This window comes from Polynucleobacter sp. (assembly GCF_030693775.1).
In the GTDB taxonomy this organism is placed as follows: Bacteria; Pseudomonadota; Gammaproteobacteria; order Burkholderiales; family Burkholderiaceae; genus Polynucleobacter.
Genome location: NZ_JAUXZY010000005.1, coordinates 57,672 through 114,806 on the forward strand (window position 1 = coordinate 57,672; position 57,135 = coordinate 114,806).

A 57,135-nucleotide genomic window follows, 5' to 3' on the forward strand; every position below is an offset into this window, starting at 1 on the left:
TGTTTTCTTGTTCGATGCTCATGGCAATCGTGAGCGTACTGACTGCAAATAGTCCGCCACTAAATCCAATTAAAAAAGCGCCGACCCGAAATAAAGTAGCGGAGTTAAGGGGCTCAGAAAAAATCACCGATGTAAATGCAAGTAAACCGATCAATAAGCCAATCGATGCGATTCGGTACGCGTTGATGCCTTTGACTAGCCAGCGCGCTGACAAAACAAAGGCGAGTAGCGATCCACCTGAAATCAATGCCGTTAACAAACTGGTTGCCGACACGCTTAAGCCTAAAATCTCACCGCCATAAGGCTCTAAAATGACGTCTTGCATGCTAAATGCAATCGTCCCCAAACCCAACATGATGAGGAAGCGCTTGACCTGTGGCATCGCCATAAAGGTTTTCCACGACTCTGAAAATGCCGGCCGCTCAATGTTGGGGTGGGTTTTGTGAGGCTGGCGAACTTCCTGCTTCCACAAGGCAATTAAGTTCAGAAGTAGAGTGACTGAAGCTGCCCCTTGAATCACTTGCACTAATTGCACTTGCGTAAATGGCTTCAGCAGCAAACTAAATACGATGCCGCTTACCACCATACCGACCAGCAACATCACGTACATCATGGCCACAACGCGTGGACGATTTTTTGGCTCCGCCAAGTCGGTTGCCAAGGCTAATCCTGCAGTTTGGGTTGTCTGCATTCCAGCACCAACGAGCAGAAAGGCTACTGCGCTAGCGATGTAACTAAACCAAATTGGCCAGTGCGTATCACCCGACAACAAAATCAGGGCAAAGGGCATGATGGCCAAGCCACCAAATTGCAACCAAGTACCAATCCAAATATACGGTACGCGTTTCCAACCTAATATCGAGCGGTGAGTATCCGAGCGATAACCAATCAGCGCACGAAACGGGGCAAAGATTAAGGGCAAGGCGACCATCAAAGCCACCATCCAAGCGCTCATGCCCATTTCCACAATCATCACGCGATTGAGGGTACCAATCAGCAAGGTTGCTGCCATACCCACAGTGACTTGGAATAAGGACAAACGCAATAAACGGCTCAGCGGCAAGTCAGCCGTAGCGACGTCCGCAAAAGGCAAGAAGCGCGGATTAATCCGCGTCCATGCTTTAGCCGTTTTAAAAAATTGCATCATGAGAAACGACGCAGCTCCATGATTTGCGATTGGTAAAAGCCGCTCGATATACGCAAGGTAAAGCTCACGCGCCAGCTGTGAAGCAGTTTGGGCTGACCAACTAGATCCCGCAATTTTTGCTCGCTCACGGGCTCAATAAAGGGTGCACGATCTTTGCGGGGAAAAAGACGCCCTACTCGAATCATGATTTCTAGCAAAGCAGAGCTGGGGGCGAAGGTGAAGATAATCTTTTGATGAGTACGCTCCGCCAAACGCTCCAGCACATTGAGCATGTCTTCTGACTGGTAATGGATCATCGAATCCATACCCACGACATAGTCAAACTCGCCAAAGGTCTCATCGAGCATGTCCCCAGAGTGAAAAGCAATGTTCTGCCGCTCTTCTGCAGGAATACGCTCTTGCGCTAACTCGACTAACTTGGGTGATAAATCCACGGCAACTACGTTGGCACCGCGCTTAGCCATTTCTAAAGCCAAAGCACCAGTGCCGCAACCGGCATCCAGAATCCGCTTACCGGTTAAGTCTTCGGGCAGGCGGTTCAAAATGCGTTGACGGGTTTGGTCTCTACCTGCGCGGACCGTTGCCCGAATGCCACTCACGGGCGCATCGGAGGTGAGCTTGGCCCAGGCATCGACCGCAGTCCGGTCGAAGTAGTTCTTCAGCTTGCTTCGGCGATCTTGGTAGGACATTTCAGCCATAGTTAATCAAATCCCAATAAGTCAAAAATTTCACGGTCTTTTAATGATTCACTCAAAATCGGATCATCGTCTAGCAATAAGCTGGCAGCTAAGCGCAGATACTCTGCTTTGACTGCTTCAATCTCAGGAGTCGATTCCATTTCAAAAATAGTGCACTTCTTGAGGCGGCTACGACGAATGGCATCCAAGTCCGGAAAATGCGCCATGGTCTTAAGGCCAACCCGGTTATTGAACTTATCAATTTGATCGGTGTCTTTACTGCGGTTGGCAATCACGCCGCCCAAACGAACGTTGTAGTTTTTTGCTTTTGCGCTAATCGCCTGCACGATGCGATTCATCGCAAAAATCGAGTCAAAATCATTGGCAGCCACAATCAATGCGCGATCAGCATGTTGCAAGGGTGCAGCAAAGCCGCCGCAAACCACGTCACCCAAAACGTCAAAGATCACCACATCGGTATCTTCTAGAAGGTGGTGCTCTTTGAGTAACTTCACGGTCTGGCCAACCACATAACCGCCGCAACCCGTTCCAGCCGGAGGGCCGCCTGCTTCTACGCACATCACACCATTAAAGCCTTCGTACACAAAGTCTTCTACCCGCAACTCTTCCGAATGGAAATCCACGGTCTCCAAAATATCAATCACGGTTGGGACTAACTTACCCGTCAGCGTAAAGGTCGAGTCATGCTTGGGATCGCAGCCAATTTGAATGACTTTTTTACCCAGCATCGAGAACGCTGCCGATAGGTTTGATGAGGTTGTGCTTTTGCCAATACCGCCTTTGCCATAAATTGCAAAGACTTTGGCGTTGCCAATTTTCTCTGAGGGATCCAAATGGACCTGGACGCTACCCTCACCATCTGGTGGTTTGCGGGTTGTAATTTCTGAGATAGGTACGCTGACGGTATTCATTAAATTGCTACTCCTTCGTAAACACCTTCTAATCTATCTTCGAAATCTTGTGCAACACGGCGCAAGGTTTCTAGAACAGATGGTTCGGGTTTCCAATATTGCCTTTCAGAGGCTTCTAAAAGGCGGTTTGCTACTTTTACTGAGGCGGCTGGATTAAGACGCATAAGACGCTCGCGCATATCCGCATCCAAAATAAATGTTTGGGTAAGTTGCTGGTACACCCAAGGCTCGACTTGACCGGTGGTGGCTGACCAGCCGATGGTGTTCGTGAGGTGCGATTCAATCTGACGTACCCCTTCATAACCATGCTTAAGCATGCCCTCGTACCATTTTGGATTGAGCATGCGTGAACGCGTCTCTAATGCCACTTGTTCGTTTAGCGTACGGACGACGCTCTCACCCTTGGTTTGATCGCCAATGTAAACCGGTGGCGCTTCACCACCTTTGGCGCGCTTCACAGCGCGACTAATCCCGCCCAAGGTATCAAAGTAGGTATCAATGGTTGTCACGCCGAGCTCAATTGAATCCAAATTTTGGTAGGTCAACTCCACATCCGCCAAAATGCGCTGGAGCAATTCTTTTTGCGCCTGGGGGCGGCCATTGCGGCCGTAGGCAAAACTCTTGCGGCTGGTATAGGTCTCGGCTAACTCATCCTCATCCTGCCATAAGCCGTTATCCACCATCATGTTGACGTTGGCACCGTAAGCACTCTCTGCGTTGCCATACACACGCAAGGCGGCTGTTTCTAGATCACAGCCGGTTTTGGCTTGGTAGTCGAGTGCATGCTTACGCACAAAGTTCTCAGTAATGGGCTCATCTGCAGCAGCGGCAAGATAGGCTGCTTCGGCCAATACTTTGACTTGAAGCGGCATTAAGTCTCTGAAAATTCCGGAGATCGACACCATCACATCAATCCGGGGACGTCCCAGCTCTGCCAATGGAATTAGGCTTGCACCTGCGACGCGACCAAAGCTATCAAAGCGTGGCAAGGTTCCCATCAAGGCCAAAATTTGGGCAATCGGGCCACCTTCGGTTTTGAGGTTATCCGTACCCCAGAGTACTAAGGCAATCGATTCTGGTAGTGGATTGCCATCTGCCTGATAGCGCTCGAGTAATTTGTTAGCCTGCATTTGCCCATCGCGTACAGCAAATTTGCTGGGGATGCGGAAGGGATCAAAGCCATGAACATTGCGACCGGTTGGCAATACATCGGGATTGCGCAGCACATCACCGCCCGGTGCTGGCTTTATGTAACGGCCATCCAATGCACGGTAGATGCCTTGCAGCTCGCTGTCCTCTTGCATAAGCCGATCCATCTTCACAAGATCATCCAACTGCTCGCGCATGTCATCGGAGAGCGGTAAGTTGTTTTCGGTAATGGAGCGATCAACGGTGGTGCCATCTACCAATGCAGCAATAATGGCGCGATCGAGTGTCTTCGCTGGACCATCACCGGCCTGGGCCGAGCTCATGAGCATATCAATCCGCTCTTCTTTGCTGAGTGCATTGCCAAGCACATGAAGTCCATGCGGAATCAAAGCGTATTCCATTTCCAGGATTTGCTCGTTCAGCTTATTCAGACTGGCCATAACGATCTGGCGATCTATGGTTTTCCAGCTGGGCTCGAGTGGCACTAAATTGAGTTCAGCCGCTTGAACCTGAATCATCTCGATCAATTCCAGCTGCTCATTGCTATCCATTGCGACCGGCGCATCATCCGTTTGGGCTTCTGGCGCTAGAGTACGCCACCGATCGAGGGATGCTTTGAGGTCAACCAAGCCACGATACAAGCCAGCTTGCGCAACTGGAGGTGTGAGGTAGCTGACCAAAGTAGCGCCGGCACGGCGTTTTGCAATCGCACCCTCGGATGGATTATTCGAGGCATAGATGTAAATATTGGGCAAATCACTGATTAAGCGATCTGGCCAGCAAGCGCCGGACATGCCGGATTGCTTACCCGGCATAAATTCGAGTGCGCCATGGGTACCAAAATGCAATACCGCATTGGCATTAAAGTCTTCGCGAATGTAGCGATAGAAAGCGGAGAAGGCATGGGTTGGTGCAAAGCCTTTTTCATACAAAAGGCGCATGGGATCACCCTCGTAACCAAAGCCAGGCTGAATCGCCACCAGTACATTGCCAAATTGCTTACCCAATACAAATAAGGCACTGCCGTTTGTGAGCATGCGTCCTGGAGCTGGGCCCCACTGCGCCTCGATCTCTTTTAACCAAGGCTCGCGCTTAACGTAATCATCCAAACCAATTTGCGTATGCACATTGGCATCCATACTGAATTGCTGTGCATTGCCTGTGAGCATTTGCTCGCGCAAATCATCTACTGAAGCTGGGACATCGACGGTATATCCCTCATCGCGCAAGCCTTTAAGTGTGTTGAAGACGGATTCAAATACGCTTAAGTGCGCTGCTGTACCAATGCGACCGGCATTGGGTGGGAAGTTAAAAATAACCAAGGCTACTTTGCGATCGTGTTTCACGGTTTTACGCATCGCAATTAACTTGGTGACGCGCGCTGCCAGCATGGCGGTACGCTCAACGCAGGTAAACATGTCATGCGCGTTGGTATTGACTTCAAAGGTACAGGCTTTATGGCAACCGGTACAGGCAACACCAGCGGCGCCAGCACGTCCGCCAAAGATCATGGGATTGGTCGCGCCATCCAGCTCCGGAATGGCAACCATCAGGGTGTTCTCAACTGGCATTAAGCCCTGATCTGACTTACCCCAATCGCTCAGAGTTTGAAACTCCAGAGGGTGCGCCGCCAAATAAGGAACATCCATTTTTGATAAGACTTCTTCAGCGGCTTTGGCATCGTTGTAAGCCGGACCACCAACCAAGGAAAATCCCGTCAAGGAAACTACGGCATCGACTGCACAGTCCTCACCCTTCATTAAGAAGGCGTCAATCGCAGGCCTCGCATCAAGGCCCACCGCAAAAATAGGAACTACTTGTAAGCCTTGGGCTTCCATCGCCGCAATCACAGAATCGTAATGCAGGGTATTGCCAGCCAAGATGTAGGAACGCAGTAATAACAGCCCAACACGACCACGCGACTTTTGATCGGAGACTAATTTAGGTAAATCACGCAACTCTTCACTCATGCGGCCCTTCAGGCGCGGATGATAGATTCCGGTATCGGGGTAAATTAGTGGCTCAACGCTTTTCTCTTGACTGCGCAACACTGCCCGCTCGCCTTGGGCATAGCGGTTAATGAGGCTGCGCACCATGTGGTACATGTTTTCTTCGGAGCCGCCCAGCCAATACTGCAAGGTCAAGAAATAAGCGCGGACATCCTGAGCGCTACCAGGAATGAATTTCAGGATCTTGGGTAAACGGCGCAGCATGCGCATTTGGGCAGCGCCACCAGTTTGTGCTTTTTCTTTGTTGCCACGCAAACGCTTGAGTAAAGCCATTAAACCGGTAGCGGGCTTGCTCATGTTAAAGCTACCCATGTGGGTGAGCGTGACAATCTCCGCCGCCGACATTGCGCAGACCATGGCATCGCACTCCAGGCGACGTGCTTTCAAGGCATCAATCACCGGCAGAAAATGGTCTTCCATAAAGAGCATCATGGCCACCACAATGTCAGCCCGAGCAATGTCATCCACGCACGCTTTTAAAGCTTTTGCATCGACAGTCCAGCTCGATGCCGCATGAATGGTTAAAACCAAGCCAGGCATTTTCTTTTGCAAAGCAAAGCGAGCGCGCTCGGTTGCGCTGACCAAATGGGTATCCATGGTCACGATCACCACCCGAATTGGTGTGTGATTAGCGGCCATAGTGTGCCTTTGCATCGTATAAGGTCTCAATCGTGATCATCGACAGCCCCTGCTCTATAGCAAAACGCTCTGTATTACGACGGGCCTTTCCACGCACAAAGAAAGGAATTTTTCCAAGCTCTTTCATGGCGTCGGGCGCCCATGTTGCTTCACCTACAACGGCATCAATTACTGCACTGGCGGTAACGCTGATTTGTTCTGCAGGTGTTTCTATTTTGGCCTGAGATGCTGGAGCATGATTGACAGCACGGTGGCCTAAATGTGATCCTGCGGCACTGGCATCAAACTCAAAATCTTCACGGAACATCATGATGAGGTGCTCTTCTAAGCCCATCATCAAGGGATGAATCCAGGTATCAAACAACACGTTTGCGCCTTCAAAACCCATTTGCGGGGAGTAACGCGCTGGAAAATCTTGAACGTGTATTGGAGCCGAAATCACTGCGCACGGAACACCGAGGCGCTTAGCGATGTGGCGCTCCATTTGCGTACCGAGCATTAAATCCGGAGCAAGTTCACTGGCCTTTTGCTCTACTTCCAAATAATCATCGGTAATTAAGGCCTCTACGCCGTAAAGCGCTGCCGCTTCACGTACGTCACGAGCAAACTCACGGCTATAGGTACCAAGTCCAACCACCTCAAAGCCAATTTCTTGACTGGCAACGCGGGCAGCGGCAATCACGTGAGTGGCATCACCAAAAATGAAAACCCGCTTACCAGTTAGGTAGGTCGAGTCAACTGATTTGGAATACCACTGTGCGCGACTATTCTGGTAGCGATCCACAATACTGGCATCAAGCCCTGCAAGGGCTACGACTTCAGCAATAAATTCGGTAGTAGCATTGACGCCAATTGGAATCACTTTGGTTGCGGGCTGACCAAACGTCCGCGTGAGCCAGGATGCGGCTACGCCGGCGATCTCAGGATACAGGACCACGTTAAAGTCAGCTTCACCCAAACGCTGGAGGTCTGCAACACTCGCATTCAGCGGCGCTGTGACATTGACTTCAATGCCCAGCTCGCCCAATAGTTTCTGAATTTCATGCACGTCATCGCGATGCCGAAATCCGAGTGCGGTAGCGCCCAAAATATTGCAGCTCGGCGCCTTACCGGCAGCGCGTGCAGCAGCTCGCTCGGCTACTAAAGTGGCAGCAGGTGTTTTCACTGCAGGTGCCGCTAAAGTGCGTACCATCTGATAAAAGGTTTCGGCGGCGCCCCAATTCTCTTTTTTCTGATACGACGGTAACTCCAGTGGAATGACCGGAATAGGTAGATTAAGCGCCTTTGCTAAGCCGGCAGGATCATCCTGAATGAGTTCTGCTGTACAGGATGCACCCACCATCATCGCATTTGGCTGAAAGCGTGCGTAAGCCTCACGGGTTGCATTTTTAAAGAGCTCTGCGGTATCGCCGCCCAAGTCACGCGCCTGAAATGTCGTATAGGTTACGGGTGGGCGTTTTTTTGAACGCTCAATCATTGTGAAGAGCAGGTCAGCGTAGGTATCGCCTTGGGGTGCATGCAACACGTAATGCACATCTTTTAATGCAGTAGCAATACGCATAGCGCCGACGTGTGGCGGCCCTTCGTAGGTCCAGAGTGTCAGTTGCATATTAGGCCGCCAGCTTCATGCGACGTTGCAATGGACGGGCAAACAATTCAGCTAAGTCAGCTGCTTGCTCGTAACCGTGGACCGGACTAAATACCAACTCAATCGACCACTTGGTGGTGATTCCCTCAGCCTCTAATGGATTGGCTAAACCCAAACCACAGACCACAATATCCGGATTATCTATTCGGCAACGATCGAGCTGCTTTTCTACATCTTGCCCCTCAACCAGGCGAACATCGCTTGGTAAGAGCGCGAGTTCTTGGGCTAAATGCTGGCGATGCAAGTATGGTGTGCCGACCTCCAGCAAGGTCATGCCCATCTCGTTGTGCAAGAAACGGGCCAAGGGAATTTCCAACTGCGAATCTGGAAAGAAGGAAATAGTTTTTTGATTCAGAATCGCTTTGTAACGCTCTAATGCCGACATTGCACGGGCTTTTCTGGGCGCAGTTACACGCTCAAAGTCAGCATCGGCGATGCCCCATTCTTTAGCAGCAGCGGCCAACCAATGGCTTGTTCCTTCAACCCCAAAGGGGAATGGCGCATCCAGGCGCTGGGCCCCCCGCTCATCGAATAAGCGCCCCGTCTCAGCAAGGAAAGGCTGGGCTAATAAATAGCGTGTATCGGCATTGACTGTGACAGCATCACTGCTTCGGCGTGGCGGGAAAAACGATACCGCATCGATGCCAAGCTCATTAAAGACCCGCCGAAATTGATCTTCTACAACGTCTGGCAAACAGCCCACAATCACGAGATTCTTCGCATTGGAATCTACTGAACTAGCCTTACTCTCGCTGGACTTAGGCAACTCCTTCACTAAGGCGGCTAAACAGGCATCTTCCCCCTGCGTAAAGGTGGTTTCGATGCCGCTACCGGAGTAGCTTAAGATCCGGCATTGCTGAATAAACTGTTTACCCAGGCGCTCTGATGCACGGGATAAGTCCAACTTAATTACTTCAGATGGGCATGATCCAACTAGAAAAAGCAGTTTGATGTCGGGCCTACGGCTTAATAATTTAGTTACCACCTTATCCAACTCGTCGTTGGCATCGGCAATTCCGGCTAAATCACGGTCATCAATAATGGCAGTAGCAAAACGGGGCTCTGCAAAAATCATGACGCCCGCAGCCGACTGAATTAAATGTGCACAGGTGCGTGAGCCCACCACCAAGAAAAACGCATCTTGAATTTTGCGATGCAGCCAGATAATGCCCGTAAGCCCACAAAAAACCTCTCGCTGGCCCTTTTCTTTCATGATGGGAATGTCGCGGCTTGCGTCACGCGCCGAGTTTAGATTTGGCGTAGTAATGGCGTTCATGTTGCCATACCCCCGTGGATATTGGGCTTATCGGATTTAAGGGACTCTTCCTCGACGCCTTCATATCGAGCCACCCTTAGCTTCCACAAAAACTGCGCCGCATTGATTAAGTAAGCAACGTATGCGGCCAATGCCAAATAAATTAACTCGTTGGCGCTTAGTGCGCCGTTCCATAAGAAATAGAGGTACGCAGTATGGAGCGCTAGAACCAGCATACTAAAAACATCTTCCCAGAAAAAACCGTCAGCAAAGAGGTACTTACCAAACACGACTTTTTCCCAAATCGATCCAGTAATCATGATCAAATACAAGGCGATTGTTTTGACGACAATCGATATCGTTGCTATTTCATAGCCATCGCCAGTAAACAGGTAGCGAATGACTAAACAAAAACTGGCAATGAAAATAAGAAATTGAACTGGAGCCAAAATGCCCTGAACCAAGGTCCACACCGATTCATTGCGCCGTTTGCGCTGATCTGCGGTGTAGAGGGGTTTAGTCAAATTACTCACGTTTTTGCTTTGCCAATTCCTTTGAATGTGTAAACAAAACTTTACGACTAATTTAATTTACAAAATACCGTATTTACCCTTAGTTAATTAGGGTTTACCCTTAAATATCATCTTTATTTACAGCTTATTCTATCAAAAGTGTAATATTTGTTTTACATTGTAAACAAGTTTATTTTTTTACCTATCGCAAACGAATCCCTTATGTTGGCAAAAAAAGAGAACCAGCAAGCATCCACTGAAGCACCCGCCTTAGATACCGGCAAGGTTCTGGCCATGGTGAAGGGAATTGGGCGCGTGAATCAAACGGGCAACCGGGATTGGATTGAAGATCGCCTACTCAATACCATTTTGGAAACGGGTGCGCTTGAATTAAAACCACATTCGTCAGCACACCTCACCTGGCAAATCATTGAAGATCATGCGGATGGTTTTGTTGCGCTCATTACGCGCGATGGCCCACAAAAAACCGAGCAATACATTGCTGAGTTATTAAATCTTGGAATGGGCATTGATCTAATAGTGCTAGAACTAATACCACGCATAGCACGCAAGCTGGGCGATCAGTGGATTAGCGATAGCCTTAGCTTTACCGAGGTCACGATTGCAACTGGTCGTTTGCAGAAATTAATCTACAGCTTAGATCATCTTTATCAGGAAACCCGAACAAGCTCTTCTACTGCGCATAGTATTTTAGTTACTGCATCACCAGGCTCTCACCATACATTAGGGCCGCTGATTTTATCGAATTACTTTACCTGGGCCGGATGGAATGTGCTGAGCGAAAGTACGCCGACTCAGCAGTACATTGAGAAGACCGTTGCCAATAAATCTCTGACCGCGGTTGCAATTAGTATTGCCGATTACGATCAACTCGATCAGCTGCCCGCGCTCATTCAGTCGATCCGCAATAAGTCGCTAAACCCAGCAATCATCGTACTGACAGGGGGATCGCTTTATAATGCCGATGCGATGTCATTTGGGCATATTAAGGCCGATATAAAATCCAATACGCCCGAAGAAGCATTGCATCAACTCAACCGAATTTTAAATATTACAACCGAAGTCAGCAGCTCAGTTTCAGCCCTTAATAATTAAAATAAAAGTAAATGGCGCTCACCGCACAACCCCATGACAGTCTCGATACAGTCGATATCAAGACCGCTGTCTCGTTAGTTGCATATTCTGCCGATGTTGTTTTTGTTCTTGACACCGATGGCACTATTCGCGATGTCGTGAATGCAGACAAAATTGGCATTGAAGACACTAGTAGTCTGATGAATAAAAAATGGATGGATACGATAGCAATCGATAGCCATCCAAAAGTGCATGCGCTGATGGACACCAATACCAGCGAGGGTGCACAGAAATGGCGGCAAATTAATCAACTGCTGCCCGATGGAAAATCATTACCCATTTTATTTAGCACCGTTCATCTACCCAAGCAAAAAACGGTACTGGCGATTGGTCGCGACCTACGCAATATCTCTGCCTTACAACAACGCTTAGTAGAGGCGCAGCAAGAAATTGAGCGTGACTATACCCGCTTGCATGCGATTGAAAATCGCTACTCGCAGTTATTTAACATTACCGATCAAGCATATTTGCTCATCGACAGCCAAACGCTGCGCATTATTGAGGCCAATAAAGCATCGGGTACTTTGCTCGGCGACTCCAAAAAATTGGTTGGAAAAGCGATTGGTGACTTGTTTTCGAAGGCCGATCAAGAGGTCATCCAGGACTATTTTGCTGATTTTAAGATTGGTAATTTGCAACAAAACCGGGTGGTACACCTGCTGAATTCAGCAGATGAGGTTGAGATTTCCAGTGCATTGCTTCGCGAAGGTCGGCAAAGTGTTTATCTCGTTAGCCTCAATCCCCTTTCGGTCAATGCGGCCACCATTAATTATGGCGAGCAAAGCGCCCTCGTATTAAAAGCCATTGAAGAGTCAAGCGATGCATTTGTGGTGACGAACTTGCAAGGCCTCATTCTGTCCTCTAATAAAGCATTTACCCAAATGACCCATTCTGCGCAGGCAGAATATGTGATTGGTAAATCATTAGAACAGTGGCTTGGACGCTCAACTATTGATTTGCGCATCATCTTGAATACCTTACGTGAGCATGGCGTCATTAAGAACTACGCCACCACCATTACCAGCGACGATGGTAGCTCGCCATTAGAGGCGGAGATTTCAGGGGTGGATGTACGCTCTCACAATCCCCCTGCGTTTGCCTTTAGCATCCGCAGCATTTCCAAGCGGGTCGCACAGGCCGGTCCTACACCCAGCAATATTGAGAAAAATGCACGGCACCTGACAGAACTGGTTGGTAAAGTTCCCCTCAAGGAAATTGTGACCGAAACCACCGACATCATTGAAAAGCTCTGCATTATTTCGGCTTTAGAACTCACCATGTCGAATCGTGCTTCTGCTGCAGAATTGTTGGGTCTATCGCGTCAAGGCCTCTATATTAAGATGCGTCGCTTTGGCATTATTGAGAACAGCGCCTCCGAAGACAACGACTCCTAGATTACGTCACCATGCGCAATCAAACCGCAGTATTAGTGTTAGTCGATATTGCGCCCGATTCATTCCTCTGGGGCCTCTCCCGCTATGTAATTGGTCGTTTTTCTCTGCGCAATATTCCTGGGCTGCAATTTTTTAAAGTATTGGGTTCTGGATTTGAAGGTGGCTTTAGTACCAAACCCAGTTTCCACAAACAAGGTTTGTTTTGCGTATTCGATAGCGAACAGCATGCTAAGCAATTTCGAGCGCACTCAACCCTCGTGCAGTCATATCTGAAGCACTCACGCGAATTCTTCGCAGTAACCCTCAATGCATTCAGCACACGGGGCTCTTGGGCCAATACCCAATTGGACGTAACAGCCCATGCCCCAGTATCCGGACCGATTGCTTCATTAACACGCGCATCCATCAAACCCCTTAAAGCAAATGCGTTTTGGAAAAATGCGCAGCCTGCCGAAGTCTCGATTAATCAGTCCGAAGGGGTGATTTTGAGCGCCGGCCTTGGTGAGGCGCCTTACCTACGGCAAGCTACTTTTACGATTTGGGAAGATGAGACTGCCCTCAATGCTTATGCGCAGCAAGGCGCGCACCTAGCGGCGATCAAAGCTGCTTATGGCCAGCAGTACTTTTCAGAATCGATGTTTACACGCTTCACGCCATCTGAAATGGAAGGCACATGGCGGGGCAAACACTATGGCTAGGACATGAGTAGCGAACGCGTCGTGGTCATTGGAGGCGGCATTGGCGGTTTGTGCGCCTGTCTTGAACTTGCCCACCTCGGCTTTGACGTTACTCTGCTTGAAAAAGAGCAGGCTGTTGGTGGAAAGATTCGCCAAGTACCAGTCGGAGCTAATGATGCTATCGGATTGGTAGATTCGGGGCCTACAGTGTTTACGATGCGCTGGGTATTCGAGCAACTCTTTGATGCCTGCGGCGAATCATTCTCCTCACATGTCCAAACTGATCCATTGACGATCTTAGCAAGGCATACCTGGGGTGAACAGTATCTCGATTTATATGCTGATCGCCAGCAAAGTGCAGATGCCATTGCCGCATTTTCTAGCCCAGCTGAAGCAAAAGCATTCTTAGAGTTCTGCGCAATGGCCAAGAAGGTATATGAGGTTCTCGAGAGGCCCTTCATTCAATCTGCCAGACCATCGATGGCCGGCATGATGGGCTCACTCGGCATCACGAAATCCATGCCACTAATGGCAATTGGACCCTTTAGTGATCTTTGGTCCTCGCTCGGAAAATACTTTAAGGACCCACGCCTGCACCAACTCTTTGGTCGCTACGCCACCTATTGCGGTTCCTCGCCTTTTCTAGCTCCAGCAACTTTAATGCTGATCGCCCAAGTTGAAATGGATGGCGTTTGGTCCGTGCGTGGCGGTATGGCTGAAATCCCGAAAGCCATTGCCCGCCTGGCAGAAAGCAAGGGGGCTCGGATTCGTACCAATACTTCGGTGCAGGCAATTCATCAGCAGCACAACCGCGTTGAATCGATTGAACTCTCCGACGGAGAGCGCATACCGGTAGACTATGTTGTCTTTAATGGTGATATCAATGTCCTGCGACAAGGATTAATGGGCGCATCCATGCGGTCGGCTGTTTCCAATTCAATCCCAACTAGCAGATCACTCTCGGCGATAACCTGGTCGATGAATGTTAAAACCAGCGGCTTCCCACTAGTTCGCCATAACGTCTTTTTCAATCGCCACTACTCCCGTGAATTCAGTGATATTTTCCAGCACAAGAGTTACCCCAATGAGCCCACCGTCTATGTCTGCGCTCAAGATAGAAACGATAGCGGCGCTGCCCTAGAGCAGGAGGAGCGACTACTGTGCCTTGTCAATGCACCAGCCATTGGCGATCATGAAGTTAACCAGAAGGAAATTGACCGATGCGAGCAAACCGCATTTACCCTACTCAAGCAATGTGGTCTGGAGCTACAGGAGTCCAGCCATTCAACCATCCGAACATCGCCCACGGAATTCAATCGATTGTTTCCGGGTCGTGGGGGAGCGCTATATGGTCAAGCAACCCATGGATGGATGAGCTCATTCCAGCGCTCCAATGCGCTGACGCAAATCGAGAATCTCTTTCTGGCGGGCGGCAGCGTCCATCCGGGTCCGGGGGTGCCGATGGCCGCTTTGTCCGGTCGACAGGCGGTCGCAGCGCTGATGGCACGCCGCAATTCAACCAAGCGGTAGATCCCGGCAATTACCTCTGGTGGTATGTTGATGCGCTGAGCAACGATGGTCAGCATGGGATCAGCATCATTGCCTTTGTTGGTAGCGTGTTCTCACCCTACTATGCGTGGGCCAATCGTTCTCAACCAGCCGATGCCAATGACTACTGCGCACTCAACGTGGCAATCTATAGCCCCGGTAATAAGCGCTGGACCATGACCGAGCGTGGTGGTAAATGGATTCACCGCGATCAACATACCTTCCAGATTGGGCCCAGCGCACTGCATTGGGATGACAACTGCCTCACGATTAATATTGCCGAGCGCGCCATTCCATTTGGCCAAAAAGTCACCGGCACAATCAAAGTCTATCCAGAGCAGCTCTTTCAGTTCACTACGCCCTTGGATGATGCAGAAAAACACCGCTGGGGCCCGATTGCGCCATCTGCACGCGTCGAGGTCAGCATGCAACACCCCGCATTGCGTTGGCAAGGCCACGCCTACTTTGATTCAAACGAAGGAGATGAGGCAATCAGTGTGCCGTTTACGGAATGGGATTGGTCGCGCGCTGCTATGAAAGACGGTAGCACTGCCGTGATTTACGATGTCCGCCAAAAATCAGGGGTTGAGCGACTCATTGCCATGCGCTTTAAGCCCGATGGCAGCGTGGAGCCATTTGAGGCTCCAGCACGCCAAGCCCTCAAGAAAACCGGCTGGCGGATTCAGCGCCACATGCGCACGGATGCCAATACCCGAGCCACCACTAGCCAACTCCTCGAAGATACGCCCTTTTATGCGCGTTCCATTTTGCAGTCGACCTTGCTCGGAGAAAAGGTGACGTCGATGCATGAAACGCTAAATGTACCGCGCCTTGTTGCCACGAGTACCCAGTTGATGTTGCCATGGCGCATGCCACGCGTACCTAAGATGTTTTCCTAAAACGCGCTGCTGAGGTTTTCTAGCCGATTTAAGCGGCAGCCTTTTCTGGCTGCATAAAGGCATCGTAGTTTTGAATGCGGCGGCGCTCGACGCGCTCCATTAAGTTAATCACCCAAATCATGCGATCCTCAATTGAGCCTTCGTAATGGGCATGCGGATCATTGGGTAAAACGGCTTCTACCAAAAACTGCAGTTCTGCAATGGGCTCGTGTATTGCGTTTAATTTAGGGCTGTAAATACCAGCCATCAGGGCCTGACCCATTAATAGCAATTTTTTGGAGAATGGCACCACCGCACGGTGGTTAATGGAATTCATGCCCCGGCGCTCGACTTCGCGACCGATTTCGCAATAAATCAAACGCGCCGCTGAAATCGCCGCACGGCAATTGCGGGGCAACCCAGCAACTCCAGCAATTGAGCGCTGATACATGGCATCCGCAGTCTTTAATAAACGCGATACAACGGTACCAAGTGCCTCACTAAATACCGGATCCTGCAGCCAAGCATCAGGGTCAATTCCAGCCTCACGCATCCAGCTTCGGGGCAAATACAGGCGGCCATTGCGGGCATCCTCGCCCACATCGCGTGCAATATTAGTCAACTGCATGGCCAAACCCAGCTCACAAGCACGCTGCAGTACCACTGGATCGCGCACGCCCATGATGAGGGTCATCATGACCCCAACCGTAGAAGCAACGCGAGCGCCATAGGCCTGTAAATCATTAATAGTTTCATAACGACGGCCATCCCGATCCCACTCGAACCCCTCAATGAGGGCCTCCAGCAAAATCTTCGGGATACCAAATCGCTCTACTACCAATGCGAGGGCACGATCTGCAGGTACATCAATCGGATCTTGCTTGTAAATTCGAGCGAGCCGCTCTTGGATTTGGGGAATTACATCAGCGCTTGCATTCTGATCGTCTACCAAGTCATCCAATAGACGGCAGAAGGCATACAAAGCGGTTGCCGAACTCCGAATATTGCTGGGCAAAATTTTGGAGGCGGCAAAAAAGGATTTAGACCCATCTTTCATGAGCTCCGTGCAGGTACGCAAATCTAACTGAAAGCCAAATTCAGCGGTAATGGCACGGACGGTATTAAGTTGCTGCATGTCTGGCCTGATTTAGGTAGGTATTCACTACGGGCTCTATGACCGAATCCAATGCCTTAGCCGATGACAAAACACCTGGAATGCCAGCGCCCGGATGGGTACTAGCGCCAACCATGTAAAGGCCAGGAATGTCTTCGCTGCGGTTGTGTGGCCTAAACCAAGCACTTTGCGTGAGCAATGGCTCAAGGCCAAATGCAGCTCCTTTGTGAGAGAGCAAACGATCTTTAAAGTCTTGCGGCGTCATCATGAATGACTCGGTGATATTGGCTTGCAAATCTGGCATTACTGTACTTTCCAGCATGTTGGCGATGGCCTTGCGGTAGGACTCTGCTACCGTTTGCCAATCCGTTCCACTATCCAAATGGGGTACTGGAGAGAGAACATAAAACGTATCACAGCCCTCGGGTGCCATGGATGGATCGGTTGCTGTTGGCCGATGCAAATACAAACTAAAGTCTTTTGCTAGATGATGCTTTTTGAAAATATCATCCAGCAGCGTTTTATAGCGTTCGCCCAGCAGCATCATGTGATGGGGTATTTCAGGGTATTTCTTCTTGGTTCCGAAGTACCAAACAAACAAGCTCATGGAGTACTTACCGTTATCGACCTTCTTATCCGTCCATACTTTGCGGTATTTGGCGTCGATTAAATTTTTATAGGTCCAAGCGGTATCGGCATTGGACACGACTAAATCGGAGTAGAGTACCTGGCCATTTTCTAAGGTAACGCCGGTGACGTGATTGTTTTCAATGTTTATTTTACGAACAGTCGAGTTATAGCGAACTTCAACGCCCTGCTCGTTCAGTAACTTCACAAGTCCCTGTATTAACTTACCCGTACCGCCCATGACTGAATGCACGCCCCATTTACGCTCTAGTGCATTAATGAGGGAATAGACTGCCGTTACCGAGAAGGGATTACCGCCAATCAACAGTGGGTGAAAACTCATTACCTCGCGCAGCTGTGGATTTTTAATGTGCTTGGCAACTAAGGAATATAAATTATTCCAAGCGCGCATCTTAACCAGACTCGGAAAGGCCTTCGCCAGATCCCCCAAGCTCTGAAAGCAGAAATCACCCAACTCCTCAAAACCCAATTTGTAGCATTTTTCCGCCTCTTCCAAAAAACGCTCATATCCGGGCAAATCGGATGGCTCAAATTTGGCTACCTCGGCTCGCATTTTTTCTGGGTCGCCGGTGTAATGGAAAATCCGCCCATCGGCAAAGCGAACTTGATAAAACGGATCCATTAAACGCAGATCGATGTCGTCCTTCATGTTGCGACCACATAGGGCCCACAACTCTTCTAGCAGGAATGGAGCGGTGATAATCGTAGGGCCCGCATCAAAGGTATAGCCATTACGGCGATGCACATAGGCACGGCCTCCGGGCGAATCAAGGCGCTCGAGGACCGTTACCTCATATCCTTTGACTGCGAGACGTATAGCGGCAGCCAAGCCGCCAAAGCCACTACCAATCACGATGGCCCGAGCCCCTGTTTTTTTGGCACCGCCTAAAACAGCCAGCTCGGGTATCTTAAAACGATCGACCTTTTGGTCCATCCCTACTCCTTCATGATTGGCAGGACTTGAAAACCCAAGCCCACCTACTACTTACTTCTGCTGCGCTACTGTGACGGGTTTTCCAGCCGGCGGTCCAACCAGGTATGGGTAGTCTTTCAACATACTTTTACCTAACAGCGGCTTATTTACACCTTGATGGCACGTCGCGCAATTGGCCTTCGCCACATCCCCATCAGGTCCTAAGCGGTGCGGTGGGAACATCCCCGTAATGGGCACAATGTAATTGCTATTGACGTCCTTCACCATCTGAATGCCATGCCATGCCTGAGCACGCTGTGGAGGGCTTTCTGTCCAGTCCGCAAAGGCCCTGGAGTTATGACAGTAGGTGCAATTGACGCCCAATGCATTCGATAGATGGGTCATTACCCCAAAGACCGATTCCGTTTCCTGAATTGTTTTCACATGGCCTGTTGGTAAAGCGGTAGGTCCTGTAATCCGCGCCGCGCCTTTTCCGGCTAAGAAATAACTAGAAAAGGGTTGGTTTGGCAAAGAGGCATAGCCAACATTTGGTGAAGGCGCATTCTGTCCATTGCGATTACCCAGCATGCCACCCTTTTTCTTTTCGGCGGTATCAAACCAGACTTCTTTTGGTACTGGATTACCGCGATGGCAGGTGTAGCACGTTACGCCCGTATCTTTGACGTGGGCATTCCAATTGGAATTAATCGCCTGCGTCATTTGAATCATCGTACGTGCGACATTTTTGGTGTAGACCGAATCATCCGCAAAGTTCTGGACGTTATGGCAGTAACCACAACCTTCTTTTGGCGCAATCCAGGAAGTCATTGCGACCATAAACGTAGTGAACTGTGCCTCACTGAGGTTACCCAGTACTTTTACGTTCTTGTAAACTGCACTTGCCTTGGGTCCATCCGCAGGAACGGGCACGCCTGGAGGCGCCACATTTTCAGCTGCTAGCTTTTCTTGGGTGCGGGGATTATTGATTTCCACCATCGCCGTACCGCGGAAACCAGTTTGCTTAGCATCAATCGGTGGTCGCTCACAGCCCGTTAATAGGACTGCCGAAGCAAGTCCTAAGGTGATCAGTAATTTATTCAATCCGGCTTTCATTATTTTGCTCCCTGAATAGCGGCAGGTGCCATCGGTGCACTGAGTGCTGGGTCGGCAACCACCTCAAAATAGGCGGGGTATGCCGGAGCAATGCCGTGTTTAACACCCCACAGATACCAGTTATCGACGACGGTACCTGTTAAGAGGATGCCAATACCACCGGTGATTGGGGTCAATACTGCAAACCACCAAGCCCAACGGTGAATCGATTCCATCGTCGCATTAAATCCCATCGTCCAACGCCAGAAAAGACCCGCACGCTCAGAAGCAGTGCCGCGATCAACAATTTGCTCAATCTCACGCTCGCCACCAAAACGGCTGACTGCCAGGATGGTTGCGCCGTGCATTGCAAAGAGCAATACCGAGCCATACAAGAACACAATCGACAGCATGTGGAAGGGGTTATAGAACAAATTACCATAGCGAATGGAGAAGGCTGCAGTCCAATCGAGGTGCGAGAAGATGCCAAATGGAACTGCCTCACTCCAGCTGCCCATCAGCACAGGGCGAATCAAACCCAGAACCAGGAATAACCAAATGGCAGCGGCAAATGCCCAAGGCACATGCGTTCCCATGCCAAGCGCAATCGCGCGGCGATAGGTGCGATACCACCACAACATAATTGAAATGGTCGTAAAGAGACCGGCGATTAACCACCAACCGCCCTCATTCATTGGCGGGAAGGTCAATCCATATTTAGGCGCAGGAGGATCCAGCGATAACCAAAATAATTGGCGCACAAACTGAATGGGGTTCCAGTCCACTTGGGCCAGCATATTAAAACCAATCATCACGAATGCAGCCAAGCCAAACATCAGCGATGCCAAGCCGAGTCGACCTAAGTAGATGGGCCCGAGTTGTGCATTGCCGATGAGGCCCATGAGGTAACTAAAGCCAAATACCTTAGTACGCTCGCGCATATCGTATGCGTTGATTGGCACCCCATGACTAACGGGGCCAGTGACTTGTGTTTGGGTAAATAAATTTTGATATTCCATCATGTTCTCCGCTATTAGCTCCAGATGGGCAAGTTAAGCCACCATGTCCACCATTCAGGCCATCCTTTAGTCCAGAATGGGCCGCTAATCACAATACAAACAGCACTCCAAAAGCCCGCTGCTAAGGCTAAAAATAAGCCGACACGATGGATACCTAAGGTACCCACGGAGTAACCCACGATGTCTCTGAAGAAGGTATCTTCATGCTCTGGCGTTCTTACGGTGTGGCCAGGCTGTGGATTGGTCGATGACAAAATCAAAGCGCCGTGCAAAGACAACGCCAGTGTTGTAGTAAAGAAAAAGGTAACCGCTAGCATGTGTGCTGGGTTGTAATGGAAATGCAAGTATTGATATCCAGTATTCGATACCCAATCCAAATGACTCAAGATGCCATACGGGAAACCATGGCCCCAAGCACCCATCAAGACTGGGCGAATGACCACGAGAGTGAAATAAGCAAAGATCGCCATACTAAAGGCGGCGGGAACATGGAGGCCCATGCCGAGCTTGCGGCAAATTTCAACTTCCCGGAGTGCCCAGGATATAAAAGCGCCGAGAGCACAGATGGTAATGATTTGCCACAAACCGCCCTCCATCATCGGTGCCGGTCCCAAGCCATACTTGAGGTCGGGAGGGGCAATGTTTATTTGCCAGATATTCCAAACCCCAGATTGCGCAGCGCCCCACAGTATGAGAGCCGTTCCGAGGAAAGCGAAAAAGATGGTGGTGACACCAAAAAATCCAACATAGAATGGCCCAACCCAGAAATCAAAGAGATCTCCACCGATTAACGTGCCACCGCGTACGCGGTATTTCTTTTCAAAATTGAGCATAGCCATTTATGCACTCCTTACAAAACGAGACATCGCTCGTTCTTAATTAATCTGCCGTAAGCAGGTAACTATCGCTAGGTACCCACTTACGCCGGTACAACAATTACTTCTTGGAAGCTGCAACCGCAGCTTTGTACTCCGCTTGACTCAAGCCATCGAGCCATTTGTACTGAGTGGTGCTCAATAGAATCAAATGAATCATTGCGGCCAAAGCAAAGAGAAAAACGCCCTGCGCAACCATCGCGCGTAGTGGGTCGTATAGTTTCCAAATTCTCCACATAATGTTTCTCCTAATTTAAGTAAGACATAAAGCTATAAACGCCGCTTTCGACAGTCTTAAAAAATGATGCGCCGTCTGAGCTTCCAAACAGCCAGCTTTTTTGAGATGCCGGTAAAACGATCGTTAACAAGGCAACTCCAAAGATCACTACATAACTAATCAAAAAAATAAGCTTGAATGACAGTCTGTCATTCACCAAATTTTTATTAACAACTTCTGTATTTATCTTCATGATTCACCTCTTCACTTTATTTTCTAAAACTTAATTACTGCTACTTAAAAAAACCATGGACGCCACGCCCATACGAGGATGTGCGCAACGACTGCGATAGCAGCAAATCCGAGAAGACCTTGCACATAAAATGCATGGAATTCTTGAGCCTCTGCATCGGTAAGCCCAGATATAGATCTGTTTTCACTCATGATGAATACTCCTTAAGACTGACCTTGCGGTCTTTTCTACATCACCCCTGTAGATTTGGGGATACGGCATGGTGGTGCCATATTCGGGCTGCCCTAACATCAGGCAAATGGGTTGCGACTTCATCATGCTGTCTCCATTACGCCAAGTGACGTTTTGGATTTATTCACACAATCTACGGTGACTCGCTCTAGATTTCCGCTGCGAGCTTCACGCTCAGACATGTCACGCAGGCGCTTTGCTACGGAGATCTGGGTTAAAACCGGCTGACCGCTTATTAAGCGATTCAGTAACAACTGGGCCTCAACATCCCAAGGCATTGCATGGATGGCTGTTTGCAAGCGGGCTGGGGTAGGATCTACCTTATCCATTTCAGTACCCAAGGGCAGAATGTGAAAGAGTGCATCAAACAGCGCATTACATACTTCTTGAATTAAGTACGCTGCGCCTGAATAGCCCATATATGGGGTTCCGGTATGCCGACGAATAATGGCGCCTGGGAACGATGCAGGAATGTAGGAGCAACGTGCATTGACTTCGCTTGCATACATGCGCTCGTTGTAACTTCCAAACAAAACGAGTGGTGTTTTCTTTTGCACTAAATCGCGAATTGCGCTGTTGTCTGTTTTTTGACCTGGCATTCTGGATACAGCAAAGTTACAAGGCAGGCCCATTTCAGTTTCTAAGAAATGGCTAACACCGCGGGTGTAGGTTTCGTTTGCAACAATTCCAAAGCTCGCGGTACCAAAGAAGTCCTGGGTAACTGAGCGCCAGAGATCCCAAACTGGTTTGAGGGTAGTATTTTTTTCTTGGGCAATGAACGGCTCTGGATCAAGACCCGTTAATTCACCCAACTTACGCAAAAATGCAGTGGTTGAATGCATCCCAATTGGCGCTTGTAAGTAAGGGCGCTCTAAGGTCTCGCAAAGCAAACGGCCAAACTCGCGGTACATGCAAATGTTCACATCGGAATCAGCCAACTTCTCTACATCGGCCAAATGACTGCTGAGCGGGAACACCATATTGATTTGGGCGCCAATGCCCTCAACCAGACGCTTAATTTCTGCCAGATCGCTGTATAAATTGAATGTGCCGTAAGCCGGTCCAATGATATTCACCATTGGCTTTTCGCCAGCTTTGCGCTCTGGTCGCGCTGGTATTTTCTTTAAACCGTATTCCGTCCATAACCAGTTCATCGCCCGGTTAGCGCACTGCCACTGGTCTTCATCAATGGTTCTAGGCAAGAAGCGCTTAATCCCGGTTCCTTCTGGAGTAACGCCGCCGCCAATCATTTCAGCGATTGAGCCTGTTACTACTACTGCAGGCAAATCAGGATCAAGCACTTTATGTGCCCGTTTCATTGACTCTTCCGTACCTTCGCGACCCAATTGTTCTTCAGCCAACCCCGTCACAACGATTGGCAGCTCATGTGGTGGCAGGGCATCGGTGTAATGCAATACCGATGTCACTGGCAGGTTTTCACAACCAACCGGACCGTCAATCACCACCTGCAAACCCTTGATGGCAGTAAACACATATACAGCGCCCCAATAGCCGCCAGCACGATCGTGGTCAAGAACTAGCATTAGCCCATCTCCTCTGCTTTGCGCTTCTTCTGGGCTTTTTCGTTGCGGCGGCGAGTCTCTGCGCGGAAATCGGGGTGATCAACCGGTACGGCATCCCAGACCCCAGCGGAGTAACCTGTGCCAACACCCTCGAAAAATTCCTTCATGGTGTCAAAACGCGCCTGATTGCCAAGTGCTGAATTAATCACCTGCGCGAGCGAACCGGCTCCAGCGGCGCCCATGAGCGGCCGAGCTGAAATCAAGTTCGTGAAATACAGCGATGGTATTGCTGCTTCTTTTGCTTTTTGCACAATCGGTGTTGTGCCAATGACTAAGTCTGGCTTGAACTCATGCATCGCTGCCACATCTTGCTCAAGCGAAGCGCGGTACTGCACATGTACGCCGCGTGACTCCAGCCAGTCTTGATCGGCACTACTCCAAATGGTCTTAGGACAGGCTGTGCCGACGTATTTCACTTCGGCACCGCTTTCGATTAACAAACGCGCCACTAAAAGCTCGGAGCCCTCATAGCCGCTCATCGTAATCCGGCCTTTAATTGGCTTCGCTGCTAATGCGGCTTTGATCAATGGCAAGAATTTATCTTTTGAAATGCCTACTTTGGATTGTGGAATGCCGCAAGCCTCACCAATCGAATCCAGCCAGGCTGCTGTACCCTCGTAGCCGATTGGGGCTGAGCCGACAATCGTTCTGCCGGCGGCTTCAAACTCCCGAATACTCGCGGTATAAAACGGATGGATGGCTGCCACTACTTTTGAGTCCAATGCTTGATAGAGTTCACGCCATTCGCGGGTTGGCACAACTGGCCCTACTGCCAAGCCCATGGGATCAAGCATCATGCCAATTCCAACGGGATCGACCGGGAACATTTCACCCAGTAAGGTGATGGTTGGCTTATCGGATACACCATTGCGTGGCGCAGATACAGGACCCGACTCTGCTTCGCCCCGAGCGTAACGGAGCATGGCGCTGGCCAATACGTCTTTCGCTTCTGCATGGGTTGGCACGCCAAATCCAGGCACATCGATACCAATGATGCGAACACCATTGATTTCTTTTGGTAGGAGCTGTAGAGGTACGCCGCTAGCCGTTGGTACGCAGAGATTAATAATCACAATCGCGTCGTACAGCTCGGGATTGGCTTCTTTGTAAACGGCATCCCGAATGTCTTCGAACAGCTTTCCTGTGACTAAGCTCTCCGAATTAAATGGAACATAACCGACGCTGCGCCGTGCGCCGTAAAAGTGGGATGTGAAGGTTAAGCCATAAACGCAGCATGCAGATCCAGAAAGGATGGTGGCAGTCCGGCGCATACGCAGACCCACTCGCAATGATCCAAATGCTGGGCACATGCTTTGCGGCTGATCATGTGGACCTTTTGGATAATCTTGTGCGTACTGCCCCAAAATCTCGCTTTTATTGGATGCCTGCGCAGCTGCTAATAATTTTTCTGCACCAGAATGGCAGCCAAGACCATCCTGAGCTACTGCCTCAGCTTGGATTGGGATTATTTTGGATTGGCTCATGGTATTGATCTTTAGACTTTGTCGTAGATCACTTCAAGCGTTGGCTTGATGACCTCATCTTTACCAACCATGTCAAAAATAGTTGCGGGCTCTAGAACCACGTTACGACCCACTTGATCCGCCGAGAACAATCCTAATAAATCATCGGAAGACATTGGTTTTGGTCTGACCGGTGGCGCCTCCGCCACGTTGAGTGCCAAAGCCTCAAATACCGATGCCCACTGACTATCTGGCTTACCAATAATTTCGTAACTGGCGCTCTTACGGCGAATATCTTCGTTTGCAGGAATGGCAGACAACACCGGAATCCCTACTTTTTCAGCAAAGGCACTGGCCTCGCCTGTGCCGTCATCCTTGTTGATCACCATGCCAGCTACACCGACATTACCACCCAGCTTACGGAAATACTCCACTGCTGAGCAAACGTTATTGGCAACGTAGAGTGACTGCAAATCATTACTTGCAACCACAATCACTTTTTGACACATGTCGCGGGCAATCGGTAAACCAAATCCACCGCAAACTACGTCGCCCAAGAAGTCGAGCAAGACATAATCAAAACCCCAGTCATGGAATCCCAATTTTTCGAGGGTTTCAAATCCATGAATGATTCCGCGCCCACCGCAGCCACGGCCGACTTCGGGACCGCCCAGCTCCATTGCAAAAACACCATCGCGCTTAAAGCATACATCGCCGATTTTGACTTCTTCGCCGGCTAATTTTTTCTTTGACGAGGTTTCAATAATGGTGGGGCACGCTTTGCCCCCAAACAGCAATGAAGTTGTATCGCTTTTTGGATCGCAACCGATAAGCAATACTTTTTTACCCTGCTGCGCCATCATGTACGACAAATTAGCTAAGGTAAAACTTTTACCGATTCCGCCTTTTCCGTAAATCGCAATAATCTGGGTTTTCTTCGTTACTTCACCCGTATGCACTGGATCAGGATCGACCGCAGCTTCTTTTTTTAAGTTTGTAAACTGAATGGTGATTTCTTTTGGGTTCACTGGGGCGTTCATTTTTCACTTCTCCAATCCACTATCATTTTTAAGCAGCGTGCATCTTCAAACGCTGTGCGGTAAACATCATCTATTTGGGTTGATGAACGATGGTGAGTAATCAAGTCATCCAAACTCAGAAGACCTGCATCGATGCAATTCTTTACGGCATTTAAGTCACTTGGATCCCATTGGGATGCGATGCGTAATTTGACTTCCCGCATAAATGCAGGTGCGAATTGAAAAGCAATATCGTTGTCATAAAAGCCGGCGAGGATAATTTCACCACCATGCTTGAGCCTTGAAATTAATTGGTTTAAGACCTGCGCTTGACCACTGGCATCACATATGCGCGCATAGTCTTTCCTTGCATCGCCATCCGGGTGAATCACTTGATAACCTTTAGCGCCACTCATGCGGTCCGCATTTACTTCCCACACCACTGGCTGATGCCCGAGCATGACGGCAATGCGCGCAATTAAGCGTCCTACTACGCCGTGTCCAATAATTAAGTCGGGTTGCTTATGTACATTGCCTTGCGTAACGTGATAGGCCGTAGCAGCGAGCGCGAGCAGTACGCCTTCTCTGCCAATCTGCTCTGACAGTGCTGTAACGCGCGCCGATGGAACAACTACATGGGATGCGGCTCCACCAAATAATCCTTTAACGTCACCAAAGCATTTCGCTCCAGGTACAAATACACGCTGCCCAACTGGAATAGTCGCTTTAGGGCCAGCCTCAATTACTCTACCAACAGACTCATATCCGGGAACGAGGGGATAGCCCATCCCTGGAAAATGGGGCATGGTGCCGTTCCAAAGCAATTTTTCAGTGCCAGTACTGATCCCGCTCCATTCAATTTCGACCACAATGTCATCGGGCTTTGGCGCATCTAGCACAAGCCGGCTCAACTTGAGTTCTTTCGGAGACTCAATGACAACGGCTGTGGAATGGATGGCGCTCATATGTAATATTTACTTTACTTTTCTAGATGTAAACTAATTTATACATTATATCAATGTTCAGCATCAGTATTTACCCTTAAATTACCGGCTTGCCAGCACGATTTGCGTGTTAATAGGCATCTTGGTTGCCACGGTTTTGGTTGATTTGAACCCGACTTTTTTCAGTAAGTTACTGATTTCATTTACTGTTCTTGGTCTTCCTCTGCCCATGGCAAGTAAATAAAAGCCAAAGTAGGCATGACCCATCGCCTGGGCGTCTGGTGCATCCGCCATGGGCTCTGCAATTAATAGAATCCCGCCGCTAGGCAATGCGGCATAAATGGACGCAAGCAAGGTCAAGACGCGTTCATCATCGTGATCAAAGATCACGCGCACCAGGGTGATTAAATCTGCCCCCGTAGGCAATACGTCTGTAAAAAAATTACCGCCGTGCGTTTGTATTTCTCGTGTTGCTGGATTGGACGCCAATTGCTGGGCCGCTAATTGCGCCACCCCAGGCAAATCAAAGAGCATTTTTTTAAGCTGTGGGCTGACTGCGTGAACTCGCTTTAGAAAAGTTCCTTGGCCGCCGCCAACATCGAGCATACACTGGTGCTTACTGAAGTTATAGGCATCGACGATCTCATCAGCAACTAAAGGTAAAGATGCCGACATCAGCGCGGAATACTCAGCCACACTCTCTTGGTGTTTGAGTGAATCTTGATCCTCGTCCTTATCCGAAACGTAAGGCCAATATTTTCCTAAGTTGCGCTCACTCATAGAGCCTGATAACAGTGCGAGGGGATCACGCATGTCGGCATAGAAAGCGGTGTGGTGCTCTACCATCGCTGCTATGGCATCGTTACCCACCAGAGGAGCGCCTAAGGTGCCTAAACCATAACGCTCCTTCGAGCGCCGCTCTAGCAATTGAATTGCTACCGCAGCATCGACTAAGGTTTGCAATCCCTTCATTGGAAAATGCGTAACACGACTGAGCTCTTCTAGATTCAGCGGACCATTTTTTAAATGATTAAACACGTTGAGTCGCACACAAGCTAATAAGATTTGTGAGTACACAAATCCAGACATCACATCGAATAAATTGCTCGCACGTGATCGTGAGATGGAGCGAAAAATTGGCAGGCTTGCAGCAAGACGTTGAAAGCGTTTTGTGGCAATCAACTGATCACGCAATATCAATATGCGATCCCAAAGTCCATACTCCGGCGTCAACGCTAATGGCGTTTGCGGAGTAACGGACTTGTCAGCGACAGAGGACATGTAAGCCTTAGCCGAATCTATGCGGCCATACGACTAATACCAGCCGTAATTAGCCGTGCATCTTTTGCAAACCAGGCTGCTGGCAATAGGCGCTCAGCCTCATGTGCGACCAGCATCTTTAATGCAGCATCACCTTTGCAATTGGGGATTGAACCAATCGCTTTGGAAACCAATTCATCAAAGTATTGAACAGCGCCAGTGAGTCCCAGTTCACGTGCTGAGCTGGGTCGATTGTGTTCAATATCCTGCCCAGCAGGCTTACCTAACAACTCGGCATCACCTAAGACATCACGAATGTCGTCGGCCACTTGATATGCTTCACCAAGCCACTCACCGAGAGCGCGCCACGTATCTGCGTCAGATCCTGCTGCTTGCGCGCCACACGCGGTTGCTGCTGCAAATAATGCGCCTGTTTTTGCGCGTTGATAGTCGCCGAGAATGGCTTGTGGTTCGCATTCCCATGCCTGTCCTGCGATGATTCCGTGGGGCGCTCCAACGCCAGTTGAAATGGTTTTAATTAAAGGCGCAATGCGATTGGCAGAATGACGCGCGGCCAATGCCACCACTTGATATGCCATCACGATTAAGGCATCACCCGACAGTACCGCTAAGCGTTCACCATATTGGCGATGAACCGAGGGCACGCCACGGCGCAATTCGGCATTATCAAAACATGGCAAATCATCATGAACCAAGGATGCGCAATGGAGTAACTCAATTGCAATCGCGGCTGCCATCGACAGCGCAGGATCATCATCACCGCAGGCATGGGCAACCGCTAAAGTGAGCTGTGGGCGAATACGTGCGCCCCCTGGAAACACTGCATGGCGCATCGCCGCGCTCAATAATTTGGGACCGGTATCGGATTCGTGGCGAGTCAATGCCGCCTCCAATGCGCGATTGATATGTTTTATGGGTGACATAAGGCACACTCCCGAGGGTGAATCGTCAAAATAGGTGGACGATTTGTGGTGTAAATATTTAATTACTTGCTAATATGTAAAAAAATATAGACACTCTTATCCTTACTGTCAACCTATGAAACCCTTAGCGCCATGATGAGCAGACTCAATTTGCCCCTATTTTGGCCAAATTGCTTAAAAATTAGGCAGATTTCCCTATTTCACCTTAATTTGAACGAATGAACCGCCCTTCCATCGACCGAATTCCTCAAAATTGGCCCATGCGTGAGCTCAGTAGCTCCGTTTCTGCCGGTCAAATGGAATGGCACGTCCAAATGGCGGGCGCCGAAATCGGTGAAAACGGCACAAAAAAGCCAGTTGCCCTATTGCTCCACGGCACAGGCTCCTCTGCCCACTCCTGGGCAGAATTGGTGTCCGTGCTCGCTAAATCACATTGGGTGATTGCACCCGATCTACCGGGCCATGGTTTTACGATCAACCACCAATCAGAGCAGCTTTCCTTAACCCTCATCACGCACAAGCTAGCCGAGTTATTACATGCATTGGGGGTAGAGCAGATCGATAGCATCATCGGCCACTCTGCCGGCGCCACCCTTGGCCTGCAATACAGCCTTCTCTATCCCGCACCCAAACGCATTCTTGGCCTTAATCCATCTTTAGTTAGCCTACCAAGCTTCTACCATTCATTTTTGGCGCCGCTGATTAATCCAATTGCAACATCATCTTTTGTTTCGTCGATGATCGCGGATTTTTTACCGCTTACCTCGATGATTGATAAATTGCTGGACTCCACCAATTCCAAGCTCAATGGCATTCAGCGTGAACGCTACAAATTGTTATTCAAGCAAAAGAATCACATCAATGGCTCGCTCAACTTCATGGCAGCAACCGATATACCCAACTTGCTTGCGCATGCGCATGAAATTACTTCAGAGCTCACTTTTTTAGTGGCGAATCAAGATAGCTGGGTACGAAAAGAAGAATTGCTTGCTGTCATCCATCGCTACTTTCCACGGTCTACCGTGATACAAAAAGACGGTGGTCATTTATTTCATGAAGCAAACCCCGAGGCGGCTTTGGCTATTATTCAATCTGCACTTGACTAGGCGCAGTAAGGCCGTAATTGATCTACTGACGAAGGAGGAAGAAACACGATGAACTCGATCACGCTCTATGCGATTGCTGGAATTATTATTTTGGCTGGCCTAGGTCTTTTTTTGAATGCATACATCAAAGGCAATCAAACCTTAAAGAAGCTATCTGCAAAGAAAAAGAAAACGAGCTGGTAAGTCAGAGAAATGATATTGATTTACTGTCGCGCTAACTGTGCGGCACGCTGTGAAATGGCTTTACCCGAATTGATGTAAGGCAATGGCAAATACTGTGCGGCCATTTCGTTGGCAAGTGCCTCTGCTAATGCCTGTGGCGCACTCGCAGTATCAATAAATAAAATCGCATGTCCTGCCGCACGCAATTGACGCGCAGTTTGCAAAGCGTCTTGGTGTGCACGCTCACGACCGCCAACTCCTTCTAATGTGACATTCGCAATGCCATCGGTCATCACCACAATCAAGGGCGTCATACCTTTGCGGCGGATCGATAAAGCCATTTCATTCACCGCAGCAAAACCGGTTGCTAGTGGGGTTCCGCCACCACCAGGTAAAGCGGCTAAATTACGCTTGGCACGCACTAAGGATCGCGTTGGTGGCAATACTACGTCTGCAGTACGACCACGCAAGGCAATCATCGCAACCTCATCGCGCCGAATGTAGCAATCCGCCAGTAATTGCTCCACTGCTCCTTTCGCTTCAGCCAAACGCTGAGTAGCGGAAGAGCCTGACGCATCCACCAAAAAGATGGTTACTACACCTTGGCGCTGCTGATAGCGCTTAATGTGCAAGTCATCGGCACGAATCTGAATGTGGCTGCGTTGATTATTTACAGAGGGTTGTTTTACTTTGGACTCTACTTGGCGCATGGTTTGCCATGGAACGGCAGCGCGAATGGTTTTTAGTAAATCCAAGCGCTTCCCACCCTTGGGCAATCCACGCCATGACTCTGCTGGACGCCCTGAATTCGCATTCTTTTGCAATTGGCCAAATTGGCCTTTAGAGCCTTGCTTACCGTTCGCGCGCCCCAGTCCAGCAGTCAACTGTGCCAATGCGTTCGGTGGAATCCCAGCCCGTATGGCCTCGATGAGCAACTCTTCTAAATCCTCTGCGCTTGGCTGCTCCATGTTTTCTGTTGGCTGATTTGCATCCGTATCACTGTCCTTGCCTTGATTAGGATCATCCTGCTCTTGCGGTTCTTGCTCTGATTTATTTTGATCTTCATTGGTTTGCTCTGAATCTTCAGCTGAATCGGGCTCAACTTCAGGCTCATCTAGCCCCTGCTCTTCTCGGCTACTGGGCATGCGAGTAGCGCGGTGACTCAATACCAAACGCGCTGCGTCGACTACCTCATCCTCGGTGACGGCGTTTTGGTTTCGTAATGCCGCTAAGGCTTTCGCAGCCCGAACGGCAAATAGACCGGCCCGTATGGAATCTACTCCAAATGCAGCCGCTGATTGCAATAAAGATTCGATAAAGTGGGCATCGCATTCAATCACGGGTAGTCGCTGTCTTGCCTCCGCGATGACTGCGGGCGTAATTTCCAGGGAATCCTTGCAGTCATTCTGGCTCAGGTGATCAAGGCGCACTTCAAATGCCATGTGCTCGGCTAAGCGCGGATGAATCGACTCATCCGGCCCAATACTCTCATCCAAGGCAATCATGCTAAAGAGGCATGGGGTAAATTCAGCACTCTGCTGGGGATGCCGCACCTCGCCCCGATCAAGCACTTGCATGATGTGCGCAATCGTATGGACAGACACGCGTTCGGCCATGGGGAGCACAATAAATCCACCGTGGCTTTTTGCTAGCAATCCCGAGCTGTAGATCGGCTTACCGTGACTCAGGGTTGCCTCTAGATCGAGGCCGCCAAGTAATTGCTCATCTTGTATTTGAAGGGGGATTTTTTGAAAGTGAATACCGGGAGCAATCTGCGTTTGCATAAATGCAAACCAAGCATCCCGAATGGGACCAAACTGACTCTTAACGCAAATGCCGCCTAAGCCATGAGGATCAATTGCCAATAATGCCGCAGTCGTCTGTGCATCAAACCAAGCAGATTGACCGCGTTGTGTGGTCATAGGACTTTAGAAAAAATCGGCCAATACGCGCTCGACCCGCGTCGTAGAACTGCTGTCATCTAATGGGTTGCGACGCAAACGGTGGCGCAGTGCCAGTGGCGCTAATCGTTTTAGATGCTCTGCAGTAGCTTTGCGTGCGCCATCAAAAGCAGCCAGCGCGCGCATGCCGCGCATTAAGGTTAGCTCTCCGCGTAGGCCGTCGGTTCCGAGCTGAGCGCATAGCTTGGTAGCAAGCGTTAGCACATCGTCACCAATGGTCACTTTGGCTAAGCGCTTACGCGAGCTGAGAATTTTTTCCTTAAACTCATTTTCGCTATCCTCATATTGCGCCAAAAAGGCAACGGGGTCGCGTTCAAATGCATCGCGGCGCTTAATGATATCGATGCGCTGGGCAAGGTCTTGTGGGGTTCTAACCTCAACTGAAAACCCAAATCGATCCAGCATCTGCGGGCGCAGCTCACCCTCTTCTGGGTTACCACTACCAATTAATACAAAACGCGCTGGGTGACGAATGCTTAAGCCCTCACGCTCCACGACGTTTTCGCCGGAGGCGGCTACATCAATCAGCAAATCGACTAAGTGGTCTTCGAGTAAATTCACTTCGTCAATGTATAAATAGCCGCGATTGGCTTTAGCCAGCAAACCGGGCTCAAATACCTTAATGCCTTGGGAAAGGGCTTTTTCAATATCTAGCGCACCCACTACTCGATCTTCTGTCGCGCCCAATGGCAAATCCACAACGGGAACGGGTACTAATTCGGTCTTTAACTTTTCGCCGGCAGCCTTACGTGCCTCACAGGCAAAACACAAGGTCGGGGCACTGGGATCGCAGTGATAAGAACATCCCGCAATCACTTTCATGGGTGGTAAGAGCGCTGCCAATGAACGAATCGTAGTCGACTTACCGGTTCCGCGGTCACCAAAGATCAATACACCGCCAATGCTGGGCTCAATGGTGGAGAGGGCAATTGCCAGCTTCATCTCATCTTGAGCAACGATTGCAGTAAATGGGAAATTAAAAGCCATGTCGATTCAATTTAAGTCATAGACACTGAAAGCATACTACGAATGGGGCGCAGCCTCTCTTTGGCCGAACCTAAGCCCCTTGGCTATTGGATTGGAATCAAAATCTCATTGCGCCGCATCCATGGAATACTCCAGGGCGGGTTGTAACGGGCGAGGCGGGGATTACCCAATGGCTGTTCATTCCTTGATTTAATCCAGGCCATGAGCTCGGCTGTTTTTACTTGCACTTTCTCGTCACCCACAAATCCCGTAAACCGAATCACCGCTAGTTTTTGGGGTCCCACGGCCAGCAACTTCACTTGAGGATTGTTTGGCTTAGGCAAGGTCTCTAAGGTGTATTGCTTTGGCATCACAAACTGGATGAGCCAGGTTTTTTTATCGCCCTTACCTTCAGCAATCACTGGAATAGTCATGGCAATCTTTTCCGGGACGGGTTCAGCCATATTAAGTCCGCCGTCTCGAACCGCAATGTTGTTGCCAAAGATGTAATTGGCAATCAGACGAAAGCCGGCGCTCGAAGCCTCACTGAGATCGCCCGGCACCTCAACCTGCGCCACAATCAATGGTGCATATTCCCGAATTTCAAATGGTTCGGCTTGCTGGAGGACACGGTAACTCGGCTCTTCTGTTGCCATGGCAAGGGGTACTCCAATTAGAAAAAAGGAGAGGGCAAGGCTAGTCTGTAGCCAAACCGGCATTACACGAAAAGAATTCCGACTATCACTGGAGTAGGGATTACTTAAAGTCATAGAGTCGCTCTGGATTACTGACGAGTATCTGCGTTAACAGTGCAGGCTCTTGAATCCAATTCCCTAGCAAATCACACAGATCGGCATCATTGGGCATCAAGCCCTTCACCATCACATGAGGCCAGTCCGTACCCCAAACAATCTGCTGTGGATTTGCTTTTATTAGCGCCTGTGCAAATGGATTGACATCCGAATAGGGCGGAGCAGCTTGCTCCGAAATACGGTAAGTGCCTGTGAATTTAACCCAGGCACGCCCTTCCCGCATCATTGCACAGAGGTTCTGAAAGCCAGCGTTGGCAATACCAAGGCTCGCCTTCACATAACCAAAATGACCAATCACAATCTCAACCGGAAAATCATGAAAGTCATTACTTAATTGTGGAAAGGCATCCACGTGCATTAAGAATTCCAAATGCCAGCCAAAGGGAGCAATACGCTGCGCAAGCCCTCGAAGCATGGCCATTGGCAATTGCCCTGTTACATCAGCTAAATCAACTATATTGCAACGTAGTCCACGAACGCCTGCTTGATGTAGCGCCTCAATTTCAGCATCGGTAATGGCGCTGTCCACCACAGCAACACCACGCAATTTTTTTGGGAAGGCCTTGAGTGCGGCGAGCATGGCTCGGTTATCCGTGCCATAAATACTGGGCTGCACTAAGACAGCGCGCTCAACCCCCAAGTGCGTTAATAGATTGAAGTAATCCGGGAGCAGCGCATCGGGCGGGGTGTAAATGCGCTCGCTGAAATACGGAAAGCTACTTTCAGGCCCGCAAATATGGGCATGGCAATCGGTGGCTCCTAAGGGTAAGAGCAGATCGGGTCTGCGTAAGACCCGATCTGGAGCCTGGCATAGTGGAGCCTTATTGAGGTTCAATACCGGCGTCTTTTGCAATCTTGGTGTACTTGGCGATTTCATTCTTAACAAACTGGGCCGTTTGCTCTAAATTCATCGGCTTGGATGTAATACCTGCTTTCGCATAGGCAATCTTGATATCTACATCTTGCAGCGCGCGGTTAATGTCCTCGTTGATCTTCACTTTAATCTTCTCTGGTGTGGCAGATGGTGCCCAAACACCAAACCAAAGTCCAATATCAAAGTTCGGATATCCCTGCTCAGCAATCGTTGGAATCTCCGGCGCAACAGATGCTCGTGTCGCACTGGTTATGCCCAATGCACGTGCTTTGCCGCCACGAACTTGTGCCATGGCTGTTTCAAATGGTGCCATGTAAAACGCGGTTCTGCCAGCAATGGTTTCTGTAATTGCTTCGGGTGAGCCCTTATAAGGGACGTGCAGCATCTTGATTCCCATAGCCTGATTAAAGTACTCAGCAGCTAAGTGCGTAGAGCTGCCAATACCAGCAGAAGCGTAAGGCAGATCGCCTGGTTTTGCTTTTGCAGCGGCTACTAGGTCTTTGATCGATTTGTATGGGCTATCAGCACCGACAATTAATAGATAGGGTGTTGTGCCGAGAATGTTCAGATCCGTCAAACTTTTTAAGTCATAGGGTAATTTTTTATAAATAGCTGGGTTGGCTGCATACGAGGCAGACTGAACCAACAGGGTATAGCCATCCGGCGCTGCATTAACTACTACGCCAGTACCAACTAGGCCGCCAGCACCTGGGCGATTTTCAATAATCACTGGCTGCTTCCACAGCTCAGACAAACTTTTTGCCACCAATCGACCAGCAATGTCCGCGCCCGATCCAGGTGTTAATGGAACAACCATCTTGACAGTCTTGGATGGGTATTTATCCGCCGCTGGTTGCGCCTGGACGGGGATGCCCGTACCCAAGATGGCCAAGCCAATCAGTCCGAGTTGCCATTGTTTAAGCATGGATTTGAATTGCGTCACAGTAAGTCTCCTTTTATTTTTATTGTGCTGCTCTGAAATACTAAGCTAATTTATTGAACTGAGTCCAAAAATGACTTCAAGGCTGAATTGAATTGGGCTGGCTTCTCAATATTGGATAAATGGGCCGCATCGTCAATGATATGCATGCTCGAATGCTGAATTACCCGATGCAGCACGGTTGCTTGAGCAACCGTACATGCGGGATCTTGTCTGCCTAGCAAGACCATGGTTGGCGCCGTAATCTTGAGTAGCATCGTTGACTGCGCCATATCCCGAACCGCGCTGGCACACGCAATATATCCATCCACCGGTGTGCTCAAAATCATCTTGCGGACCCGCTCAATTTTTGCTGGCTCGCTGGCAATGAATCCCTCCAAAAACCAACGCTTAATCGTACCGTCGACTAAGCCAGCTAGGCCCTGCTGCCGTGCAATCGCAAAACGCTCCTCCCACAGCGAACGCGGGGGCATCTCACTAGCGGTGTCGCACAAACTGAGTGAGGCAACCCGTTCAGGAAAATGAGCGCCAACAAACTGGCAAATCATTCCGCCCATCGATAGACCAACCAAATGGGCTTTCTTAATCTGCAAGGCATCCATCAGGCCAACGAGATCATTTGCTAATAACTCGATGCTGTACGGACCAGGAGTCACTTCCGATTGCCCATGCCCGCGGGTGTCATAGCGCACAACGCGGTAATGGGAGGTCAAGGCCACAATCGTGTCGTCCCACATTTCCAAGCTAGACATCAAGCTGTTGCTCATGACTACAACCGGGGCAGTCTCAGGACCATCAATTTGATAAGCCATTGTGATGCCATTAGCATGAATCGTTTTTTTCATAACACCCTTACAGTAAACGGATTGAACCTAAAAATAAATTGCAGCGTATCTTTTATTGCATTTAGCTCCTAATTCTACTCAGAAGGGAAGCACTTCACATACACTACTGACATGATTGCCGGTTTAGTTCAAATACTATTATTTCAGGGCTTGGGCGAACTGATTTCCAAGTTTGTCTTGACCACCCTGCCAGGCCCCGTGATTGGCCTTGTCTTGCTGTTGGCGTGGCTGATGCTGCGTGGCAAGCTTGACCCATCCTTAGCTTTGGTGGCGGATGGCTTTAGTCAATACCTAGGCTTGCTGTTTGTTCCCGCAGCCGTTGGGGTGGTTCTGTTTTTACCGCAACTCAAAGAGCATGCTGGGGCACTGATCACCGCTTTAGTGGTGAGTGTTGTCCTCACGATCACCACAAGCGCGCTCATCCTCAAACTGATGCACCGCGAGCCTAAAAACGATGCGTGAGTCTGCTTCGATTGTCGAGATTTGGGTCTACCTCTCCGGCAGCCCCCTAATTGCCCTGTTTATTACATTGGCCGCTTATCAAATTGGTCTATGGCTTTATCAGCGTAGTGCCCAAAATCCAATCGCTAACCCAGTAGCCATCGCCGTGGTCTTGGTTTCTGTTGCCATCGAGTTACTGCAAATGCCGTATCGAACGTATTTTGAGGGTGCGCAGTTTGTCCACTTTTTACTTGGCTCAGCCACCGTCTCCTTGGCTATTCCGATTTACCGTGGTATTCAGCATTTGCAAAGCCGCGCCCTGCCGCTGATCATTTCATTAGTCTGCGGTGGCCTCGTTTCCATATTGAGCTCCGTCGGTATTGCAACTGCATTGGGCGCCGATCAAACTCTCGTTGGTGGACTCTATTCGAAATCCGTCACAGCGCCGATTGCCATGGGCATCGCTGAGCAAATTGGTATTTCACCGACGCTCACTGCTGTCTTTGCAGTTGTGACTGGCATTTTGGGCGCCGTACTGGCCCGCTTCATATTGGATGCACTGGGGATGAAGTCGTGGTGGCAGCGAGGGTTTGCGATTGGGGTTGCATCCCATGGCATTGGTGCCTCACGGGCATTTAGTGTGAGCCCTGAAGCAGGTGCCTATGCGAGCCTAGCGATGGGGATGCACGGTATCTTAGGTGCCATTGCAATACCGTGGATTTTTCATCTAATGAATCGATAACAACTACGTCATTACTCCAGATGCGCCTTTAAAAATGCGTGGGTACGTTGCCACGCCTCCTTGGTAGCTGCGGCGTTGTATTGCAATGGCGGTAAATGCCGCGCATCGGCTTCCGGATTCGTAAAGGCATGCTTTGCATCATAGCGATAGAAGGTATAGGGCGTGTTTGCCGCTTTGAGATTAGCCTCCAACTGATCCACACCAGTAATCGGGAAGAATTCATCGTGCAAAGCCCAGTGCCCCTGAAGTGGTTTCTGAATTTTGTTGGCATCAACGTATTCCAGCGGAGGATAGCCATACCAAACCACACTCGCATCCAGCTCAGGCACGTGGACTGCGGATAATAGCGTTAGCGCGCCACCCATACAGAAGCCCGTGACGGCCACTTTGGGGCTGCCGGTTTTCTTGAGGTACTGCACCGCCCCTCGAATATCTTGCGAGGCAACATCACCAAAATTCAGGTCACCCATCAAGTGCTCTGCTTCTTTCGCCTCTAAGGCCAGCTTGCCTCGATACAAATCCGGCACTAAGGCGCGGTATCCGGCTGCCGCCAATTGATCGGCTACGGCTTTAATCTGATCATCCAGACCCCACCACTCCTGAATAACTACCACCCCAGGTCTGTTCGACCCATGTTCTGGCTCAGCAAGATAAGCGCTAACCGATTGGCCATCCGGACGAGTGTATTGAATGAGTGAGTGCATGCAGGTGTACTCCTTATAGAAGTGGGGATAGAATGAAAACGTACACATTAAATTAACACAAATAGGCACAACCGCTATGCTTGCCTCTCCCGATCAAAGCGTATTACTCATCATCGACATGCAGTCCAAGCTCATGCCGGCGATTGAGGACCATACGCATGTGCTTAGCCAATGCATCCGGCTGGCCAAAATTGCCCAGCAACTCGATATACCCATCATTGGGACCGAAGAAAACCCAGAAGGCCTTGGGGAAAACCACCCTGAATTAAAGGCCCTCTGCCAAAAAACCGTGACGAAGTTTCATTTTGATGGCTGCAGTGATGGACTCATCAACCATATCCCCACGGATCGTAAGCAATTGGTATTGGTTGGCTGCGAGGCCCACGTTTGCCTAATGCAAACGGCGCTTGGACTGCTTGAATACGGTTTTGCAGTCTCGATCGCGGTGGATGCCATCGGCTCACGCCAGTCCCTCGATAAAACCATAGCTACTATGCGCCTAAAAGAATCGGGCGCCACACTCAAGACCGTTGAAATGCTGGCATTTGAATGGCTCAGAACCTGCAAGCATCCTAGCTTTAAAAGTGCCTTAGCCCTCATTAAGTAAGCAAGGATCCCGCGCCAAACAAAATATATAAAAAACCGAACCGAATTTGATTTGCATCAAGTCAGCAAGGTTTTTTTGATCAAGAATAGTGTCATGGCAGTGCTAAACTGAGATAACACTTATTTTTATTGCGCCCCGAATACACAAACATCCTTAAGGAGAAACCATGAAAATATTATTACCCGTAGACGGCTCAAAATCCGCCATTAATGCCTGTAAGTACGTCGCTAAGTTATCAGCTGAACTAAAAAGCAAGTGCACTGTCACCTTGATCAACGTGCATGATGATGTTGGTCTTAACCACGTCAAGCAATTCGTAGCTAAGAGCGTGGTCGATGATTACCTCCGTGAAATCAGCGAGAAAGAACTCAAGCCGACACAAAAGGTTTTGGATGCGGCCGGTATCAAATACACGATGGTGATTAAGCGCGGCAATATTTCTGAAGAAATTCTTGCCTTAGCCAGCAAAGAGAAAATGGACATGATTGTGATGGGCTCGAAAGGCCGTAGTGGCTTTGTCGATATGATCATGGGCTCGATTGCACAAAAGATTGTTTCCGGCGCGAAGCAGCCAGTAGTATTAGTCAAATAACTGTCTCACTGCATGCCCCTACAGGGCAGTAAAAAAGCCTCGCTGATTGCGAGGCTTTTTTTGTTTCAGTACAGTGAAAATAGATTACGTTGTGCCGTAGTTCTTGGCAATAAAGAAAACTTTATCCACATCGGTTTTCCATACAACCCCATCACCAATTTGCCCGGTCTGACATACTTCGACGATGCGATCCATTAGGCGATCAGCCACGTCATCGCTACAAACAATTTCAATCCGCACTTTTGCCGAATAGTCGGTTAGCTCTTCTTTGATCGATGATTTAGCAGTACTGCCTGGCGCACTGCAGCCTTCCACGCGGGTTACGGTCATCCCAGGAAAGCCAGGTGTATCCATCAAGGCATTTCGTAGGGCAGGAAGTCGCCCGGGACGAAAGACGGCTTTAATTTCGATCATGCTTCTATCTCTTTTTCTTCAAATGTACGGTACAAGACCGGCAATACCAACAATGTAAGGGCAGTTGAAGTAATTAAACCTGAAATTACCACTACTGCCAAGGGCCGAGTGACCTCTGAGCCCGGACCACCCGAGAAGAGCATCGGCACCAAAGCCAACATTGCCACCGATGCCGTCATCATCACCGGCCGGAAGCGATGCTCACACCCTTCAATCAAGGCATCTTGCATGGAACGCCCCTCTTCTCGCAGCTGCTTAATAAAGGAAATTAATACGACCCCATTAAGCACCGCAATGCCCCACAAATTAATAAATCCAACCGCTGCAGGTACGGATAAATACTCGCCGCTAATGAGCAAGCCAAAAATGCCGCCAATCGATGCAAACGGCAGCACCAAAATAATCAAACCAGCCAAGCGGATCGAATTAAACAACATGAACAGGAGGAAAAAAATCGCCGCAATGGTGATGGGGATAATGATCATCAAACGCGCCATCGCCCGTTCCATGTTTTCAAACTGGCCACCCCATTGCAAGGTATATCCCTCAGGTAGTGATACTTTCTTGGCGATTTGCTCTTGGGCCTCTTTTACAAAACCACCCAAATCTCGGCCCTCCACGTTCACACCAATCACGAGGCGACGTTTGCCGCTCTCGCGCGAGATTTGCGCAGGGCCATCAATCAGACTAATCTCGGCTAAGTCGCGGAGTAATACTTGAGCACCATTGGGTGAATGCAAAATAATCCCTGAAATTGCTTCAATGTTGTCGCGATATGGCGCAGGATAGCGCAGCATCAAGGGGAAGCGGCGCTCACCTTCATACACAATCGAGGCTTGTTTGCCACCGATCGCAGTTTCGATGACTTCATTGACATCCGAAACATTAATGCCGTAGCGCGCAATCGCATCTCGATCGATCTTAATATTGAGGTAGTTTTGGCCTGACGCCTTTTCAATACGTAAGTCGGTGCTGCCCTTCATATTGCTGAGCACTTGACTGATTTGATCGCCGAGCTTTTTAAGCTCGCCAAGGTCTTCACCAAAAATCTTGATGGCAACCTGCGAGCGTACACCCGAGACCATCTCATCGACCCGCGCGGCAATCGGCTGAGAAATCGACAGCTCAACACCGGGCAAGGTTTTTAACTTCTCCCGAATTTGGTTCGCAATCTCTTCCTGGCTTAAATCCCGATCACCCAACGGCTTGAGCGTGACAATGGGATCCGATTCAAAGGGTTGACCTGGATCAGCAGGCGACTCACCACGACCTAAGCGCGACACAACGCGCTCAACACCTGGCACGGTCATGATGCGCTTCATTGCCTCAAATTCCAGCTTAATGGACTCATCCAAGGAAATATTAGGCGACTTGGCAATTAAAGGCGTAATCGAACCCTCTTGCATGACTGGAATAAAGGATTTGCCGAGCATCGTGAATGCAACAAAACTTGTCAGTAACAAAATAACGGCGCGCTTCACGACCAATTTCGGATTACCCAAACACCAATGGAGCCACTTGGTATAGGGTGTTCTGAGGGTTCTAACAATACGCGTATCTTCTTCGCCGCCGCCCTTCAAGATATAGGAGCACAAGACCGGCGAAAGCGTAAACGACAGAATCAAGGATATGGTTAAGGCAATCGCAATCGTGATGGCCATGGGCGCAAACATTTTGCCCTCCATGCCCTCCAAAGAAAGCAATGGCATGAATACCAAAATAATGATGCCAACACCGAATAGGACTGGCTTACCCACTTCAGTAGCTGCTTCTAAGATGATGCGGTTTTTGGATTCGCCTGATTTAAGGCGGGCGCCTAATTTAGCAAAGGTATTTTCCACTACCACCACCGAGCCATCGACCATAATGCCCACCGCAATGGCAAGGCCCCCAAGCGACATCAAGTTCGCCGATATGCCATAACGATTCATGACCAGGAAGGTCAGGAGCGGCGTGAGAATTAAAGTCGCCACGACGATGATCGACGAGCGCACATCACCCAAAAATAAGAAGAGCAAGACAATCACCAGGATGATGCCCTCAATCAATACCTTGGCTACGTTAAACATCGCCGCATCAATCAGGTCGGTGCGATCATAAAAAGGGATGATCTGCAAACCGTCTGGTAACAGTTTTCCCTCATTAATTTCACGAACCTTTAACTTAATCCGGCTCACTACCTCGCGCGCATTACCCCCACGAATCATTTGCAGAATTCCCACAACACTTTCGGTAGTTCCATTAAGTATGGCGGCGCCCTGTCTGACTTCACTGCCGATGGTGACATCCGCTACGTTACGAACATAGACCGGCGTACCCCTAACCTCTTTTAAGATGATCTTGCCAATGTCTTCAGGCTTCGCGATTAAACCGACGCCGCGGATTAGGTAGCGCTCAGAATAGGTGGGCAACTGTCCGCCACCAGAATTGGCATTGTTGCGGGCTAAAGCTTCGTAGACATCCTGCAGGCTAATTTGGTAATGGCGCAGGCGTTCTGGATTAACTAGGACCTGATACTCTTTGGCGTATCCACCCATGGTGTTAATTTCTGCAACGCCAGGTACCGAGCGCAGCATTGGCCGTACAACCCAGTCTTGAATTGTCCTGCGCTCAGCGAGCTCATCCGCACCAATTTCTTTATTACCATCGGTGGGGTGGTTAATGGTGTATTGATAGACCTCACCCAGGCCAGTGGATAGCGGTGCTAAAACAGGCACAACACCAATTGGCATGCGCGAAGCAGCCTCGATCAAGCGCTCTAACACCAATTGCCTTGCAAAATAGACATCGGTTTTTTCGGTAAAGACGAGGGTCACAATGGAGATGCCATTGCGATTAAGGGAGCGCATCTCAACTAAACCCGGTAAACCCGTCATACTGAGCTCAATCGGAATGGTGACAAAGCGCTCTACTTCTTCGGGTGATCGGCCTGGGGCCTCACTTGCAATCTGAACCTGCACGTTGGTCACATCCGGGAAGGCGTCGACGGACAAGCGCTTGGTAGCAATCAAACCTGCAATCAACAGTACCACTGAAATAATCAGGATCAATAGACGCTGCTGTAGCGCAAGGCGGACTATTTTTTCAATCATGGCGTGGGTTTATTTACCTAAATAAGAGTGGCAAGGAAATTGGGCACATTAACCACCGGAAAGCTGCTTTTTGCGCTCGGTATTGAGGTGATAAGCACCTTGAATCACGATCTCAGCGCCTTCTTTAAGCCCCGACAATACCGGCCGAAAGCCCTTACCTTCTGGACCAAGCTTCACCTGAACCATGCGGTAGCGATCATCGTCCTCACGCACATAGACGTAGTCGTTATTGTCCTCGCGCACAATTGCTTCCAATGGAACAAGCAAGCGCTCACGGGGCTGACTATCAATCAGCATCGTAGCCAACATGCCGGGTTTCACTTGCCCGCTTTGATTAGGAACATCCATGCGCACTAAAACGGTTCGGGTTGTTGGATTGACGATGGAATCGACGTGCGATACCACCCCTTCAATCTGCTGATTGCGCAATGCCGGAACAATAATCGAGGATTTTTGCCCCTTCCGAATCAAATACGCTGCACTCTCGGGCACCTCAGCAATGGCCCACAAGGCATCTAAATCAGCAATGGTAAAGAGTGCGTCCGCAGGCTGAACCACTTGCCCCTTGGTAATTTTGCGCTCGACGATCTCACCATCAATTGTTGCCAATACATTGTTGATCGATTTAATCACGCTGGTTTTAGCAAGCTGGTCAATACTGGCTTGATCCATTCCCTGCACGCGCAATTGATCATTCGCCGCGCCAAATTGGGCCTTGGCACTAGTTGCCTCCGCCTCGCGACGCTGCAACTCGGCGAGCGCAATCACATCCTCTTTATACAAAATACGTGCGCGATTAGCTGCCTGCTCAGCAAGCTGGCTGCCGCTTCTGGCCTGTAAGTACGACAGTTGCGATTGGGTTAATTCAGTTGAGGTTATTTTTGCCAGCAAGTCACCTTGTTTCACCATTTGACCTGGAAAGCCTAAGATTTCCGAGACCCGTCCAGTGACGTTGGCGCCAATACGCGCTAGAAAAGATTCATTAAAGTCAATGCGTCCAGAAACCCGCACTTCTTCGGTAAATTGACCCAGCTCTGCTTTGCCATCTTTAATCATGCTGCGCAAATCGTCATTCACATAAACAATATTGGGGTCCTGAACTGATTTGACGGCTGGCTTAGGATCAAATACATCGAAATAGTTGAGTGTTGAGAAGACAATAATCAACCACGGCAAAACAAACAGGCCCTTTTTAAACCATTGCGGGGCTTGTAAATAGGTATCCGTGAATGCGGGCACGCGCGCTGCAAGCCAGTCAAATGCCTGAATATAAAGCTGCTTTTGCGTCGCCTTAACGCTGTCATAGGCTTCTTCAGCGTATTGCAAAAGACGATTTTTTAAGACGATCAACTGATCTCTAATTTGCTTGAGAAGAATCAGTAACTGGGGATTCATTTTTTATCACCTTCGAGTTTGGCGACCCACTCTGGACTCGCACGTAAACGCTGAATCTCCGTCGTGATCGATGCCAGATCAAAACGGGCTTTAATTAAGTCATTGCGGGCTGCACGAAAGGTGCGCTGTGCATCAAGATATTCGAGCATGCCGCGCTCGCCAAAGCGGTATGAAATTTCTGCAATGCGGCGAGCACTAGCGGCCAACTGGACCACCTCTTGATCTAAGATTTGCACTTGGTAACTGGCAATCAGGTAGAGCTTGTAGGCGGACTGCATTTGCTGCTCTAAGCTTTGCATTTGAGCATTGAATTCATTTTTGGCTTTGGATGCATTGGCCTCAGCCTCGGCAATTTGTCCACCCCTAAAATCCCAAATGGGAATAGTCACCACCAATCCATACAATCGATCGGTGAAATTTGGGTCATTGTATTGCTGGGCTTTCACCGCCAAGTTAGGCAGGCGTGAATTTTTTTCAAAGCTAAGCCGTGATTGCGTTGACTCTACTTGTGCTTTTGCTTTTTGCAGTTCAGGACTTTGATTGCGTACCTCATTGAGTAGGGTCTCGAGTGGCGGCAACTCGTTTGCTTTTTGGTTATACGCTGCCACCGAAAAATCAGCTGCAAGCTGATGCCCTACCGTCTGACGCAGCAATCCACGTGCTTGCTCGATGCGCAGCTTGCTCGATTCTGCATTCATTTGCGCATTCAAAAATTCCGTCTGCGCTCGGATCAATTCAAAGCGTGCGGTCTCGCCGACGTCATAGCGCAGTTGCATGCGATCCCGAATTTGTTTGGTTAGATCCAGGTCCTCATTCGCTGCGCGCGCCTCAGCCTCCCTGCGGAGCAACTCGTAATAACGCATTTGTACATTCGCAATTGCTTCCACCTCAAAAGCAATACGCGTAGCTTGCGCACCGCGAGCATTCGCCTCTGCTGCATCAACACGGGGGAAACGGGTATACGGCATATCCAGTGGCTGCGTCACCGACCAAGAGGAGACATTGCCGGTAGTCAATGGTCCAGTGGCCGAGCGCTGCTGTCCGGTGTTGTATTCAAACTGAGGGTTGGGCACGGCTTTAGCAGCGCGTAACTGCCCAGCGGCAGCGGCAGCTTGGTCGCGTGCAGCCAATATACGGGGATTGGATTCCAATGCCAGCTGAATTAATTGTTCCAAGCTGTAGATAGTGCCAGGAGCCGCGGCTACCGCTTTTTGTGTTGGCGGCGGCAAATCTGATTTGGGCTGGGCAGATGCGTGTGATGCACCGATGACCAACGCTGCCGCAAAGGGCATGCAAGCCATCAATCTACCAATTCGGAAATATCGATTACGCATCTAGTACCTGAGAAATAAAAAACCATTAACCATTCATTAAAACCAATGGTCTTGCCTTGGACCTATGTCCACCCCAATACCGGCTTGGAGCCTCATCAAACAAGGTCCAAACGAAATGACGGTAAACGGGACTCATTGCTGAGCTAGCTACTCCCCAGTGCTTCGTTACAAGAATTAAAACATAAAGTTAGAGAAATTGCGGCTTTGCACAAAAAACCGCAATACCCATAAAAACTATGGGATTACCCCCCTCCACCATTGCATTTTGACGAATAGCAAATCACTGGGCATTTGCCATTCGCTTCGACCAAAGAGATAAATTACTGGGTCTATGCAGACTCAATAATGGCATTAAAGGTTTTGCTGGGGCGCATCACTGCCTCACACTTCTCCGGTTCTGCAAAATAATATCCGCCGATATCAACTGACTTACCTTGAACGCTATTGAGCTCATCCACGATGGTTTTTTCTTGCGCCTCAAGAGCCTTTGCGATTGGGGCAAAGTGAGCCTGCAATTCTTTATCTTCGGTTTGCTGGGCCAATGCTTGAGCCCAATACATCGATAAGTAAAACTGACTGCCGCGATTATCGAGCTCGCCCGTTTTAGTGGATGGCGATTTTCGATTCTCGAGCAGAGCGCCAGTTGCCTCATCTAAAGTGCGCGCCAAAATTTTGGCTTTTTGATTGCCGGTTTTGTCGCCGATATCTTCCAGAGATACAGCTAGCGCCATAAACTCACCTAAAGAATCCCAGCGCAAGTGATTTTCTTCCACCAATTGTTTGACATGCTTCGGAGCCGAGCCGCCCGCACCCGTCTCAAATAGTCCGCCGCCAGCCATCAAGGGCACAATCGACAGCATCTTAGCGCTGGTACCCAACTCCAAAATGGGGAACAAGTCCGTGAGGTAGTCACGCAAAATATTACCGGTGACAGAAATCGTATCCTTGCCGCGGATCACGCGCTCTAAGGTGTAACGCATCGCCCTCGTTTGCGACATGATCTGAATATCAAGGCCGTTGAGGTCGTAATCCTTTAAGTAGGTCTTAACTTTTTTAATTAACTCGGCCTCATGGGGGCGATACTCATCCAGCCAGAATACAGCTGGAGTATTCGACAAGCGAGCACGGTTGACGGCTAATTTGACCCAATCCCGAATCGGTGCATCCTTCACTTGGCACATGCGCCAAATATCGCCCTCTTCTACCTGCTGCTCAATCAAAACAGTGCCATCATCGGCAACGATACGAGCAGTGCCAGCTTCCGCGATTTCGAAGGTTTTATCGTGGGAGCCGTACTCTTCTGCTTGTTGCGCCATTAAGCCAACGTTGGGTACTGTACCCATCGTTTTGGGATCAAAGTTGCCGTGGGTTTTACAGAAATTAATGATTTCTTGGTAAATGCGGGCAAAGGTACTTTCGGGAATCACCGCTTTGGTATCTTGTGGCCGACCGTCTGCACCCCACATCTTGCCGCCGATGCGAATCATGGCTGGCATCGATGCATCGACAATCACATCGCTCGGTGAGTGCAAGTTCGAAATACCCTTAGCCGAATCCACCATCGCTAAGGCGGGACGATGCTCATGGCATGCATGTAAATCTCTGATTACTTCTTGGCGCTTGGAGTCGGGCAAGGATGCAATCTTGTCATACACACTGCTCAGGCCATTGTTGGCATTTACGCCAAGCTCTGCAAAGAGTTTTTCATGTTTTGCAAAAGCATCTTTATAGAAGATTTTGACTGCATGGCCAAAGACAATCGGGTGCGAGACCTTCATCATCGTCGCCTTCACGTGCAAGGAAAACATCAGCCCAGTCTTATAGGCATCTTCCATTTGTTCTTCATAAAAAGCACAGAGGGCTTTTTTACTCATGAACATGCTGTCAATGACTTCGCCCTCTTGCAGGCTAATCTTTGGCTTCAAAACAATCGTTTTGCCACTCTTGGTGACGAGGTCCATCTTGACATCGCAAGCCTTCGTCATCGTCATCGATTTTTCGCTGGAATAAAAATCGCCGCCATGCATATGTGATACATGGGTGCGGGATGCCTGACTCCAAACTCCCATGGAGTGGGGGTTGTTGCGCGCATAGCGCTTGACCGCGGCAGGCGCGCGGCGATCGGAATTGCCTTCACGCAATACTGGATTCACAGCGCTGCCTAAGCATTTTGCATACCGCGCCCGAATGGCTTTCTCTTCATCATTCTTGGGGTCATCTGGAAAATCAGGAATGGCATAGCCTTTGCCTTGCAACTCTTTAATGGCATCTTGAAGCTGAGGCACAGACGCGCTAATGTTGGGCAACTTAATGATGTTGGTGTCGGGCTGCAAAGTCATCTTCCCGAGCTCGGCCAAATTGTTGGGCACACGCTGTGCCTCCGTTAGCTTTTCTGGAAATTCAGCCAAGATTCGAGCTGCTACAGAGATGTCACTTTTGACAATATCAACCCCAGCCGATTTCGCAAACGCGCTGATGACTGGCAAAAATGCACAGGTTGCAAGCGCAGGGGCTTCGTCTGTGAAGGTATAAATGATCTTTGAATTTCCTGATGCCATGACTATTCCTTAAATTGGATATCGCAATTGAGCATGGTTTTTTCACCCGCCCGATGCATGCCGCACGCCATGAATGCTGCGGGCGCACAATAAAAATCCGACATGCAGACAACCTAGTTTAAAGCATCGCCTTTGCAGAAAAGGCGCCGGTTTTATATACTGAGATGGCATATTGCTGAATAAACTGCATTATCCCTTCTAATGCACTAATTTAGTGCATTTTGATCACCCTTCCACCAAACTAGACTACCCAATCCATGAATACCCCTCTCAAACTCGGTCTATTGATTCTGGCTGGAGGCCTGGCTGTGGCATTCTTGATGCCGCATTCGGGTGACAAATCGCCACCCCCTTCCAACCCCTCTTCTACAAAGGCAAATACTGTGAGCGAATTCCAAAAAATTGACACTGTTGTCGGCAGCGGTGCCGAAGCAACGGCCGGATCGGATGTGTCCGTCCATTACACCGGCTGGCTGCATGATCCAGCTGCTCCGGATTTAAAAGGCAAAAAATTTGATAGTTCAGTCGATCGCGGCCAAGCATTTGAATTTCCCTTGGGCGGCGGTCGCGTCATTAAAGGCTGGGATGAAGGTGTTGCCGGCATGAAAGTCGGTGGCAAGCGCACCTTAATCATTCCTGCAGAGATGGGCTATGGCGCGCGCGGTGCTGGCGGCGTTATTCCACCCAATGCAACGCTGGTATTCGATGTGGAGCTACTCGGCGTTAACTAAAGTACTGAGCCTACTCAATACGAAAAAGCCTTCCTTGAACGGAGGGCTTTTTTATTTTTCAGGGGTCGGAAAGCGCGTACCGCAATACCTACAGTATTGATTTGTTGTTTCGTGACCATCGGTACAACAGGCATCGCAGGTTTTTTTTGCGACAAATTCTTGGTTACGGCGATGCGCAAACTCCGCAGTCACAATCCCCGTTGGCACAGCCAAGGTACCCCAGCCCATCAGCATCATGGCCGAGGAAATCAGTTTGCCCAAATCGGTGTGCGGAGTGATGTCACCAAATCCGACGGTTGTCATGGTTGTGATTGCCCAATACACCGCAATCGGAATACTTGTAAATCCATTGCTCGGTCCCTCAACTACATACATCACCGAGCCCATCACGGTTACTACCATCAATACCACCGATAAAAACACCAGAATCTTGCGCCTACTCGCCGAAAGGGCTTCAGCCAGATGCTGATACTCCGACATGTATGCGGTTAATTTAAAGATGCGGAACATCCGAATCAAACGCAATACGCGTACATCAATGAGTGCATGCAACTCAGGAAAGAGAAGTGCTAAATACGTCGGGACTACCGCCAGAAAATCAATCACCCCATAAAAACTCGTTGCGTAACGCCAGCGGTACTTCGCACAGTACAGGCGCGCAATGTATTCAATACTGAAGAGTATCGTGAACATCCACTCGAGCGTGACTAATTGATTGTGGAACTGCTTTGAAATCGATGCCACGCTATCGAGAACGACCACCAGTACGGAGAGCAGGATGGCGTAAATTAAAACGCGATCAAATAACAAACCCATCTTGGTATCGGATTCAAAAATAACCACATACATGCGCTCCTTCAATGTATGCGCTGTGTGGTGTTTTGGATCGGCGGAATGGGCTGTCATCGTGGTATCGATACTAAATCAGTTGCATCTGCTTTTTACGAATCAGTCCAAATGCCCCAATTGCTATTGGGTGGCGATGGCTGATTCCAGCGCAGAGGGTATTTGGATTGCCCTACTCCCAAGCGACTCCACACGCAAGCCACTATAAAAATGGTGAGTACTCCCAGCATCACTACTGCGCCCAAATGCATGAGCCCTGCTTGTGCCTGAATCATGATGAGTGGATTGGCGCCTGCTGGCGGGTGAACGGTTTTGGTAATTAGCATCAAGACGATCGTGATGACCACCGCAAGTGCCATCACCCATAGAGCGTTTCCGGCAAGCTGGTATGCGGCAATACCAACGGCAGCCGCAATAAAGTGACCGCCAAACAATGCGCGAGGCTGTGCCGGAGGCAATGTGGTTAAACCAAACAAAAATAAAGTAGAACCGCCCAAGGATGCCAGAAGCAGTGGCGTAGTCGAATTTCCCGTAACCCACAGTGCGGCCGTAATGGCAATGGCGGATCCCAATGCAACCCACACCAAGCGTAGAAAAATAGTTCTCATGCCACTACGATACAAGCAAATCTGGGGGTACTACGATAAAACTAGGGTGGATTGGGCTTGCTTGGGCAACGGGCCTTTGCAAGGCGCAGTAGAGGCGGTCCAAAAAACCCTGAAATACCATGGCGGTGCTTAGCAAAAAAACGGTAGCTGGGCCGCAAAATCGGCATCATCCAACGGCGCGTAAAAATCCATGTCATCAGCGGCAAATTGGCACGGCGGTATGCCTCCCCAAACACGGCCACTCCATTAATGGGCGACTCGCCTTCGATCTGACCATACATGCTTGCTAAGGCCTCTTCACAAGACACACCCACTGTTTGCGGATCGTATTGCGCTGAATTAATGTCAACAAAATGGAGTAGACCTGCTTGATTGCGACTTTGCAAAAAAAGGATTTCTGCCTGGCATAAGGGGCAGGCACCGTCGTAAAAAAGGGTGAAGGGTTTCATCGCCCGTGGGACTGCTTGTATTGGGTCGGGCAATACGCACGATCCACATCGGGACTACGTAGTGCGCTGTGTTTGGTAGCGCGGCCCGTCACACGAGCACGCCACAAACGAAAGGAGCCAGACTTTAAATTGGCGCGCATGAGGCGAATCACTGCAGGCTCTGCTAGGCCATAAGTACGCAAAATGGCCTCAAACGGAGTGCGATCCTCCCAGGCCATCTCTATGATGCGCGATACATCTGCCGAGCTGAGCTCTGCTGTGGTTGAGGGTGAATGATCTAGGGATGACATACCAAGCAAGTGTAGAGCTTATTCACTAGAATGGTGTGATCCCTACTTCATTCAATCTGTCATGCAGCTCCCTGCCCCTCGTATCGCTCGTCTTAGTTTGCTAGCTTGCCTACTCGGCGGCTTAGCGGCTTGCGATAAAAACGACTACACCACCTGGAGTTGCATTCCGGGGGCGGATGGAGCAAAAGTAACCATGGTACTTAGTCGCTCGCTCATGACCCTCGATCCACCGCAGAGCGCAGCCAATCCATCGAGTAAGAACCAGACTGACTTGCGTTTTTGTGGCAGCTTGGGGCACGACAGCTATTTCGATGCGCGTTGCCCGGCCGATACGCAATCGGCCCTGATCCGGTTTACACCCGGATCCGGAGCGCTCCGTCTCGGCACCCAAACGATGCAGTGCACCGTTCTTTGATTCGTTTCTTGATACGCCATGCCGACTAAAAATCCACTCAGTCCAAAAAAATTATTGCTGACGAAGTGGACTGCCGTTCACCCCGTTAAAAAACAAAAGCATTTTTTGGTGAGTAAAGTCATTCTTCCTGAATTGCCGCACGAGGCCATCCAGCACGTCGAAATTGAAGCCGTCTTTAGTAAAGAGGTACGGCAAATTGATTGGCGTGAGTTAACCGATGTCGCTAAATGGAAACAGGGCTGGGTTTAAATGATGCCATCACTACCCGAGGGTTATCGCGCCCTCATCATCGGCTCATCTGGAACGATTGGGTCTGCTTTTTTAGAGCTGCTTCAGGCCGATCCCCGTTGCAGCCAAGCGATCGGCATTCATCGTCACTCCAGTCCAGCGATTAACTACGCAGATGACGCATCGATTGGAATGGCTGCAGAGGCCTTGATGTCCAGCGGACCATTTCACCTCATCATCAATGCTATTGGTGTCTTGCATACCGATACTTGGAGCCCTGAAAAGAAACTAGCTGATTTGTGTTTTGGCCAGCTAGAGGCGATCTTCAAGATTAATACGTTTGGCCCGGCTCTAACCTTAGCTAAGTTCAGCGCCCTGCTCGCTAAAGACAACGCCATCATGGCCGTGATCTCAGCCAAAGTGGGCAGCATTGAAGACAATCGCTTGGGTGGCTGGTATAGCTATCGGGCATCCAAAGCAGCCCTGAATATGCTGCTCAAAACGACGGCGATTGAATTACGACGTACACAAGCTAATACCAAGTTAATTGCACTCCACCCCGGCACCGTCAACTCACGCCTCTCCAAGCCCTTCAAGGGCGAACAAATCGGTCGACATGCGATCGATGCGGCGCGCGATATGCTGGCCGTACTCAATCAATTGCCGCTCTCTGAATCCGGCAGCTTTTACAGTTACGCAGGGGAAAAATTGCCATGGTAATGCGAGCACGATTCCAATTCTGTCAAGGCGCGATGGCTATGTTAGTCATGATGCTTTGCCTCAGCACTACTGCGCTTGCTAACTTAGCTGGCCCAATGACGGATGGTCAGCACATTCTGTTGATGCGTCATGCGGACGCCCCTGGCTTTAGTGATCCTGCAGGCCATCGCCTTGATCAATGCAGTACGCAGCGTAATTTGGGCGAGTTCGGAAAAAAACAAGCTGAGCGCACTGGGCAGTGGCTGAGCCAGCAAGGCATTGAAAGCGCGAAAGTCTTTAGCAGTCCATGGTGCCGCTGCATCGACACTGCAACCCTATTAAAAAAGGGTCCGGTCACCATTGATCCAGCGCTGGGTTCTTTTTTTGAAAACATGAGTCAAGCGAATCAAAAAACGGAAGCTCTGCGTCAGCTGGTACAAAAGAGCTTGAAGCAATTCCCAAAGACACCCATCATCATGGTCAGTCACCACGTCAATATCGAGGCGTTCACTGGAGTGGTGCTTGGCTCAGGTGACATGGTCCTCGTCAAAATCGGCCCGAATGGCAAACCGATATCGCATCAGGTGTTTCCGGGCATGCGCTAACCCACAGAACAAAGAAGCACCGGATTTACCGCTCCATTACCCTGCGCAGTTGTTCCAAGAAGAGTTCTTCGCCATGTTGCACGCCTGTATGCCAATCGGCGCCAGCGGAAGCATCGGCATCATCCGTAATGTATTTGAATGAGCGCCATGGAATAGCAGCATCGTGCGCCACTGCGGCAATGGCAAAGAGTTCCATATCCACCACATCAATGGCTTGTGCAATTAGCCATGGGTCAGTTTCCGTTACAAAACTATCACCAGAGCCGCACACATAAACACCGCCATCGGATAGGTAGGCATTCGGGCGCTTAGAAAATGGTACCTCTCCACGTGGAGCCAAGGGTTCTGCAAAAACATCCCTCTGCACGACCTTACCAATGTCGAGCAAGCCATTCACAGCCGGGTTAATTCGCCCTACGGTACCAAAATTAATGATCTCCCGTGGACTATAGGTTTGGATTGCCTTAAAGGTTGCAATTGCAGCGTTTACTTTTCCAATCCCGGTATAAACCACTGCAGTTTCTGGCGGGAGGCGTTTTGGATCGAGCTCATTCTCTAAAGCGGTAATAATGACGAAAGGATGACTCATCTCAACATAAACCTTATGTAGTTGTTATCTCAGAAGCAATACGCAGCGCAGACCAATGGTGACACTAAATTCATGAAAACCCAGCCAATGCAATTACTCGATTATCTGCCAACCATCGCTGACTTTCCAAAGCCAGGCATTCAGTTTCGGGATATTTCCCCACTACTGGGCGATCCAGCTGCCTTTGCCGAGGCCATCCGGCACATGGCCGCCATTGCTCAGCAGTTTGACTACAGCCACATCGTTGGGGTCGAATCGCGGGGATTTGTGTTTGCCTCAGCACTTGCACTGCACAACCAAAAAAGCCTGGTGCTGGTCCGCAAGCCCAATAAGCTGCCGCTGGCCAGTCACCGAGAGTCATATGGCTTGGAGTACGGATCGGACGCACTGGAAATCCAAAGCACATCCTTGCCTACTGGCTCGCGGGCGCTGTTGATTGATGATGTGTTGGCAACCGGTGGCACACTCATTGCCGCCTCTCAACTGGTTAAGCAAGTCGGGGCTCATGCCATTGCATCGATCTGCCTCTTGGAAATTGAATGCTTAGGCGGCAGGGATAGATTAGAAAGCCATGGCATCGTCTCCCATGCTGTTTTAAAGACACCCTAGTAACGATTCAGGCCGCTTCCTATCTCCGCTTCCTATCTTATTGCGCGATGTGTTGATTAGGAAAATAAAGCGGCAGGACGCCAGCGCCCAATGGGCAACTCTACCAAGCGGTATAAATAGTTTGCTGCAATCCAGCTCAGCACAGACACAAGCCCGATGGCAGCGACAGCTACTGCTGGGCTTTGCACACCCAATGCAATGAGTGCAGTGTTGGCCAAGAGGATGAATGCAAAGTGTATTAAGAAAGCACAATACGCCCGAGCGCTCGCCCATTGCATTGCACTGGCAAGCCACGCTTGCGGATGTGAGTAGGTTCTATTCCCTGCATACAGCAATAAAAATGCAATGCCGAGCGCAAGATAATTACGCAGCCAAACTGAATGCAGCGCAGAGAGAAGCAAAATGATGGTAATCGCTATTAGTACCTTTTTTGCGCTGACATGATTGACGCTTTTCTGCATTGCATTCAGGCTACCAGCCCAATATGCCAGGATGCCTAATCCATAGGCGCCGATAAAGTAAATGAAGCTATCTTCAAAACTAGCATGGCGATTGAAGTATAAGAGCGATGCCACAATCAACATAGATACGATACCGATACGCACCATCTGCCGCTGAAACACCGCATAGATCACCGCCAGCGCTGTAAAAAGCTGCCAATCAATTGCCACATACCAAACCCCTGCCGAGATAGACTCATACCCCATCACGCCTTGCAATAAAAATAGGTGCGCCAAAACTTGGGGGATGGTTTCGGGCTGACCAATGTACTCGTCTGCAGACCATTGGCGTGCCAGTGCCGCACACACCATGGTGATCAATAAAGCAACGATATACGGTCCAACCAAACGCAAGTAGCGACGAATCGCCAGTTGCGCTACTAATCGAGATCCACTTACCTTTGAATGCGCATGGCTTATCGCAACGGCTTTTTCAGCAGACTGCGCTGCGAGGTAGCCCGCCATCACTAAAAATACTTGAACGGCATACCTGCCGTAATCAAATAAGATACTACTGAGATGGGGCAACTGGAGCGAAGCTGCTAAAGCCAATTGACCATAACTAACGCAGTGGTGCAAAACAATAATCTGCGCAGCAAACACTTTCAAACCATCAATCAACCAATACTGAGATCCTTCAGGCTTCATTCGGCGGCTTTGATTTTGGCTTGCCAGAGAATGCAGCCAATAGCGGATTAGCCTTTACTAGCTCATCGGCCAGCTGTTGTTTGGTTTTGGCCTGCGCCCCTGATCCAGGGCCCTTTACTTTGGCAGCATTTTTCATCTTATGTGCTACGGATAAGCCCAGGTTTTTGTATAAGTCTGTTTTTTTCATGGGGATTTTCCTAGCTCACTGAAGGGTGGGATTCGCTGAAGGCCAATAACGGCGCTCAACTTACTTACGACACAAAGGGGGTTTTCATTACTTTTGACCACCTTTTCTGTTTATTTTATGCTGTAGGATCAGTTAAGTTACATCAAACTGGTATTTTGACTTGATGTTCTTTTTGTTTATCTACTTTGGAGTTTGATATGGCCACCAGCACTGTTCCCGCAATTAATTTACGCAATTCCGTTACGGAATGCGCCCAGTCCCTTAAAAAGGAGAATGCAGGCAAGTTTTACAACTACGGCATTCGGGATTGCGCTGCATCGATCGCAGCCCTGAAGGCAAAGTAAGCCTATCAACCCTTATCTAGTAATATTTTAATAAAAACAATGGGTTGAGAGGGTTTTTTGCACTCAATATTTGTAAGTATTTACTAACTTAAAATGATGTCGCATTTATTAAGTTAATCAGAAAGACAAATTTGGTTGTTTTTAACTATCACTCTAATACAAAAATACGATTATTTAGAGCCCAAAGATCCGCATAATTTGTCTGTGGCGATCGCTTCAGTCTTTGATTGAAATGCATCGCCTCCATTTTGATTTAACTGAAAACAAGGAGCCCTTAAATGAGCAAAACTGTAAAAGGCACAAAGACTGAAGAGTCCTTGAAGGCCGCATTCGCTGGCGAATCCAAAGCCAATCGCCGTTATTTGTATTTCGCAAACATGGCTGACGTTGCTGGTGCAAACGACGTAGCTGCTGTTTTCCGTTCCACCGCTGAAGGTGAAACAGGTCACGCCCATGGTCACATGGAGTATTTGATTGCTGGTGGTAGCGGCGATCCAGAAACTGGCTTGCCAGCAAAGACTGTTGAAGATGCACTCAAGTCCGCTATCGCAGGTGAGACACATGAGTACACCGACATGTACCCAGGTATGGCTAAGACAGCACGCGACGAAGGCTTTGACGAAATCGCTGACTGGTTTGAGACTTTA

At 49.5% G+C, this 57,135-nt stretch carries 59 protein-coding genes (2 of these 59 running past the window's edge); 19 read left to right on the top strand and 40 right to left on the bottom strand.

Annotated features, from left to right (window positions below; genetic code table 11):
- The 7 genes in view from Q8M75_RS08230 to bchF are tightly spaced (at most 2 nt apart) and all read right to left on the bottom strand, a layout consistent with a single transcriptional unit that may run on beyond the window.
- Nucleotides 1-1,147 carry the 5' portion of a BCD family MFS transporter gene (locus Q8M75_RS08230; RefSeq protein ID WP_305488384.1) on the bottom strand. It extends 284 nt beyond the left edge of the window, so only the first 1,147 of its 1,431 coding nucleotides appear in the window; it begins with the start codon at nt 1,145-1,147; its stop codon lies beyond the left edge, outside the window.
- Nucleotides 1,144-1,845 carry a magnesium protoporphyrin IX methyltransferase gene (gene bchM, locus Q8M75_RS08235; RefSeq protein ID WP_305488386.1) on the bottom strand — a complete coding sequence of 234 codons (702 nt, stop codon included), beginning with the start codon at nt 1,843-1,845 and terminating at the stop codon, nt 1,144-1,146. The genes Q8M75_RS08230 and bchM overlap by 4 nt, the downstream gene beginning before the upstream one ends.
- A 2-nt stretch (nt 1,846-1,847) precedes the next feature.
- The gene (bchL, locus tag Q8M75_RS08240) at nt 1,848-2,756 is read right to left on the bottom strand and encodes a ferredoxin:protochlorophyllide reductase (ATP-dependent) iron-sulfur ATP-binding protein (RefSeq protein WP_108468544.1); all 909 of its coding nucleotides are present in this window, start codon (nt 2,754-2,756) and stop codon (nt 1,848-1,850) included.
- Entirely contained in the window at nt 2,756-6,553 is a 3,798-nt protein-coding gene (locus Q8M75_RS08245; protein WP_305488388.1) for a magnesium chelatase subunit H, read from the bottom strand. Before Q8M75_RS08245 ends, bchL begins: the two co-directional genes overlap by 1 nt.
- Complete coding sequence (bchB, locus tag Q8M75_RS08250) at nt 6,543-8,162, bottom strand: ferredoxin:protochlorophyllide reductase (ATP-dependent) subunit B (protein WP_305488391.1); 1,620 nt, start codon at nt 8,160-8,162, stop codon at nt 6,543-6,545. Before bchB ends, Q8M75_RS08245 begins: the two co-directional genes overlap by 11 nt.
- A gap of 1 nt (nt 8,163) precedes the next feature.
- Nucleotides 8,164-9,477: a ferredoxin:protochlorophyllide reductase (ATP-dependent) subunit N gene (locus Q8M75_RS08255; RefSeq protein WP_305488393.1), complete on the bottom strand. Its 1,314-nt coding sequence runs from the start codon at nt 9,475-9,477 to the stop codon at nt 8,164-8,166.
- On the bottom strand, nt 9,474-9,989 hold the full coding sequence (gene bchF / locus Q8M75_RS08260) for a 2-vinyl bacteriochlorophyllide hydratase (RefSeq protein WP_305488394.1): 516 nt from the start codon (nt 9,987-9,989) through the stop codon (nt 9,474-9,476). The genes Q8M75_RS08255 and bchF overlap by 4 nt, the downstream gene beginning before the upstream one ends.
- A 201-nt stretch (nt 9,990-10,190) precedes the next feature.
- On the opposite strand from bchF, the gene Q8M75_RS08265 reads away from it, so the two are divergent.
- From Q8M75_RS08265 to Q8M75_RS08285, 5 genes are all read left to right on the top strand, one after another.
- Nucleotides 10,191-11,084, top strand: coding sequence for a B12-binding domain-containing protein (locus Q8M75_RS08265; protein WP_305488396.1), 894 nt, complete (start codon nt 10,191-10,193; stop codon nt 11,082-11,084).
- A gap of 11 nt (nt 11,085-11,095) precedes the next feature.
- Complete coding sequence (gene ppsR, locus Q8M75_RS08270) at nt 11,096-12,517, top strand: transcriptional regulator PpsR (protein ID WP_305488398.1); 1,422 nt, start codon at nt 11,096-11,098, stop codon at nt 12,515-12,517.
- Nucleotides 12,518-12,528: 11 nt separating this feature from the next.
- A complete protein-coding gene (locus Q8M75_RS08275) occupies nt 12,529-13,215 on the top strand; it encodes a spheroidene monooxygenase (protein ID WP_305488401.1) in 687 nt (228 codons plus the stop codon).
- A 3-nt stretch (nt 13,216-13,218) separates the two neighbouring features.
- Complete coding sequence (gene crtD, locus Q8M75_RS08280) at nt 13,219-14,724, top strand: 1-hydroxycarotenoid 3,4-desaturase CrtD (protein WP_305488403.1); 1,506 nt, start codon at nt 13,219-13,221, stop codon at nt 14,722-14,724.
- An 86-nt stretch (nt 14,725-14,810) separates the two neighbouring features.
- A complete protein-coding gene (locus tag Q8M75_RS08285; RefSeq protein ID WP_305489088.1) occupies nt 14,811-15,641 on the top strand; it encodes a carotenoid 1,2-hydratase in 831 nt (276 codons plus the stop codon).
- 28 nt (nt 15,642-15,669) lie between these two features.
- On the opposite strand, the gene Q8M75_RS08290 is transcribed toward Q8M75_RS08285, so the two are convergent.
- The 14 genes from Q8M75_RS08290 to Q8M75_RS08355 form a co-directional block, all read right to left on the bottom strand.
- Nucleotides 15,670-16,755, bottom strand: coding sequence for a phytoene/squalene synthase family protein (locus Q8M75_RS08290; protein ID WP_305488404.1), 1,086 nt, complete (start codon nt 16,753-16,755; stop codon nt 15,670-15,672).
- Nucleotides 16,742-18,316: a phytoene desaturase gene (locus Q8M75_RS08295; protein ID WP_305488407.1), complete on the bottom strand. Its 1,575-nt coding sequence runs from the start codon at nt 18,314-18,316 to the stop codon at nt 16,742-16,744. Before Q8M75_RS08295 ends, Q8M75_RS08290 begins: the two co-directional genes overlap by 14 nt.
- A 51-nt stretch (nt 18,317-18,367) precedes the next feature.
- Entirely contained in the window at nt 18,368-19,408 is a 1,041-nt protein-coding gene (gene pufC / locus Q8M75_RS08300) for a photosynthetic reaction center cytochrome PufC (protein ID WP_305488409.1), read from the bottom strand.
- Nucleotides 19,408-20,409: a photosynthetic reaction center subunit M gene (gene pufM, locus Q8M75_RS08305; protein WP_108468532.1), complete on the bottom strand. Its 1,002-nt coding sequence runs from the start codon at nt 20,407-20,409 to the stop codon at nt 19,408-19,410. Before pufM ends, pufC begins: the two co-directional genes overlap by 1 nt.
- Before the next feature lie 11 nt (nt 20,410-20,420).
- Nucleotides 20,421-21,245 (bottom strand): photosynthetic reaction center subunit L, encoded by an 825-nt coding sequence (gene pufL / locus Q8M75_RS08310; RefSeq protein WP_108468531.1) that lies wholly within the window; start codon nt 21,243-21,245, stop codon nt 20,421-20,423.
- A 97-nt stretch (nt 21,246-21,342) separates the two neighbouring features.
- On the bottom strand, nt 21,343-21,519 hold the full coding sequence (pufA, locus tag Q8M75_RS08315) for a light-harvesting antenna LH1, alpha subunit (protein ID WP_108468530.1): 177 nt from the start codon (nt 21,517-21,519) through the stop codon (nt 21,343-21,345).
- A 10-nt stretch (nt 21,520-21,529) separates the two neighbouring features.
- Nucleotides 21,530-21,751, bottom strand: a complete 222-nt coding sequence (locus Q8M75_RS08320) for a hypothetical protein (RefSeq protein ID WP_305488413.1) — start codon at nt 21,749-21,751, stop codon at nt 21,530-21,532.
- Between the two features lie 44 nt (nt 21,752-21,795).
- Complete coding sequence (pufB, locus tag Q8M75_RS08325; RefSeq protein WP_108468528.1) at nt 21,796-21,942, bottom strand: light-harvesting antenna LH1, beta subunit; 147 nt, start codon at nt 21,940-21,942, stop codon at nt 21,796-21,798.
- Nucleotides 21,943-22,065: 123 nt separating this feature from the next.
- Nucleotides 22,066-23,526 (bottom strand): chlorophyllide a reductase subunit Z, encoded by a 1,461-nt coding sequence (gene bchZ / locus Q8M75_RS08330; protein ID WP_305488415.1) that lies wholly within the window; start codon nt 23,524-23,526, stop codon nt 22,066-22,068.
- Nucleotides 23,526-25,049 (bottom strand): chlorophyllide a reductase subunit Y, encoded by a 1,524-nt coding sequence (gene bchY, locus Q8M75_RS08335; protein ID WP_305488418.1) that lies wholly within the window; start codon nt 25,047-25,049, stop codon nt 23,526-23,528. The genes bchZ and bchY overlap by 1 nt, the downstream gene beginning before the upstream one ends.
- An 11-nt stretch (nt 25,050-25,060) precedes the next feature.
- Nucleotides 25,061-26,068, bottom strand: a complete 1,008-nt coding sequence (locus Q8M75_RS08340) for a chlorophyllide a reductase iron protein subunit X (RefSeq protein ID WP_108468525.1) — start codon at nt 26,066-26,068, stop codon at nt 25,061-25,063.
- Complete coding sequence (gene bchC / locus Q8M75_RS08345; protein ID WP_305488422.1) at nt 26,065-27,012, bottom strand: chlorophyll synthesis pathway protein BchC; 948 nt, start codon at nt 27,010-27,012, stop codon at nt 26,065-26,067. Before bchC ends, Q8M75_RS08340 begins: the two co-directional genes overlap by 4 nt.
- 81 nt (nt 27,013-27,093) lie before the next feature.
- Entirely contained in the window at nt 27,094-28,272 is a 1,179-nt protein-coding gene (locus Q8M75_RS08350) for a methyltransferase (RefSeq protein ID WP_305488424.1), read from the bottom strand.
- A 17-nt stretch (nt 28,273-28,289) separates the two neighbouring features.
- The gene (locus tag Q8M75_RS08355; protein WP_305488426.1) at nt 28,290-29,195 is read right to left on the bottom strand and encodes a polyprenyl synthetase family protein; all 906 of its coding nucleotides are present in this window, start codon (nt 29,193-29,195) and stop codon (nt 28,290-28,292) included.
- Between the two features lie 218 nt (nt 29,196-29,413).
- On the opposite strand from Q8M75_RS08355, the gene bchO reads away from it, so the two are divergent.
- Together bchO and Q8M75_RS08365 are read left to right on the top strand one after the other, a co-directional pair.
- Nucleotides 29,414-30,301, top strand: a complete 888-nt coding sequence (gene bchO / locus Q8M75_RS08360) for an alpha/beta fold hydrolase BchO (RefSeq protein WP_305488428.1) — start codon at nt 29,414-29,416, stop codon at nt 30,299-30,301.
- A 48-nt stretch (nt 30,302-30,349) separates the two neighbouring features.
- A complete protein-coding gene (locus Q8M75_RS08365; protein ID WP_267895149.1) occupies nt 30,350-30,484 on the top strand; it encodes a hypothetical protein in 135 nt (44 codons plus the stop codon).
- A gap of 20 nt (nt 30,485-30,504) precedes the next feature.
- Here Q8M75_RS08365 and Q8M75_RS08370 read toward each other — a convergent pair whose 3' ends face one another.
- The 6 genes from Q8M75_RS08370 to pcaD form a co-directional block, all read right to left on the bottom strand.
- Entirely contained in the window at nt 30,505-32,385 is a 1,881-nt protein-coding gene (locus Q8M75_RS08370; RefSeq protein WP_305488432.1) for a VWA domain-containing protein, read from the bottom strand.
- Between the two features lie 6 nt (nt 32,386-32,391).
- On the bottom strand, nt 32,392-33,411 hold the full coding sequence (bchI, locus tag Q8M75_RS08375) for a magnesium chelatase ATPase subunit I (protein WP_305488435.1): 1,020 nt from the start codon (nt 33,409-33,411) through the stop codon (nt 32,392-32,394).
- Nucleotides 33,412-33,494: 83 nt separating this feature from the next.
- Nucleotides 33,495-34,160 carry a heme-binding protein gene (locus Q8M75_RS08380; protein ID WP_305488437.1) on the bottom strand — a complete coding sequence of 222 codons (666 nt, stop codon included), beginning with the start codon at nt 34,158-34,160 and terminating at the stop codon, nt 33,495-33,497.
- Nucleotides 34,147-35,037, bottom strand: coding sequence for an amidohydrolase (locus Q8M75_RS08385; RefSeq protein WP_305488440.1), 891 nt, complete (start codon nt 35,035-35,037; stop codon nt 34,147-34,149). The genes Q8M75_RS08380 and Q8M75_RS08385 overlap by 14 nt, the downstream gene beginning before the upstream one ends.
- Entirely contained in the window at nt 35,024-36,019 is a 996-nt protein-coding gene (locus Q8M75_RS08390; protein WP_305488442.1) for a tripartite tricarboxylate transporter substrate binding protein, read from the bottom strand. Before Q8M75_RS08390 ends, Q8M75_RS08385 begins: the two co-directional genes overlap by 14 nt.
- Before the next feature lie 50 nt (nt 36,020-36,069).
- Nucleotides 36,070-36,861, bottom strand: coding sequence for a 3-oxoadipate enol-lactonase (pcaD, locus tag Q8M75_RS08395; RefSeq protein WP_305488445.1), 792 nt, complete (start codon nt 36,859-36,861; stop codon nt 36,070-36,072).
- 111 nt (nt 36,862-36,972) lie between these two features.
- Here pcaD and Q8M75_RS08400 point away from each other — a divergent pair, with 111 nt between their 5' ends.
- Both Q8M75_RS08400 and Q8M75_RS08405 read left to right on the top strand, forming a co-directional pair.
- Nucleotides 36,973-37,323 (top strand): CidA/LrgA family protein, encoded by a 351-nt coding sequence (locus Q8M75_RS08400; protein WP_305488447.1) that lies wholly within the window; start codon nt 36,973-36,975, stop codon nt 37,321-37,323.
- Nucleotides 37,316-38,044, top strand: coding sequence for an LrgB family protein (locus Q8M75_RS08405; protein ID WP_305488449.1), 729 nt, complete (start codon nt 37,316-37,318; stop codon nt 38,042-38,044). Before Q8M75_RS08400 ends, Q8M75_RS08405 begins: the two co-directional genes overlap by 8 nt.
- Before the next feature lie 11 nt (nt 38,045-38,055).
- On the opposite strand, the gene Q8M75_RS08410 is transcribed toward Q8M75_RS08405, so the two are convergent.
- Nucleotides 38,056-38,748: a dienelactone hydrolase family protein gene (locus Q8M75_RS08410; RefSeq protein WP_305488451.1), complete on the bottom strand. Its 693-nt coding sequence runs from the start codon at nt 38,746-38,748 to the stop codon at nt 38,056-38,058.
- A 76-nt stretch (nt 38,749-38,824) separates the two neighbouring features.
- Here Q8M75_RS08410 and Q8M75_RS08415 point away from each other — a divergent pair, with 76 nt between their 5' ends.
- Complete coding sequence (locus Q8M75_RS08415; RefSeq protein ID WP_305488453.1) at nt 38,825-39,355, top strand: isochorismatase family protein; 531 nt, start codon at nt 38,825-38,827, stop codon at nt 39,353-39,355.
- Nucleotides 39,356-39,521: 166 nt separating this feature from the next.
- Nucleotides 39,522-39,947, top strand: a complete 426-nt coding sequence (locus Q8M75_RS08420) for a universal stress protein (protein WP_305488455.1) — start codon at nt 39,522-39,524, stop codon at nt 39,945-39,947.
- Between the two features lie 84 nt (nt 39,948-40,031).
- Here the strand turns inward: Q8M75_RS08420 and Q8M75_RS08425 are convergent, their stop codons facing one another.
- From Q8M75_RS08425 to Q8M75_RS08445, 5 genes are all read right to left on the bottom strand, one after another.
- Entirely contained in the window at nt 40,032-40,361 is a 330-nt protein-coding gene (locus Q8M75_RS08425; RefSeq protein WP_108468512.1) for a P-II family nitrogen regulator, read from the bottom strand.
- Nucleotides 40,358-43,453, bottom strand: a complete 3,096-nt coding sequence (locus Q8M75_RS08430) for an efflux RND transporter permease subunit (protein ID WP_305488457.1) — start codon at nt 43,451-43,453, stop codon at nt 40,358-40,360. The genes Q8M75_RS08425 and Q8M75_RS08430 overlap by 4 nt, the downstream gene beginning before the upstream one ends.
- A 48-nt stretch (nt 43,454-43,501) precedes the next feature.
- Nucleotides 43,502-44,848, bottom strand: a complete 1,347-nt coding sequence (locus Q8M75_RS08435) for an efflux RND transporter periplasmic adaptor subunit (RefSeq protein ID WP_305488459.1) — start codon at nt 44,846-44,848, stop codon at nt 43,502-43,504.
- Nucleotides 44,845-46,140 (bottom strand): TolC family protein, encoded by a 1,296-nt coding sequence (locus Q8M75_RS08440; protein WP_305488460.1) that lies wholly within the window; start codon nt 46,138-46,140, stop codon nt 44,845-44,847. The genes Q8M75_RS08435 and Q8M75_RS08440 overlap by 4 nt, the downstream gene beginning before the upstream one ends.
- A gap of 371 nt (nt 46,141-46,511) precedes the next feature.
- On the bottom strand, nt 46,512-48,740 hold the full coding sequence (locus tag Q8M75_RS08445; protein ID WP_305488462.1) for an NADP-dependent isocitrate dehydrogenase: 2,229 nt from the start codon (nt 48,738-48,740) through the stop codon (nt 46,512-46,514).
- Nucleotides 48,741-49,060: 320 nt separating this feature from the next.
- Here Q8M75_RS08445 and Q8M75_RS08450 point away from each other — a divergent pair, with 320 nt between their 5' ends.
- A complete protein-coding gene (locus tag Q8M75_RS08450) occupies nt 49,061-49,471 on the top strand; it encodes an FKBP-type peptidyl-prolyl cis-trans isomerase (protein ID WP_371131784.1) in 411 nt (136 codons plus the stop codon).
- 51 nt (nt 49,472-49,522) lie between these two features.
- Here the strand turns inward: Q8M75_RS08450 and Q8M75_RS08455 are convergent, their stop codons facing one another.
- From Q8M75_RS08455 to Q8M75_RS08470, 4 genes are read right to left on the bottom strand one after another with little or no spacing between them, the layout of a single operon-like run.
- Entirely contained in the window at nt 49,523-50,377 is an 855-nt protein-coding gene (locus Q8M75_RS08455; protein WP_305488464.1) for an ion transporter, read from the bottom strand.
- 35 nt (nt 50,378-50,412) lie between these two features.
- Entirely contained in the window at nt 50,413-50,925 is a 513-nt protein-coding gene (locus Q8M75_RS08460; RefSeq protein ID WP_305488466.1) for an HPP family protein, read from the bottom strand.
- 41 nt (nt 50,926-50,966) lie between these two features.
- Nucleotides 50,967-51,374, bottom strand: a complete 408-nt coding sequence (locus Q8M75_RS08465) for a thiol-disulfide oxidoreductase DCC family protein (protein WP_305488468.1) — start codon at nt 51,372-51,374, stop codon at nt 50,967-50,969.
- The gene (locus tag Q8M75_RS08470; RefSeq protein ID WP_305488470.1) at nt 51,371-51,664 is read right to left on the bottom strand and encodes a TIGR03643 family protein; all 294 of its coding nucleotides are present in this window, start codon (nt 51,662-51,664) and stop codon (nt 51,371-51,373) included. Before Q8M75_RS08470 ends, Q8M75_RS08465 begins: the two co-directional genes overlap by 4 nt.
- Before the next feature lie 61 nt (nt 51,665-51,725).
- On the opposite strand from Q8M75_RS08470, the gene Q8M75_RS08475 reads away from it, so the two are divergent.
- Genes Q8M75_RS08475 through Q8M75_RS08490 form a run of 4 tightly spaced genes read left to right on the top strand, consistent with a single transcriptional unit; the run spans nt 51,726 to nt 53,611 of the window.
- Nucleotides 51,726-52,079: a hypothetical protein gene (locus Q8M75_RS08475; protein ID WP_305488472.1), complete on the top strand. Its 354-nt coding sequence runs from the start codon at nt 51,726-51,728 to the stop codon at nt 52,077-52,079.
- Nucleotides 52,080-52,097: 18 nt separating this feature from the next.
- The gene (locus Q8M75_RS08480; RefSeq protein ID WP_305488474.1) at nt 52,098-52,328 is read left to right on the top strand and encodes a TIGR02450 family Trp-rich protein; all 231 of its coding nucleotides are present in this window, start codon (nt 52,098-52,100) and stop codon (nt 52,326-52,328) included.
- On the top strand, nt 52,329-53,027 hold the full coding sequence (locus Q8M75_RS08485; RefSeq protein WP_371131779.1) for an SDR family NAD(P)-dependent oxidoreductase: 699 nt from the start codon (nt 52,329-52,331) through the stop codon (nt 53,025-53,027). It begins immediately after the preceding gene.
- Between the two features lie 32 nt (nt 53,028-53,059).
- The gene (locus tag Q8M75_RS08490; RefSeq protein WP_305488476.1) at nt 53,060-53,611 is read left to right on the top strand and encodes a histidine phosphatase family protein; all 552 of its coding nucleotides are present in this window, start codon (nt 53,060-53,062) and stop codon (nt 53,609-53,611) included.
- A gap of 25 nt (nt 53,612-53,636) precedes the next feature.
- Here Q8M75_RS08490 and Q8M75_RS08495 read toward each other — a convergent pair whose 3' ends face one another.
- Complete coding sequence (locus Q8M75_RS08495) at nt 53,637-54,200, bottom strand: 5'-methylthioadenosine nucleosidase (protein WP_305488478.1); 564 nt, start codon at nt 54,198-54,200, stop codon at nt 53,637-53,639.
- 72 nt (nt 54,201-54,272) lie between these two features.
- On the opposite strand from Q8M75_RS08495, the gene Q8M75_RS08500 reads away from it, so the two are divergent.
- Nucleotides 54,273-54,809 (top strand): adenine phosphoribosyltransferase, encoded by a 537-nt coding sequence (locus Q8M75_RS08500; protein WP_305488480.1) that lies wholly within the window; start codon nt 54,273-54,275, stop codon nt 54,807-54,809.
- Between the two features lie 56 nt (nt 54,810-54,865).
- Here the strand turns inward: Q8M75_RS08500 and Q8M75_RS08505 are convergent, their stop codons facing one another.
- Both Q8M75_RS08505 and Q8M75_RS08510 read right to left on the bottom strand, forming a co-directional pair.
- On the bottom strand, nt 54,866-55,957 hold the full coding sequence (locus Q8M75_RS08505) for an acyltransferase (protein ID WP_305488482.1): 1,092 nt from the start codon (nt 55,955-55,957) through the stop codon (nt 54,866-54,868).
- Nucleotides 55,947-56,144 (bottom strand): hypothetical protein, encoded by a 198-nt coding sequence (locus Q8M75_RS08510; protein ID WP_305488484.1) that lies wholly within the window; start codon nt 56,142-56,144, stop codon nt 55,947-55,949. The genes Q8M75_RS08505 and Q8M75_RS08510 overlap by 11 nt, the downstream gene beginning before the upstream one ends.
- A gap of 197 nt (nt 56,145-56,341) precedes the next feature.
- Here Q8M75_RS08510 and Q8M75_RS08515 point away from each other — a divergent pair, with 197 nt between their 5' ends.
- Complete coding sequence (locus Q8M75_RS08515; protein ID WP_305488486.1) at nt 56,342-56,488, top strand: hypothetical protein; 147 nt, start codon at nt 56,342-56,344, stop codon at nt 56,486-56,488.
- A gap of 278 nt (nt 56,489-56,766) precedes the next feature.
- Nucleotides 56,767-57,135, top strand: the 5' portion of a protein-coding gene (locus Q8M75_RS08520) for a rubrerythrin family protein (RefSeq protein ID WP_108468497.1). 69 nt of this gene lie beyond the right edge of the window; 369 of the gene's 438 nt are visible here — the first part of the coding sequence; its start codon is at nt 56,767-56,769; its stop codon lies beyond the right edge, outside the window.

Coding starts and splice junctions, on each gene's coding strand:
- bchM (WP_305488386.1), bottom strand. CDS start 1,845: ATGGCTGAAATGTCCTACCAAGATCGCCGAAGCAAGCTGAAGAACTAC.
- bchL (WP_108468544.1), bottom strand. CDS start 2,756: ATGAATACCGTCAGCGTACCTATCTCAGAAATTACAACCCGCAAACCA.
- Q8M75_RS08245 (WP_305488388.1), bottom strand. CDS start 6,553: ATGGCCGCTAATCACACACCAATTCGGGTGGTGATCGTGACCATGGAT.
- bchB (WP_305488391.1), bottom strand. CDS start 8,162: ATGCAACTGACACTCTGGACCTACGAAGGGCCGCCACACGTCGGCGCT.
- Q8M75_RS08255 (WP_305488393.1), bottom strand. CDS start 9,477: ATGAACGCCATTACTACGCCAAATCTAAACTCGGCGCGTGACGCAAGC.
- Q8M75_RS08265 (WP_305488396.1), top strand. CDS start 10,191: ATGTTGGCAAAAAAAGAGAACCAGCAAGCATCCACTGAAGCACCCGCC.
- ppsR (WP_305488398.1), top strand. CDS start 11,096: ATGGCGCTCACCGCACAACCCCATGACAGTCTCGATACAGTCGATATC.
- Q8M75_RS08275 (WP_305488401.1), top strand. CDS start 12,529: ATGCGCAATCAAACCGCAGTATTAGTGTTAGTCGATATTGCGCCCGAT.
- crtD (WP_305488403.1), top strand. CDS start 13,219: ATGAGTAGCGAACGCGTCGTGGTCATTGGAGGCGGCATTGGCGGTTTG.
- Q8M75_RS08290 (WP_305488404.1), bottom strand. CDS start 16,755: ATGCAGCAACTTAATACCGTCCGTGCCATTACCGCTGAATTTGGCTTT.
- Q8M75_RS08295 (WP_305488407.1), bottom strand. CDS start 18,316: ATGGACCAAAAGGTCGATCGTTTTAAGATACCCGAGCTGGCTGTTTTA.
- pufC (WP_305488409.1), bottom strand. CDS start 19,408: ATGAAAGCCGGATTGAATAAATTACTGATCACCTTAGGACTTGCTTCG.
- pufM (WP_108468532.1), bottom strand. CDS start 20,409: ATGATGGAATATCAAAATTTATTTACCCAAACACAAGTCACTGGCCCC.
- pufL (WP_108468531.1), bottom strand. CDS start 21,245: ATGGCTATGCTCAATTTTGAAAAGAAATACCGCGTACGCGGTGGCACG.
- pufA (WP_108468530.1), bottom strand. CDS start 21,519: ATGTGGAGAATTTGGAAACTATACGACCCACTACGCGCGATGGTTGCG.
- Q8M75_RS08320 (WP_305488413.1), bottom strand. CDS start 21,751: ATGAAGATAAATACAGAAGTTGTTAATAAAAATTTGGTGAATGACAGA.
- pufB (WP_108468528.1), bottom strand. CDS start 21,942: ATGAGTGAAAACAGATCTATATCTGGGCTTACCGATGCAGAGGCTCAA.
- bchZ (WP_305488415.1), bottom strand. CDS start 23,526: ATGCTAGTTCTTGACCACGATCGTGCTGGCGGCTATTGGGGCGCTGTA.
- bchY (WP_305488418.1), bottom strand. CDS start 25,049: ATGAGCCAATCCAAAATAATCCCAATCCAAGCTGAGGCAGTAGCTCAG.
- Q8M75_RS08340 (WP_108468525.1), bottom strand. CDS start 26,068: ATGAACGCCCCAGTGAACCCAAAAGAAATCACCATTCAGTTTACAAAC.
- bchC (WP_305488422.1), bottom strand. CDS start 27,012: ATGAGCGCCATCCATTCCACAGCCGTTGTCATTGAGTCTCCGAAAGAA.
- Q8M75_RS08350 (WP_305488424.1), bottom strand. CDS start 28,272: ATGTCCTCTGTCGCTGACAAGTCCGTTACTCCGCAAACGCCATTAGCG.
- Q8M75_RS08355 (WP_305488426.1), bottom strand. CDS start 29,195: ATGTCACCCATAAAACATATCAATCGCGCATTGGAGGCGGCATTGACT.
- bchO (WP_305488428.1), top strand. CDS start 29,414: ATGAACCGCCCTTCCATCGACCGAATTCCTCAAAATTGGCCCATGCGT.
- Q8M75_RS08365 (WP_267895149.1), top strand. CDS start 30,350: ATGAACTCGATCACGCTCTATGCGATTGCTGGAATTATTATTTTGGCT.
- Q8M75_RS08370 (WP_305488432.1), bottom strand. CDS start 32,385: ATGACCACACAACGCGGTCAATCTGCTTGGTTTGATGCACAGACGACT.
- bchI (WP_305488435.1), bottom strand. CDS start 33,411: ATGGCTTTTAATTTCCCATTTACTGCAATCGTTGCTCAAGATGAGATG.
- Q8M75_RS08380 (WP_305488437.1), bottom strand. CDS start 34,160: ATGACTTTAAGTAATCCCTACTCCAGTGATAGTCGGAATTCTTTTCGT.
- pcaD (WP_305488445.1), bottom strand. CDS start 36,861: ATGAAAAAAACGATTCATGCTAATGGCATCACAATGGCTTATCAAATT.
- Q8M75_RS08400 (WP_305488447.1), top strand. CDS start 36,973: ATGATTGCCGGTTTAGTTCAAATACTATTATTTCAGGGCTTGGGCGAA.
- Q8M75_RS08405 (WP_305488449.1), top strand. CDS start 37,316: ATGCGTGAGTCTGCTTCGATTGTCGAGATTTGGGTCTACCTCTCCGGC.
- Q8M75_RS08410 (WP_305488451.1), bottom strand. CDS start 38,748: ATGCACTCACTCATTCAATACACTCGTCCGGATGGCCAATCGGTTAGC.
- Q8M75_RS08415 (WP_305488453.1), top strand. CDS start 38,825: ATGCTTGCCTCTCCCGATCAAAGCGTATTACTCATCATCGACATGCAG.
- Q8M75_RS08420 (WP_305488455.1), top strand. CDS start 39,522: ATGAAAATATTATTACCCGTAGACGGCTCAAAATCCGCCATTAATGCC.
- Q8M75_RS08425 (WP_108468512.1), bottom strand. CDS start 40,361: ATGATCGAAATTAAAGCCGTCTTTCGTCCCGGGCGACTTCCTGCCCTA.
- Q8M75_RS08430 (WP_305488457.1), bottom strand. CDS start 43,453: ATGATTGAAAAAATAGTCCGCCTTGCGCTACAGCAGCGTCTATTGATC.
- Q8M75_RS08435 (WP_305488459.1), bottom strand. CDS start 44,848: ATGAATCCCCAGTTACTGATTCTTCTCAAGCAAATTAGAGATCAGTTG.
- Q8M75_RS08440 (WP_305488460.1), bottom strand. CDS start 46,140: ATGCCCTTTGCGGCAGCGTTGGTCATCGGTGCATCACACGCATCTGCC.
- Q8M75_RS08445 (WP_305488462.1), bottom strand. CDS start 48,740: ATGGCATCAGGAAATTCAAAGATCATTTATACCTTCACAGACGAAGCC.
- Q8M75_RS08450 (WP_371131784.1), top strand. CDS start 49,061: ATGCCGCATTCGGGTGACAAATCGCCACCCCCTTCCAACCCCTCTTCT.
- Q8M75_RS08455 (WP_305488464.1), bottom strand. CDS start 50,377: ATGACAGCCCATTCCGCCGATCCAAAACACCACACAGCGCATACATTG.
- Q8M75_RS08460 (WP_305488466.1), bottom strand. CDS start 50,925: ATGAGAACTATTTTTCTACGCTTGGTGTGGGTTGCATTGGGATCCGCC.
- Q8M75_RS08465 (WP_305488468.1), bottom strand. CDS start 51,374: ATGAAACCCTTCACCCTTTTTTACGACGGTGCCTGCCCCTTATGCCAG.
- Q8M75_RS08470 (WP_305488470.1), bottom strand. CDS start 51,664: ATGTCATCCCTAGATCATTCACCCTCAACCACAGCAGAGCTCAGCTCG.
- Q8M75_RS08475 (WP_305488472.1), top strand. CDS start 51,726: ATGCAGCTCCCTGCCCCTCGTATCGCTCGTCTTAGTTTGCTAGCTTGC.
- Q8M75_RS08480 (WP_305488474.1), top strand. CDS start 52,098: ATGCCGACTAAAAATCCACTCAGTCCAAAAAAATTATTGCTGACGAAG.
- Q8M75_RS08485 (WP_371131779.1), top strand. CDS start 52,329: ATGATGCCATCACTACCCGAGGGTTATCGCGCCCTCATCATCGGCTCA.
- Q8M75_RS08490 (WP_305488476.1), top strand. CDS start 53,060: ATGGCTATGTTAGTCATGATGCTTTGCCTCAGCACTACTGCGCTTGCT.
- Q8M75_RS08495 (WP_305488478.1), bottom strand. CDS start 54,200: ATGAGTCATCCTTTCGTCATTATTACCGCTTTAGAGAATGAGCTCGAT.
- Q8M75_RS08500 (WP_305488480.1), top strand. CDS start 54,273: ATGAAAACCCAGCCAATGCAATTACTCGATTATCTGCCAACCATCGCT.
- Q8M75_RS08505 (WP_305488482.1), bottom strand. CDS start 55,957: ATGAAGCCTGAAGGATCTCAGTATTGGTTGATTGATGGTTTGAAAGTG.
- Q8M75_RS08510 (WP_305488484.1), bottom strand. CDS start 56,144: ATGAAAAAAACAGACTTATACAAAAACCTGGGCTTATCCGTAGCACAT.
- Q8M75_RS08515 (WP_305488486.1), top strand. CDS start 56,342: ATGGCCACCAGCACTGTTCCCGCAATTAATTTACGCAATTCCGTTACG.